This is a genomic window from Kitasatospora cheerisanensis KCTC 2395 (genome assembly GCF_000696185.1).
Lineage (GTDB): Bacteria > Actinomycetota > Actinomycetes > Streptomycetales > Streptomycetaceae > Kitasatospora > Kitasatospora cheerisanensis.
On sequence record NZ_KK853997.1, the window covers coordinates 5447075 to 5504745 of the forward strand.

45 protein-coding genes and 5 pseudogenes (1 of these 50 cut by a window edge) are annotated in these 57671 nt (G+C 74.2%); 35 read left to right on the forward strand and 15 right to left on the reverse strand.

All coding sequences use genetic code 11. From position 1 onward, the window contains the following. The first annotated feature begins 206 nt into the window (after window positions 1–206). From KCH_RS24810 to KCH_RS24855, 10 genes are all read left to right on the forward strand, one after another. Window positions 207–1544 (forward strand): sensor histidine kinase, encoded by a 1338-nt coding sequence (locus KCH_RS24810; RefSeq protein ID WP_244305418.1) that lies wholly within the window; start codon window positions 207–209, stop codon window positions 1542–1544. Beyond that, window positions 1496–2164: a response regulator transcription factor gene (locus tag KCH_RS24815; protein ID WP_035866613.1), complete on the forward strand. Its 669-nt coding sequence runs from the start codon at window positions 1496–1498 to the stop codon at window positions 2162–2164. The genes KCH_RS24810 and KCH_RS24815 overlap by 49 nt, the downstream gene beginning before the upstream one ends. 322 nt (window positions 2165–2486) lie before the next feature. Next, a complete protein-coding gene (locus KCH_RS40005; RefSeq protein WP_208865979.1) occupies window positions 2487–4199 on the forward strand; it encodes a DUF2637 domain-containing protein in 1713 nt (570 codons plus the stop codon). A gap of 156 nt (window positions 4200–4355) precedes the next feature. Further along, complete coding sequence (locus KCH_RS24825; RefSeq protein ID WP_035866616.1) at window positions 4356–5639, forward strand: DUF6986 family protein; 1284 nt, start codon at window positions 4356–4358, stop codon at window positions 5637–5639. A gap of 109 nt (window positions 5640–5748) precedes the next feature. Next, window positions 5749–6396 carry a YigZ family protein gene (locus KCH_RS24830; protein WP_035866618.1) on the forward strand — a complete coding sequence of 216 codons (648 nt, stop codon included), beginning with the start codon at window positions 5749–5751 and terminating at the stop codon, window positions 6394–6396. A 357-nt stretch (window positions 6397–6753) separates the two neighbouring features. Beyond that, window positions 6754–7038, forward strand: a complete 285-nt coding sequence (locus KCH_RS41630; protein WP_157032182.1) for a hypothetical protein — start codon at window positions 6754–6756, stop codon at window positions 7036–7038. A gap of 158 nt (window positions 7039–7196) precedes the next feature. Next, the gene (locus KCH_RS24840) at window positions 7197–8246 is read left to right on the forward strand and encodes a hypothetical protein (RefSeq protein WP_035866622.1); all 1050 of its coding nucleotides are present in this window, start codon (window positions 7197–7199) and stop codon (window positions 8244–8246) included. Between the two features lie 193 nt (window positions 8247–8439). Beyond that, window positions 8440–10128, forward strand: a complete 1689-nt coding sequence (locus tag KCH_RS24845) for a restriction endonuclease (RefSeq protein WP_035866624.1) — start codon at window positions 8440–8442, stop codon at window positions 10126–10128. Window positions 10129–10202: 74 nt separating this feature from the next. After that, complete coding sequence (locus KCH_RS24850; protein ID WP_035866626.1) at window positions 10203–10640, forward strand: DUF6278 family protein; 438 nt, start codon at window positions 10203–10205, stop codon at window positions 10638–10640. Window positions 10641–10857: 217 nt separating this feature from the next. Then, window positions 10858–11589, forward strand: a complete 732-nt coding sequence (locus KCH_RS24855; RefSeq protein WP_035873573.1) for a ZIP family metal transporter — start codon at window positions 10858–10860, stop codon at window positions 11587–11589. 2 nt (window positions 11590–11591) lie between these two features. Here the strand turns inward: KCH_RS24855 and KCH_RS24860 are convergent, their stop codons facing one another. Further along, complete coding sequence (locus KCH_RS24860) at window positions 11592–12515, reverse strand: LysR family transcriptional regulator (RefSeq protein ID WP_035866629.1); 924 nt, start codon at window positions 12513–12515, stop codon at window positions 11592–11594. 112 nt (window positions 12516–12627) lie between these two features. Between KCH_RS24860 and KCH_RS24865 the strand changes: the two genes are divergently transcribed. Then, window positions 12628–13554 (forward strand): EamA family transporter, encoded by a 927-nt coding sequence (locus KCH_RS24865; RefSeq protein WP_035873574.1) that lies wholly within the window; start codon window positions 12628–12630, stop codon window positions 13552–13554. On the opposite strand, the gene KCH_RS24870 is transcribed toward KCH_RS24865, so the two are convergent. Beyond that, window positions 13475–13945, reverse strand: coding sequence for a MarR family winged helix-turn-helix transcriptional regulator (locus KCH_RS24870; RefSeq protein WP_035866631.1), 471 nt, complete (start codon window positions 13943–13945; stop codon window positions 13475–13477). The two genes, KCH_RS24865 and KCH_RS24870, sit on opposite strands and share 80 nt — an antisense overlap. 124 nt (window positions 13946–14069) lie before the next feature. Between KCH_RS24870 and KCH_RS24875 the strand changes: the two genes are divergently transcribed. Then, window positions 14070–14402, forward strand: a complete 333-nt coding sequence (locus KCH_RS24875) for a DUF2218 domain-containing protein (RefSeq protein WP_035866633.1) — start codon at window positions 14070–14072, stop codon at window positions 14400–14402. A 12-nt stretch (window positions 14403–14414) separates the two neighbouring features. Here KCH_RS24875 and KCH_RS24880 read toward each other — a convergent pair whose 3' ends face one another. The 3 genes from KCH_RS24880 to gabT form a co-directional block, all read right to left on the reverse strand. After that, a complete protein-coding gene (locus KCH_RS24880; protein ID WP_244305419.1) occupies window positions 14415–15530 on the reverse strand; it encodes a glycoside hydrolase family 18 protein in 1116 nt (371 codons plus the stop codon). Window positions 15531–15651: 121 nt separating this feature from the next. After that, a complete protein-coding gene (locus tag KCH_RS24885) occupies window positions 15652–16272 on the reverse strand; it encodes a phosphatase PAP2 family protein (protein WP_035866637.1) in 621 nt (206 codons plus the stop codon). A gap of 549 nt (window positions 16273–16821) precedes the next feature. Further along, window positions 16822–18162 (reverse strand): 4-aminobutyrate--2-oxoglutarate transaminase, encoded by a 1341-nt coding sequence (gabT, locus tag KCH_RS24890; protein WP_035866638.1) that lies wholly within the window; start codon window positions 18160–18162, stop codon window positions 16822–16824. A 164-nt stretch (window positions 18163–18326) separates the two neighbouring features. Here gabT and KCH_RS24895 point away from each other — a divergent pair, with 164 nt between their 5' ends. From KCH_RS24895 to KCH_RS24925, 7 genes are all read left to right on the forward strand, one after another. After that, complete coding sequence (locus tag KCH_RS24895; protein WP_208865980.1) at window positions 18327–20396, forward strand: ATP-binding protein; 2070 nt, start codon at window positions 18327–18329, stop codon at window positions 20394–20396. 153 nt (window positions 20397–20549) lie between these two features. Further along, window positions 20550–22115, forward strand: a complete 1566-nt coding sequence (locus KCH_RS24900) for a PucR family transcriptional regulator (RefSeq protein WP_035866641.1) — start codon at window positions 20550–20552, stop codon at window positions 22113–22115. A 139-nt stretch (window positions 22116–22254) separates the two neighbouring features. After that, window positions 22255–23697, forward strand: a complete 1443-nt coding sequence (locus KCH_RS24905) for an aldehyde dehydrogenase family protein (RefSeq protein ID WP_035866643.1) — start codon at window positions 22255–22257, stop codon at window positions 23695–23697. Between the two features lie 364 nt (window positions 23698–24061). Continuing rightward, on the forward strand, window positions 24062–25291 hold the full coding sequence (gene dxr / locus KCH_RS24910; protein WP_035866644.1) for a 1-deoxy-D-xylulose-5-phosphate reductoisomerase: 1230 nt from the start codon (window positions 24062–24064) through the stop codon (window positions 25289–25291). Window positions 25292–25317: 26 nt separating this feature from the next. After that, window positions 25318–26625 (forward strand): M50 family metallopeptidase, encoded by a 1308-nt coding sequence (locus KCH_RS24915; RefSeq protein WP_157032184.1) that lies wholly within the window; start codon window positions 25318–25320, stop codon window positions 26623–26625. 119 nt (window positions 26626–26744) lie between these two features. Continuing rightward, complete coding sequence (gene ispG / locus KCH_RS24920) at window positions 26745–27905, forward strand: flavodoxin-dependent (E)-4-hydroxy-3-methylbut-2-enyl-diphosphate synthase (protein ID WP_035866645.1); 1161 nt, start codon at window positions 26745–26747, stop codon at window positions 27903–27905. An 82-nt stretch (window positions 27906–27987) separates the two neighbouring features. After that, window positions 27988–28863, forward strand: a complete 876-nt coding sequence (locus tag KCH_RS24925) for a GNAT family N-acetyltransferase (RefSeq protein ID WP_051653422.1) — start codon at window positions 27988–27990, stop codon at window positions 28861–28863. Between the two features lie 7 nt (window positions 28864–28870). On the opposite strand, the gene KCH_RS44855 is transcribed toward KCH_RS24925, so the two are convergent. The 3 genes and pseudogenes from KCH_RS44855 to KCH_RS44865 all read right to left on the reverse strand — a co-directional run. Beyond that, entirely contained in the window at window positions 28871–29422 is a 552-nt protein-coding gene (locus KCH_RS44855) for a GNAT family N-acetyltransferase (RefSeq protein WP_035866646.1), read from the reverse strand. A 285-nt stretch (window positions 29423–29707) separates the two neighbouring features. Further along, window positions 29708–30391 (reverse strand): annotated as a pseudogene (locus KCH_RS44860) (aminoglycoside phosphotransferase family protein); the annotation flags it as partial. Window positions 30392–30560: 169 nt separating this feature from the next. Further along, window positions 30561–30815, reverse strand: a pseudogene (locus tag KCH_RS44865) (DUF4439 domain-containing protein); the annotation flags it as partial. Here KCH_RS44865 and KCH_RS44870 point away from each other — a divergent pair. The 9 genes and pseudogenes from KCH_RS44870 to truB all read left to right on the forward strand — a co-directional run bounded on the left by KCH_RS44870 (window position 30697) and on the right by truB (window position 39970). Next, entirely contained in the window at window positions 30697–31257 is a 561-nt protein-coding gene (locus KCH_RS44870; protein ID WP_035866647.1) for a hypothetical protein, read from the forward strand. The pseudogene KCH_RS44865 and the gene KCH_RS44870 sit on opposite strands and share 119 nt — an antisense overlap. Before the next feature lie 395 nt (window positions 31258–31652). Next, window positions 31653–32195: a ribosome maturation factor RimP gene (rimP, locus tag KCH_RS24950; protein ID WP_035866650.1), complete on the forward strand. Its 543-nt coding sequence runs from the start codon at window positions 31653–31655 to the stop codon at window positions 32193–32195. A 2-nt stretch (window positions 32196–32197) separates the two neighbouring features. Continuing rightward, on the forward strand, window positions 32198–33190 hold the full coding sequence (nusA, locus tag KCH_RS24955) for a transcription termination factor NusA (protein WP_035866653.1): 993 nt from the start codon (window positions 32198–32200) through the stop codon (window positions 33188–33190). A gap of 88 nt (window positions 33191–33278) precedes the next feature. Then, the gene (locus tag KCH_RS24960) at window positions 33279–33581 is read left to right on the forward strand and encodes a YlxR family protein (RefSeq protein WP_084224260.1); all 303 of its coding nucleotides are present in this window, start codon (window positions 33279–33281) and stop codon (window positions 33579–33581) included. Between the two features lie 192 nt (window positions 33582–33773). Continuing rightward, a pseudogene (gene infB, locus KCH_RS47320) lies at window positions 33774–36859 on the forward strand (translation initiation factor IF-2). Window positions 36860–36980: 121 nt separating this feature from the next. After that, window positions 36981–37277, forward strand: coding sequence for a DUF503 domain-containing protein (locus tag KCH_RS24975; protein ID WP_035866659.1), 297 nt, complete (start codon window positions 36981–36983; stop codon window positions 37275–37277). A 141-nt stretch (window positions 37278–37418) separates the two neighbouring features. Beyond that, the gene (gene rbfA / locus KCH_RS24980; RefSeq protein WP_035866663.1) at window positions 37419–37856 is read left to right on the forward strand and encodes a 30S ribosome-binding factor RbfA; all 438 of its coding nucleotides are present in this window, start codon (window positions 37419–37421) and stop codon (window positions 37854–37856) included. After that, entirely contained in the window at window positions 37853–38968 is a 1116-nt protein-coding gene (locus tag KCH_RS24985; protein WP_244305420.1) for a DHH family phosphoesterase, read from the forward strand. Before rbfA ends, KCH_RS24985 begins: the two co-directional genes overlap by 4 nt. 96 nt (window positions 38969–39064) lie before the next feature. Next, window positions 39065–39970 carry a tRNA pseudouridine(55) synthase TruB gene (gene truB, locus KCH_RS24990; RefSeq protein ID WP_035866666.1) on the forward strand — a complete coding sequence of 302 codons (906 nt, stop codon included), beginning with the start codon at window positions 39065–39067 and terminating at the stop codon, window positions 39968–39970. A 59-nt stretch (window positions 39971–40029) separates the two neighbouring features. On the opposite strand, the gene KCH_RS24995 is transcribed toward truB, so the two are convergent. Continuing rightward, complete coding sequence (locus KCH_RS24995) at window positions 40030–40539, reverse strand: GNAT family N-acetyltransferase (protein WP_035866668.1); 510 nt, start codon at window positions 40537–40539, stop codon at window positions 40030–40032. Between the two features lie 211 nt (window positions 40540–40750). Between KCH_RS24995 and KCH_RS46675 the strand changes: the two genes are divergently transcribed. The 3 genes from KCH_RS46675 (at window position 40751) to KCH_RS25010 (ending at window position 45185) form a co-directional block, all read left to right on the forward strand. Further along, on the forward strand, window positions 40751–41425 hold the full coding sequence (locus tag KCH_RS46675) for a trypsin-like peptidase domain-containing protein (RefSeq protein ID WP_035866670.1): 675 nt from the start codon (window positions 40751–40753) through the stop codon (window positions 41423–41425). Window positions 41426–42581: 1156 nt separating this feature from the next. Then, the gene (locus tag KCH_RS37770) at window positions 42582–44177 is read left to right on the forward strand and encodes a hypothetical protein (RefSeq protein WP_157032186.1); all 1596 of its coding nucleotides are present in this window, start codon (window positions 42582–42584) and stop codon (window positions 44175–44177) included. 63 nt (window positions 44178–44240) lie between these two features. Further along, the gene (locus tag KCH_RS25010) at window positions 44241–45185 is read left to right on the forward strand and encodes a bifunctional riboflavin kinase/FAD synthetase (RefSeq protein WP_035866680.1); all 945 of its coding nucleotides are present in this window, start codon (window positions 44241–44243) and stop codon (window positions 45183–45185) included. 65 nt (window positions 45186–45250) lie between these two features. Here the strand turns inward: KCH_RS25010 and KCH_RS25015 are convergent. The 4 genes and pseudogenes from KCH_RS25015 to eccE form a co-directional block, all read right to left on the reverse strand. Continuing rightward, window positions 45251–46906 (reverse strand): annotated as a pseudogene (locus tag KCH_RS25015) (MinD/ParA family ATP-binding protein); the annotation flags it as partial. A gap of 29 nt (window positions 46907–46935) precedes the next feature. After that, window positions 46936–47289 carry a hypothetical protein gene (locus KCH_RS25020; RefSeq protein ID WP_035866683.1) on the reverse strand — a complete coding sequence of 118 codons (354 nt, stop codon included), beginning with the start codon at window positions 47287–47289 and terminating at the stop codon, window positions 46936–46938. A 210-nt stretch (window positions 47290–47499) separates the two neighbouring features. After that, window positions 47500–48258, reverse strand: coding sequence for a hypothetical protein (locus KCH_RS25025; RefSeq protein ID WP_035866684.1), 759 nt, complete (start codon window positions 48256–48258; stop codon window positions 47500–47502). Further along, window positions 48258–49436, reverse strand: coding sequence for a type VII secretion protein EccE (eccE, locus tag KCH_RS25030; RefSeq protein WP_244305421.1), 1179 nt, complete (start codon window positions 49434–49436; stop codon window positions 48258–48260). The genes KCH_RS25025 and eccE overlap by 1 nt, the downstream gene beginning before the upstream one ends. A 464-nt stretch (window positions 49437–49900) precedes the next feature. On the opposite strand from eccE, the gene eccB reads away from it, so the two are divergent. The 4 genes from eccB to mycP all read left to right on the forward strand — a co-directional run bounded on the left by eccB (window position 49901) and on the right by mycP (window position 53764). Beyond that, window positions 49901–51475 (forward strand): type VII secretion protein EccB, encoded by a 1575-nt coding sequence (eccB, locus tag KCH_RS25035; RefSeq protein ID WP_035866688.1) that lies wholly within the window; start codon window positions 49901–49903, stop codon window positions 51473–51475. 181 nt (window positions 51476–51656) lie between these two features. Next, on the forward strand, window positions 51657–51959 hold the full coding sequence (locus KCH_RS25040) for a WXG100 family type VII secretion target (protein WP_035866690.1): 303 nt from the start codon (window positions 51657–51659) through the stop codon (window positions 51957–51959). A 72-nt stretch (window positions 51960–52031) separates the two neighbouring features. Beyond that, window positions 52032–52322 (forward strand): WXG100 family type VII secretion target, encoded by a 291-nt coding sequence (locus KCH_RS25045; RefSeq protein ID WP_035866693.1) that lies wholly within the window; start codon window positions 52032–52034, stop codon window positions 52320–52322. Between the two features lie 164 nt (window positions 52323–52486). Beyond that, window positions 52487–53764 (forward strand): type VII secretion-associated serine protease mycosin, encoded by a 1278-nt coding sequence (gene mycP / locus KCH_RS25050; RefSeq protein WP_244305422.1) that lies wholly within the window; start codon window positions 52487–52489, stop codon window positions 53762–53764. Window positions 53765–53873: 109 nt separating this feature from the next. Here the strand turns inward: mycP and KCH_RS25055 are convergent, their stop codons facing one another. Next, window positions 53874–55283: an APC family permease gene (locus KCH_RS25055; RefSeq protein ID WP_035866695.1), complete on the reverse strand. Its 1410-nt coding sequence runs from the start codon at window positions 55281–55283 to the stop codon at window positions 53874–53876. A gap of 472 nt (window positions 55284–55755) precedes the next feature. Continuing rightward, window positions 55756–57671, reverse strand: a pseudogene (eccCa, locus tag KCH_RS25060) (type VII secretion protein EccCa); it runs 2043 nt beyond the window's last position.

Consider the following 57671-nt stretch of genomic DNA (forward strand, 5'->3'; position numbering starts at 1 on the left):
CAGGGGGTCTACCACCAGGAAATGGGGTGGTGTTAGGTCCACCTGAAAGACGGGTGGCACGGCCAATGCGCCGGCCCGGGGGTCGTGGGGAGACTGAGAGCGTTCTTGGGGACGGCGATCGACTTCTCGGGGAGTTGGGTTCTGTGGCGACGGCAGCATGGTTCGACAGGGGGGCCGTCAGGTCCATTGCGGAGGCGCGGGCCCGGGTGGGGTTGCGGGCCGGCTGGCAGGCGTTGGTGATGGCGGTCGCGGCCGGCCTGGCGGTGGTGGCACCGGTGTTCGCGGCGGTGTTCACGGGGGTGACGCTGGTTCGGTTCTTCGATGGCGGGCTGCCGTTGGTGGTCCCGGCCGCGCTGCTGGTGGCGGTGGCGTCGCTGTACTGGTGCGTCCGGCGCGGGGCGGAGTGGACGCGGCGGCGGGTGGAGCGGTCGTCGGGGGAGTCGTGGCGGGTGGTGTACTCGCCGCGGCTGCCGCTGGAGCGGGACGAGCGCGGCTTCTGGTGGACGGGGTTCTCGTACCACCAGAAGGAAGGGGTCGCGCGGCTGGTGCAGTTCGTCGGCTGGGCGCTGCGCGATCAGCAGGTGCGGCGTGAGGCGCTGTGGCTGCTGGTGAACCCGGTGGGGGTGCTGGTGCTGATCGGCGTGCCGATGACGGCGGTGGTGAGCGGGCTGGTGTTCGTCGCCTCGGTGCCGGTGGACCACCGGCAGTTCTTCGGGCTGAGCCACCAGGGGGTGAACCTACTGTGCTCGGCGATCATCGGCGGGTCCGGCGTCGCGGTGGGCCTGCTGGCGATGCCCTGGGCGGTGCGGGCGCACCACGAGTTGGCGTCCCGGGTGCTGGGCGGCGGGCCGCGGCAGAGCCGGGCCCAACTGACCGAGCGGGTGGCGCATCTGACGGAGACCCGGGCGGTCGCGGTGGACGCCCAGGCGGCGGAGTTGCGGCGGATCGAGCGGGATCTGCACGACGGGGCGCAGGCGCGGCTGGTGGCGATCGGGCTGACGCTGGGGACGATCGAGCACCTGATGGGCAGTGACCAGACGGCCGCGCGGGAGCTGCTGGCGGAGGCACGGGAGTCCTCGGCGAAGGCCCTGCAGGAGCTGCGGGACCTGGTCCGGGGCATTCACCCGCCGGTGCTCGCGGAGCGCGGCCTGCCGGACGCGGTGCGCGAGCTGGCGCTGACCTCGGTGGTGCCGACGGAGGTGACGGTCAGTCTGCCGGGGCGTCCGGAGGCGTCGTTGGAGACGGCGGTGTACTTCGGCGTCAGCGAGCTGCTGGCGAACGCGGCGAAGCACGCCCGGGCCCGGCAGGTGTGGGTGGACGTGCTGCACCGGGCGGGTCGGCTGCGGGTGGTGGTGACGGACGACGGGCACGGCGGTGCGCGGATGGAGGCCGGCGGTGGCTTGCAGGGGATCGAGAAGCGGTTGGGTACGTTCGACGGAGTGATCTCGCTCGACAGTCCTGTGGGCGGGCCGACCACCATCACGATGGAGCTGCCGTGCGTGTTGTCCTCGCCGAGGATCTCTACCTCCTTCGCCAAGGCCTGACACGGCTGTTGGAGGTCCACGGGTTCACCATCGCGGCGGCGGTGGAGACCGGGCCGGACCTGCTGGCGGCGCTGCTGTCGGAGCGGCCGGACGTCGCGGTGGTGGACGTCCGGCTGCCGCCGACGCTGACGGACGAGGGGCTGCAGGCGGCGTTGGCGGCCCGGCGGGAGATACCGGGCCTGCCGGTGCTGGTGCTGTCGCAGCACGTGCAGCAGTTGTACGCACGGGAGTTGCTGGCGGACGGCACCGGCGGCGTGGGCTACCTGCTGAAGGACCGGGTGTTCAACGCGGACCAGTTCGTGGACGCGGTGCGGCGGGTGGCGGCCGGGGGGACGGCGATGGATCCGGACGTGATCGGCCGGCTGTTGCAGCACAACGCGGGCTCGGCGCCGTTGCAGCGCCTGTCGCCGCGGGAGCGGGAGGTGCTCGGGCTGATGGCCGAGGGCTGCTCGAACTCGGCGATCGGGGCGCGGCTGACGATCAGTGACGGGGCGGTGGCCAAGCACATCGCGAACATCTTCGGGAAGTTGGAGCTGGCCCCGACGGAGGACGGCAACCGGCGGGTGCTCGCGGTCCTGGCGTACCTGAACGGCGCGGCGGAGCGGCCGCCGGCCGGATAGCGGCGCGCACGGCGGGGGGCCTCGGCGCGGCCTCGCACCGGATCGGTGAACTCGGCCCGCTCGCCCGGCGGGTGGGCCGGCCGGGGTGGGCCCGCGGTGGGGCGGGACGGTGTACGCGGTGGTGTGGACCAGTGGAGGAGTGGTGCCGGTCCGGCCTGGCGACGGGGGTGAACGCCCGTACGAGTAGTATCCGGTGGGCCGAGTCTGTCAACGGCGCATCAGTATCGCGTTGTCACGTGGTGATGCGCCCCGGGCGGGGACGTGTACTCGGCGGCTACAGGTCGTATACGGCAGCTGCCGAGTCCCAGGGGTTGATCATCGAATGGCACGTCCTTCCCTTACCCGTGCGCACCGCGCTCTGCTGGGCGTGGTGGCCGTCGGCGCGTGTGTGATCTCGGGCATCGGTTTCGCCGGGTCGTACAACTCGGTGCGGGACCTGGCGCTGGAGAAGGGCTTCGGCGCCTTCGCGTACGCCTTCCCGATAGGCGTCGACGCGGGCATCGTGGTGCTGCTCTCGCTGGACCTGGTGCTGACCTGGCTGCGGATCCCGTTCCCGTTGCTGCGGCAGACGGCCTGGCTGCTGACGCTGGCGACGATCGCGTTCAACGCGGCGGCGTCCTGGGGCGACGCGCTGGGCATGGCGATGCACGCGGTGATCCCGGTGCTGTTCGTGGTGGTCGTCGAGGCCTCCCGGCACGCGGTCGGGCGGATCGCGGCGATCACCGCGGACCGGCACATGGAGTCGGTGCGGCTGATGCGCTGGGTGCTGTCGCCGGTGCCGACGTTCCGGCTGTGGCGGCGGATGAAGCTGTGGGAGCTGCGGTCGTACGACGAGACGGTGCGGCTGGAGCAGAACCGGCTGGTGTACCGGGCGCAGCTGCGGTTCCGGTACGGGCGGGGCTGGCGTCGGTCGGCGCCGTTCCAGGCGCTGCTGCCGCTGAAGCTGGCGAAGTACGGCGTGCCGCTGGACCCGACGGTGCTGGACCGGATCGACGGCCCGCTGCAGGTGCCGGGCGCCGCGCCGGTCGAGCCCGCGGAGACGGTGCAGCCGGGCCGGACGGCCCCGGTGGCCGGGCAGATGACGCAGGGTCTGCCGGCGGCGCTCACCGCGCCGGCGGCCACGCAGGCACCCGTGCAGGGGCAGGCGCCGGTGGAGGCGCCGGTACAGGCGCAGGCCGTCGCGCCCGTCGCGCAGCCGAAGCAGGCGCAGCAGCCGGCGGTGCCGCCGGTGTCCGCGGCGGTCGCGGTGCCGACGCTGGCGAAGCTGGCCGCGGTGCGGCTGCGGGACCAGCAGGACCCGGAGGCGGCGCAGGCCGCGCCGGTGGTCGACCCGTCCGGGGACGTGAACGTGTGGACGGCGCGCCCGGTCCGCTCGCACGTGGCGGAGCCCGACCAGGTGCACACGGCGCGGGTGCCGGGCCAGGCGTCGCCGTGGTTCAAGGCGCCGCGCCCGCAGGACGCCGAGGCGCAGGGCCGTCCGCAGTCCGGCTACCAGCCGGCGGAGGACTACCCCGAGCAGGCCTACGCGGACCAGGGCTACGAGGAGCCGGACTACCCCGAGGACTACTTCGAGGCCGGAGCCGAGCAGCAGCGGGCGGCCGCGAACGGCCACGGCCCGGCCCGGCCGCAGGGCCCGCAGGCCCAGCCGCAGCCGCAGCCGGTGCCGGTGGAGCCGAACGGCCGTCAGGCGGGGCCCGGGCAGGAGGCCGAGCCGATCCGGCTGGGCGGTCGGCCGCTGCGGCTGGACGCGATGATGGAGGCGGAGACGCTGCCGTTCGACGAGGGCGTGGAGGAGGCCCCGGCGCGCCGTCCGTTCGCGGGCGGGGTGGAGCCGTTGAACGCGGATGAGTGCTTCGACGCGCTGGTCAGCTACATGGAGACGAACCAGCGTCAGCCGGACGAGCGTCGCTTCGCCGAGTACCTGTCGCAGCGCGGCGTGCCGGGCTCGCGGCCGGACGGCGGGGTGTCGGTGAAGGACGTCGAGAAGGTCTGGCAGCAACTCCAGGAGCGGTACATCCTGTCGGGCCGGGAGTGACCGTCCGGGCCCGGCGCTGACGCCGCCCCGGGCCGTGCTTCGTACGATGGCCGTCCGCCGACGCTTCCGGCGGGCGGCCGTTGACGCTTCCGGGGGCCCGCACTACCGTCGCCGCACCATTCGTCGAAGCGCGTGCGGTGAGCGGAGGAGCTCAGGATGTCGCAGCCCCCTCAGGCCGGACCCGCAGCACCGGTCGCCTTCTCCGCCGCCGCCCGCGCCGCCGTGGAGGCCCTGTTGACGCCGGTGGACGCCGAACTGACGCGCCGTTACCCGGGCGAGCCGTCCGCCCGGCAGCCCGTGCACACCGTGTACGTGCCGGCCGACGCGTTCGGGGCGCACACCGTCCGCGAGTGGGGCGCGCAGGCGCTCGCCGTGTTCGAGGAGCACGCCGGTACGCCCGGGCGGCTGGCCCGGGCGCTCGGGGTGGCCGAGGACGCGCTGCTCGCCGAGGTGCACGCCCGGGTGCGGGCCAAGCTGGCGCGCGAGCCGATCGAGGACCTGCGGATCGACTTCGAGGACGGCTACGGGCCGCGCCCCGACGCGGAGGAGGACGCTGCGGCGGTGCGGGCCGCGAAACTGGTCGCCGCGGCAGTCGCCGACGGCAGCGCGCCGCCGTACCTCGGCATCCGCACCAAGTGCCTGGAGGCCCCCGTCCGGGCCCGCGGCATCCGCACCCTCGAACTGTTCCTCGGCACCCTGCTGGCCGAGGGCGGACTGCCCGACGGGCTGCTGCTCACGCTGCCGAAGGTGAGTCACACCGCCCAGGTCGCCGCGCTGGTGCGGCTGCTGGCGGACTTCGAGCAGCGGGCCGGACTGCCCGCCGGGCGGCTCGGGTTCGAGATCCAGATCGAGACCACCCGGGCCGTCCTCGGCCCGGACGGCCGGGCCACCGTCGCGCTGATGATCGACGCCGCCGAGGGCCGCGCCACCGGCCTGCACTACGGCACCTACGACTACAGCGCCGCCTGCGGGGTCGGCGCCGCCCACCAGGGCCTGGACCACCCGGTCGCCGACCACGCCAAGGCCGTCATGCAGGCCGCCGCGGCCGGCACCGGCGTCCGGCTCTCCGACGGCTCCACCAACGTCCTGCCGACCGGCCCCGCCGAGCAGGTGCACGCCGCCTGGCGGCTGCACCACCGACTGGTCCGCCGCTCGCTGGCCCGCGCCTACTACCAGGGCTGGGACCTGCACCCCGCCCAACTGCCCACCCGCTACGCCGCCGTCTACGCCTTCTACCGGGAGGGCCTGGACGGCGCCTGCGACCGGCTCGCCGCCTACGTCGCCAGGGCCGGCGGCGCCGTCCTGGACGAGCCCGCCACCGCCCGCGCCCTCGGCGGCCACCTGCTGCGCGGCCTCGACTGCGGAGCCCTCGACCCCGCCGAGGTCACCGCCCGCACCGGCCTGGACCGCCCCCGGCTGAACGCCCTGGCCGGCCGCTGAGCGGGCGGGGCGGGAACCGCGCGGGGCGGCACTAGGCTGGGCGGGGAGGCCGGTGGCTGCTGTGCGTGGCGGTGCCGGGTGGAGAGCGACAGCGGAGAGCACCAGCGTCATGGCCGAGCCGAGCCCGAAGCCGTACCTGACCGTCCGGGGCGATGGCAGCCACGAGCTGGAGATCAAGAAGTCGCGGTTCATCTGCCACCTGGCGCGGGTCGCGGACGAGGACGCGGCACAGGCGTTCATCGCGGGGATCCGCAAGCAGTACTGGGACGCCCGGCACAACTGCACGGCGTTCGTGGTGGGGGAGGAGCAGCCGCGCGAGCGGTCCAGTGACGACGGGGAGCCGGCCGGGACGGCGGGCGTGCCGATGCTGGAGGTGCTGCGGCGGCGCGGGGTGACCGACACGGTCGCGGTGGTGACCCGGTACTTCGGCGGGATCAAGCTGGGCGCGGGCGGGCTGGTCCGGGCGTACGGGGCGGCGGTGTCGGAGGCGCTGGACGAGATCGGGCTGCTGGAGCGGCGGCCGGTCGCGCTGCTGTCGGTGTCGGTGGACCACACCCGGGCCGGGCGGCTGGAGAACGACGTCCGGGCGGCGGGCTACACGGTGGCCGGGCTGGACTACCTGGCGGACGGGGTGCGGATCGAAGTGGGCGTCCCCGAGCCGGAGGTGACGGAGTTCCACACCTGGCTGGCCGAGGCGACCGGCGGTTCGGCGAGCGCGCAGCCCGCCGGGCGGACCTTCGTCGAGGTCGACGTCTGAGCCGCGAGGCCGACGTCTCGGCCGCTTCGGCGAGTTGACGGCCGGACGGCACCCGGCATCCGGCCGGCCGGCTCCCGGCGCCCGGCCGAGCGGCAGTCGGTTTCCGGCCAAATCCCGGTGGGGGAACAGGATCGGACCGCGGACCGGGAGACTGCATCAACCGCGGGCGTGCGGGTAGCAGAGGCGGCGCGGGCGGAGTTCCGGTAGCCGTCCGATGACACCCGAACGAAGGAACCGGGGCCGGACTTGGAACTTCCGCTCCGGGTCACTTCGTCTCCTAGTCAGGAAGCAACGATCCGGGACGGCACCGGAAGGAGACTCGCAGACCGCAGCACCGCACCTCGGGAGGTTCCGCGTATGCCCACCGACCACGCCCAGCCGCCCTATCGGCTGACGGCCGCGACACCCCGCCCGCACCACGACACGACCGCCCTCGTCGACCACCTGCTCGCCGCCTGGCTGAAGGCGGAGGGCCACGACGAGCCCCCGCCCCGCGACCACGGGGCCCGCCGGAGCGACTACGGCTCGGCGACCGGGTACTGCTGGACCGCGACGGCGGACCGCTGCCCGGCCGAGGCCCCGATGCCCGCTACAGCCGCCGCAGACTCCGCACGCCCGCTCCGCACGGCACCGACCAACTGACCTTCACCCTCGCCGCCGAGGACGCCGACGGCCCGACCCGGCTGCGCCTCGAGGCCGAGCACCTGCCCTCCGGGCCCGCGCTGGCCGGCCACGGCCGCGTCCCCGTCCCGGAACTCGTCCGCCGGCTGCTGCCGCTGCTGGACGCCGCCGAGGGCCCGGTGCCGCTGGCCGTCGCCCCGCACCTGCTGGGGCCCGCCGACCTGGACGACCTGATCGACGAACTGTGCGACCCGGAACGGCAGTTGCCGACCGTGGTGGCCAGCGTCCCGCCCGCCGTGCCGATCGAGGAGTGGCAGGAGACGGTCCTCGGCCCGCTGCTGCGCCAACTCCCCGGCCTGGCCTCGATGTACGTGCTCGGCCACACCGCGCTGCCCCGGTTCAACCTGGCCCTGGAGTACCACAAGGTGTACGGCGGGGCGATCCGCACCTTCCTGCCGGACGTCGACCCGGCGTCCCGCGCCGACGCCGCCCGGCACCCCGTCCTGCCGCGCCAGCGGATCGACGAGAACCTGCGCCGGGCCGCCGCCCTGCTGGCCCGCGAGCCGCGCCGGGTGGCTGCCGAACTCGCGCTGCCCGCACCGCTGTCGGTGGTGCCGTCGCTGTGGCTGCCGCCCGAGGCGCGCAAGCCGCCCGAGCGGCCCGCGCACCCGGCGGTCCGGCTGGAACGCTGCCGGCTGCGGACCGAGCAGCCCCGCCCGCCGCGCCGCACCCGGTGCGGCACCGACCCCGCCAGCTTCGGCGAACTCGTCGACCGCTTCCACGAGTTCCCGCTGCTGGAGTTCACCGGCGACAGCAAGGAGACGCTCGCCCTGGACGGCCAGGCCGACGGCCCCGGCTGGGCCCGGCTGACCTGGGACGGCCTGACGGCGCTGCAGGAGTACGCGGACGCCGCCGTGCGCGGCGAGGCCGGCGGCGACTTCAAGCAGTGGTGCGAGCACACCCCGCCCGGCTGCCACCGCTTCCCGCCGCGCAAGGCCGTCCGCGGCGAGTCCCGCACCGTCGCCAGCCACGGCAAGTGGAAGCGCCAGCGGATGCTGCCCGTCCCCGCCGTGGTCGACTCGTCCTGCCGCGCGTTCATGGGCGCGCACCTGCGGATCGGCGGCGGCGGCACCGCCCCCCGGGTGCACTACCTGGACGACTGCTCCGGCAGCGGCCGGATCTACGTCGGCTACATCGGACTGCACCTGACCAACACCCGCACCAACTGACCCGCGCGGCGCGGTCCGCACCGACCGCCCCGGCCCGCACCGGAGCCGGGGCGGTCGGCTGATCCGGCGTCAACGCTCGGCCAAACCCGAGCGGTTGGCTGACCCGGAGCCCCGGACGGGGGACAATGCTGCTCGGGCCCCGCCGACGGCGGCCCTCCGACGTGCGCCGGACGAGCAGGGGGAACGACCGCCGATGCAGCACCCATCCGATGGCCGCGCCGACGGCACCGCCACGGTGCTCCAGCCCGGGTTCCTCGCCTCGCTCTTCCGCGAACTCGGCGCCGACGAGGACGAACCGCCCACCCAGGAGCCCACCGAGCAGCTCCCCGCGCCGAGGAAGCCCCGCCCGCCGGGCACGCCCACCCGGCGCCCCCGCAGCCCGCCCCGACCGTCGTCCCCCGCGGACCGCCCCCGACGCCGCGCCCGCAGCGGAACCCGCCCCGCGGACGACCCGGTGGCCGCGCACGGCCGGGCCGCCGCACTCACCCACCACCGCACCCTCGCCGTGCAGGCCGACCACGAACGCCTCGCCGACCTGCTGCGCCGCGCCGCCCAGCCGGTCTCCGCGATGGACTTCGAGAGCCAGCTGCGCAGCTACCGGCCCAAGCCGTACCCGGACGCCGCGCCGGACGCCGAACCCGAGCCCGCCTGGGCCGACTTCGCACCGCCCGAGCCCGCCGGCACCGACCCCGACCAGCCCCGCTCGCGCCGCCTGCTCGACTCCGGATACCAGCGCGAACTCGCCCAGGCCCGGCTGCGCCACCAGCGCGCGCTGCGCGAGTGGCGGACCCGGCAGGCCGACCTCGCCGACAGCGGCGCGGTCGCCGCCCGGCAGGCCCACGAGGAGGCCGAACAGGCCCGGGCCCGCGCCGTGCAGGAGTACAACGACAGCCTGGAGGAGTGCCGCCGCGCCTACCGGGAGGCCGAGCCCGCCGCCGTCGAGTCGCTGCTGGAACGCGCCCTGGCCGCCGCCGAGGGCTCCACCCGCGACCTGCCCGCCCCCTGCCGCGCGGTGTTCCGGGCGCTGACCCGCACCGCCGTCCTCGACCTCGACCTGCCGCCGCTGGACACCGTCCCCGCGCTGTCCGGCTACCGGCTCACCGAGGACGGCGCCGTCGAGCCGGTCCACCGCCCCGAGGCCGACGTCCGCGCCGACTACCTGCGCCTCGCCGCCCGCCTCGCGCTGCGCGCCCTGCAGGCCGCCGACGCCGTCGACACCGACGACGTGCTGGCCGGCGTGGTGCTGAACGGCTGGCTGCGCGAGCCCGGCCGGCCCCCGCGCTGCCTGCTCAGCGTGGACGCCGACCGCGACGCGCTGGCCCGCACCCGCCTCGTGCCCGACTCCGGGCACCTCGGCGACGACGGCGTGTACGCGGACGCCGAACACGACGAGTCGCTGCTGCGGCTGCGCGCCCTGGCCGCCGTGATCACCCCCGACCCGTACGGCGACGAGGCCGTGGTGCCGTGGGGCGGCGCCGCCGCCGCGGTGCCCGCGCTCGGCGAGCTCTCGCCCGGCGAATTCGCCCTGCTGGTACGGGCGGTGCTCACCGCCGGCGGCCTGGCGGACTGGAGCGTGCGGCTGCGCGGCCCGGCCGGCCTGGTCGCCACCGCCGAAGGACAGCCCGACAGCCGGCTCCCCGGCCGCTGGGTGGTGTGGGCCTCCCGCGGACCCGCGCCGGTCACCGCCGAGGAGATCGCCACGCTGTCCGAGGCCGTCCGCGAGGAGGGCGCCGACCGGGGCCTGCGGATGACCTGCGGCCGGTTCACCGACGAGGCCGTCGATCTGACCACCGAGGAACGCCACCAGCGGATCCACCTGATCGACGGCCAGGGCATCCGCGAACTCGCCCTGACCCACCTGTCGCTGCCGCTCACCGCCTGACGGCCCGTCGGGAACCCCGGCGGGTCCCGACCTGCCTTCGGCCGTCGCGCCGTCCGGAGTGACAGGCTTGGACCGTGGAGAACGGATTCCTCGGCCGCCGGTCCGACCGGCGCCCGGCCGAGAACGCAGAACGGCACACCGCCGAGCAGGCCCGCGAACGGGCGATGGCCGAGATGTACGCCGAGTGCGGCCTGCTGCGCGAACTCGCCGACGCCTCGGGGGTGAGGCTCGACGACACCGTCGACTCGCTGACCGCGCTCGACCAGCTGCTGCCGCGCTGGCGCGACGACCCGCAGGTCTCCCGGTGGCTCGGCACCGACGCCGGCCTGTACCTCGGCACGGTGATCCGCCGCCGGATCCCCGGCTCGGCCTGGCGGCTGGCCGCCGACGGCCGGCCGCTGATGGTGCTGGCCACCGGCTTCGAGCTCGACGTCACCGCCCTCGGCACCGACTGGGCCGTGCAGGGCGCCCCGCAGCTCGCCGCGATCTACCGCGCCGCCGGGGACGGCTGACGGCACGTCAGGATGACGCGGCGTCACCCCGACGGGCCGCCCGGGCGGCAGGAAGGGCGGCCGCGCCGCACAGTGGGGTGCAGGGCCCGGCACCGTCCGGCCCGGGCCGGACGACTGGGCAGCCGTGGGCAGCGGCCCGCACAGCCGTCCGGCCCCTGGCACGAACCGGGGGAGGCCGGAACTGACCGCCGTGCTGGTCGCCGCGGGCGCCTTCCTGATGACCCTGATCGGCGGCTTCGTCGCCCAGCGCACCGGCGACCGCCGCCACCTGGTGCTCGGCTTCGCCGCCGGACTGATGCTCGGCGTGGTCGCCTTCGACCTGCTCCCCGAGGCGATGGCCCAGGCCCCCGAGGAACTCCACGGCGTCCCCGAGGCGCTGCTGATGTTCGCCGCCGGCTTCCTGGTCATCCACATCGTCGAACGGGCCGTCGCCATCCACCGCGGCCACGAGGGCGAGTACGCCGCGCACAGCCACGCCCACGGGCACGGTCACGGGCCCGGGCACCGCCACCGCGAACAGGGCGTCGGACTGGCCGCCGCCTCCGCGCTGGTGCTGCACAGCATGATGGACGGCTTCGCGATCGGCGCCGCGTTCCAGGCCGGCACCACCGTCGGCACCGTCGTCGCCATCGCCGTCGTCGCCCACGACTTCGCCGACGGCTTCAACACCTACACCCTCACCCGGCTGTACGGGAACAACCGGCGGCGGGCGGTCACCCTGCTGTTCGCCGACGCCGTCGCGCCCGTCACTGGCGCCGGGATCACCCTGCTGTTCACCATCCCCGAGCACCTGCTCGGCCTGTACCTGGGATTCTTCGGCGGCTTCCTGATGTACCTGGCGACCTCCGACATCCTCCCCGAGGCGCACAGCCCCCACCCCTCGCGCACCACCCTCGCCTGCACCGTGCTGGGCGTCGGCTTCATGTGGCTGGTGATCGGGCTGACCTGAGGTCAGAGCGGCTGCCCCGCCCGGAGGTCCAGCGCGTCCCAGTGGCGGCGCAGCACGTCCAGCGCGGCGGTGACGGCGGGGCGGCGCGAGGTCTGCGCGCGCCACAGCACGTGCACCCGGCGGAACGGCTCGGGCGTGACCGGGCGGGCGACCACCCCCGGCGGGAGCGGGCCGCGGGCCAGCCGCGGCACCAGACCCAGGCCGAGGCCGGCCGTGATCAGCGCGATCTGGGTGTCGAACTCGCCGACCTGGTAGCGCACATCGGGCTCCTCGCCGATCTCGCGCATGGTGTGCAGCAGCCAGTCGTGGCAGATGTTGCCCGGCGGGACGCTGGTCCAGCGCTGCCCGCGCAGCTCCGTCACCGGGACGGCGTCGAGCACCGCCAGCGGGTGGTCGGCGGGCAGCAGCAGGTCGACCGGGTCGGTGCCGAGGTCGAGCCGGTCCAGGCCCTCCTGCACCGGCAGCGGCACCGAGGCCCAGTCCTGCACCACCGCCAGGTCCACCTCGCCGCGGGCCACCAGCTCGGCCGCCGGATACGGATCGCTCTCCAGTAGCCGGACCTCCAACTCCGGGAAGCCGACGTGGAGTTCGGCCAGAACGCCGGGCAGCAGGCCGCGCGCCGCGGTGGCGAAGGAGGCGACCAGCAGCCGACCGGCGGCCCGGCCGCGTTGCTCCTCCAGCGTCACCTCGGCCTGCTCGACCAGCGCCAGCACCCGCTGCGCGGTGTCCGCCAGCCGGTGCGCGGCGTCGGTGAGCCGCACGCCCCGGCCCTGACGCTCCAGCAGCACCGTGCGGGTCTCGCGTTCCAGCTTGGCGATCTGCTGGGAGACCGCGGAGGGGGTGAAGCCGAGCGCCGAGGCGGCGCCGCCGACCGAGCCGTGCACGGCGACCGCGTGCAGGGCGCGCAGGCGTCCCAGATCCATCATGCAGCGATGCTAAACGATGAACCGGAGAAACTGTCGCTGGTGCTGAACGATCGGAGTGCGCGAAGGTCGGAGCATGCCGTCTTCCCCCGCCCTGCCGCCCTCGTCCTCCACCATGGGAGCCCGCCACGTCGCCCTGGCCGTGCTGATCGCCGCCGTCTGGGGCCTGAACTTCGTGCTGATCGAGGTCGGCCTGAAGGACTTCCCGCCGCTGCTGTTCTGCGCGCTCCGGTTCACCGTGGTGGCCCTGCCCGCGGTGTTCTTCGTCGGCCCGCCCCGGGTGGCGTGGCGCTGGGTGCTCGGCGTCGGAGTGACGCTCGGCGTGGTGAAGTTCGGGCTGCTCTTCCTCGGCATGCACGCCGGCATGCCCGCCGGACTCACCTCGCTGGTGCTGCAGGGCCAGGCCGGGTTCACCGCGCTGTTCGCCGCCGCCATGCTGCGCGAACGCCCCGCCCCGGTGCGGATCGCCGGCCTCGCCCTGGCCTTCGCGGGCATCGCGCTGGCCGCCCTCGACCACGGCGTGCACGGCCCGGTCGGCGCGTTCGCCCTGCTGATCGGCTCGGCCATGGCCTGGGGCCTGGCCAACGTCCTGACCCGCAAGGCCGCCCCGCCGGACGCGCTGCGCTGGATGGTCTGGGTCTCCGCCGTGCCGCCGCTCCCGCTGCTCGCGCTCTCCCTGCTGGTCGAGGGCCCCGGTGCGGACTGGGCCGCGCTGTGCGGCATCAGCTGGGCCGGCGTCGGCGTGGTGCTGTACGTCGGACTCGTCTCCACGCTGCTCGCGTTCGTCGGCTGGAGCCACCTGCTGCGCCGCTACGACGCCTCGGTGGTCGCCCCGTACTCGCTGCTGGTGCCGGTGTTCGGGATGTCCTCGGCGGCGCTGCTGCTCGGCGAGCGGTTCAGCCTGCTCGCGGGCGCGGCGACGGTGCTGGTGATCGCCGGGATCGGGCTGGGCGCGGTGCCCGCTAGCGCGTGGGCCCGGCTTCGTACGCCTCCTCGGCGCGGCGCAGCGCCCGGAGCAGCGCGTCCTGCTCGGCAGCGCTGACCGGGCCGAAGTACTCCTGCGCGACCTCGTGCCGGACCTGCGAGATCCGCTCCAGCGCGCCGTGCCCCGCGGCCGTCAGCACCAGGCGCACCGCGCGGCGGTCGGCCGGGTCGGGGGTGCGGGCGACCAGGCCGGCCTCCTCCAGGGCGTCGACCACGGTGGTCGCCGAGCGGGGCGCGATCCGCAGCCGCTCGGCGAGCTCGCTCAGCCGCATCGTCTCGGCGCTCTCGCAGCCGGGCGCGTGGGCGAGCGTGCGCAGCGCCCGGCCCTGGGCGGGGGTGATGCCGTACGGCTCCAGCCGCTGCATGGTCCGCCGGCGGATCCGCTTCATCGCCCGGGTGAGGGCGTCGGCGAGTTCCGCGGCGGTGTCGGCGGGGCCGGGGGAGGTCATGCGCAAAGGTTAGCGGTCGGTCCGGTGGCGGCCGGGGGCCGCTCCCGGAAATATGTTGAGCTTGGCTCAGCAATCGAGTAACTTAGGTCAGCCTAAGTCACCCGTGTCCACGAGGAGTCCCGCCATGGCCCGCTCCACCGCCCGCGTCACCACCGACCGCCCCGGCCGCTACGCCAAGCAGCTCGCCGCCCACATGGGCCGCAAGATCCCCGCCGACTGGTCCGAGGAGACCGGCCGCGGCACCCTCACCTTCGGCGCCGGACAGGCCGAACTCACCGCCGAGGACGGCGCGCTGCTGCTCGCCGTCGAAGGCGCCGAGGAGAACCTGCCCCAGCTGGAGGACGTGGTCGGCCGCCACCTGGTCCGCTTCGGCACCCGCGACGAGCTGGTGGTCGCCTGGCAGCGCGAGAGCGGCGAGGCCGGCACCGTCCAGCGCCTGACCGGCGAGGAGGACTGACCGGCCCCGCGCTCAGCCCTGCCGCAGCGGCGGCATCGGCACCGGCACCGAGAACGCCGTCGCCCCCGCCCCGACCCCGCCCTGGCAGCCGTTCGGCGGCGCCGTGGTCACGCCCCGGGTCGAGGGCTTCTCGGCCGCCCAGAACATGAAGCCCAGCAGGCCCGCGCTGGTGCCCGCACCGTTCGGCGCGGCGCTCTGCACCCAGCTGCCGGTCGCGCTCTGCACCGAGTTGGCGAAGTTCGTGCACTCCGGGCGGACCTGTGAGCCCTCCGCGATGTACAGGCTGCCGGTGAACTTGGCCGGCGCCAGCGGCGGGATCGGCGGGCTGTACGTCGGCTTGCCGTCCAGGTGCTCCTGCCAGTTGGCGATCGCCGTGGACGCCGAGGGCTGCTTGTTCGGCACCATCGCGTTCGCGTAGTCCAGCACCGGGTTCGCCGTGGTCAGCCAGTGCGCGGTGGCGTACTGGTCGATGCCGCTCAGCCAGCGGTCGCCCGCCGCCACGTCGATGGTCAGCCGCGCGGCCGGGTCGGCGCCCGAGGCGTCGTACGGGTGGGCGGCCCGGTAGGCGTCCACGAAGGCCTGCAGGCCCGTCAGGTTCGGGGAGTTGCTGTTCTCGTAGTCGATCTCGATGCCCACCCCGAGCTTCGACGCGAGCGCCGCCGCCTTCTGGCCGAGCAGCCCGCCGTTCTGGGCCAGCGCGGAGTCCCAGTCGCCGGTGTAGGTGATGCCGCCGATGGAGAGCATCACCCGGATCCCGTGCGCGGTGAAGTAGTCCACCACCTGCTGGTTCATCCCGACCGGCACGCCCGCGGCGTCCCCCGCGTCGGTGGTGCCGTTCAGCAGCCGCAGCGGATTGACGAAGCTCAGCACCACCACGTTCACTGACGGCCGGCCGTCGCCGCGGTCGACCAGCCAGTGGTTGGCGGCGTCGAACTGCGCCATGTCCCGGGCCTTCGCCCAGGTGCAGGCGTCGTCGCTGCAGTGCCAGGCGCCGTAGACCTGCATCGGGGCGGCCACCGAAGCCTGGGGTGTTGCCGCCGTCGCCGCCGTCGCCGCCGTCGCACCGGCCGCGGGCAGGGCCGTCGCCGCGAGGGCGAGCAGCGAGGCCGCCACCGCCAGGCGCGTCATGGGCATGACTGGGGAACGCACATTCGCCTCCCGGCGATCGCGTGCAGATGGGTGGGGAACAGGGTGCGCGCGAGCCCGGAGGGCGTCAATGGTCCGGACCGAACTGCGAACTGACAGGACGTCAGCGAAGGTCGAGCCGGGGCAGCAGGCGGTGCAGGCCGAGCAGCAGCAGGCCGGACAGGCACCAGCTGGCGAGCACGTCCAGCAGCCAGTGGAAGTCGCTCCACACCAGCCCGGTGCCCACCCCCGCGCACAGCAGCACCGTCGCCCACCCGACCTGCCGGGCCCGCGACGACGGCAGCACCCGGGCCAGCAGCAGCGCCGCCGTCCCGTACGCGATCGCCGAGGTCGCGGTGTGGCCCGACGGGTACCAGCCCCACTGGTCCGCGGCCAGCGGCAGCCCGAACGGGCCCGGCCGGGCGAACCAGGCCTTGGCCGGCACCACCAGCAGCGGGATCGCCACCGCCGCCGCCACGGCCACCGGCACCGGAATCCACCAGCGCGGCCGGCCGTCCCGCCGGGCCAGCCAAGCCGCCAGGCCCGCGCACCCCAGCAGCACCGGAACCGCCGGCACCCCGCCGCCCAGATCGGACAGCGCCACCCCGAGATGGTTCAGCAGCGTCGAGTGCAGCGCCCCGCGGACCTGCCGCACCGCGTCCCGCACCGCCGTGTCGACCCCCAGCAGCGGGCCGTCCACCGCCACCTGCCAGGAGATCAGCACCAGCAGCACCAGGAGTGTCATGGGCAGAACAGCAAAAACAGGCCGCCCCGGAGCAGGGGGGAGAGCTCCGGGGCGGCCAAGGCGATCGCCGCGCCGTGCGGCCCGGGGGGTGTGGGCGGGACGGCCGGTCGATCGGTCCGGTGCGCCCGCCTCGACGGCGGACGGCGATGTGGGCAGTGGTTGAGGTTCGCTGTCCATCTGTGATGACAGTACGTCAAAGCCGGGGCGCGCCAACGGCCGACAGGCTTTCGTGCACAGCATCTTCACCACCGGCGGGGCAACCTCCACCCGGTGCCCGAACAGCCGCACGCACAGGGCTCTGACAGCCGAACCGGCACCGCCAGGACGGCCGGAACGCGTGGGACCGGAGGGGCGAACGCACGGGGTCGGAGGGGCGAACGGGAGGAGGGTGAGCGGGAGGAGGGGGAGGGGGAGCGGGGGAGGGTGAGCGGGGAAGGGGCCGGCCGGGGCCGGCGGGAGCGGGGGAACGGCGGGAGAACGAAACGCGGGGGCCGGACGGGATCCGCTTCCGTCCGGCCCCCGCGTCGCTCAGGGGGAATCGCCTGGGGGTCAGACGCCCGCGAAGGCCGACTCCAGGATGTCCAGGCCCTCGACCAGCAGGTGCTCCGGCATCACCAGCGGCGGCAGGAAGCGCAGCACGTTGCCGTAGGTGCCGGCGGTCAGCACCACCAGGCCCTCGGCGTGGCAGGCCTTCGCGATGGCCGCGGTGGCCTCCACGTTCGGCTCCTTGCTGCCCGGCTTCACCAGCTCGACGGCGATCATCGCGCCGCGGCCGCGGACCTCACCGATGATGTCGAACTTCTCCTGCATCGCCCGCAGGCGGCCCAGCATGATCTCGCCGATCCGCTGCGCCTTGCCGTTGAGGTCCTGCTCCTTCATGGTCTCGATGGCGCCCAGCGCGGCCGCACAGGCCACCGGGTTGCCACCGTAGGTGCCACCCAGACCACCGGTCTGCGCGGCGTCCATGATCTCGGCGCGGCCGGTCAGCGCCGACAGCGGCAGGCCGCCCGCGATGCCCTTGGCGGTGGTGATCAGGTCCGGGACGATGCCCTCGTCCTCGCACGCGAACCACTGGCCGGTGCGGCAGAAGCCGGTCTGGATCTCGTCCGCGACGAACACGATGCCGTTCGCCTTCGCGAACTCCACGATCGCCGGCAGGAAGCCCTTGGCCGGCTCGATGAAGCCGCCCTCGCCCTGGATCGGCTCGATGATGATCGCGGCGACGTTCTCGGCGCCGATCTGCTTGTTGATCGCCTCGATCACCTGCGCGGCGGCCTCGGACGCGGCGTTCTCCGCACCCGTCAGCCAGCGGTACGGGTAGGCCACCGGCACGCGGTAGACCTCGGGGGCGAACGGACCGAAGCCCTGCTTGTACGGCATGTTCTTCGCCGTCAGCGCCAGGGTCAGGTTGGTTCGGCCGTGGTAGCCGTGGTCGAACACCACGATCGCCTGGCGCTTGGTGTAGGCGCGGGCGATCTTCACCGCGTTCTCGACGGCCTCGGAACCCGAGTTGAACAGCGCGGTGCGCTTCTCGTGGTCGCCCGGGGTCAGCTCGTTCAGCGCCTCGGCCACCGCCACGTAACCCTCGTACGGGGTCACCATGAAGCAGGTGTGGGTGAACGCGGCCAGCTGCTCGGTGGTCTTCTCGACCACGGCGGCGGCGCTGTTGCCCACGTTGGTGACGGCGATGCCCGAACCGAAGTCGATCAGGCTGTTGCCGTCCACGTCCTCCAGCACGCCGCCACCGGCGCGCGACACGTACACCGGCAGCGTGGTACCCACACCGGCCGCCACCGCACCGAGCTTGCGAGACTGCAGCTCCTGCGACTTCGGGCCGGGGATCGCGGTGACCAGGCGGCGCTCCTGCGGGAGCGGCGTTGCAGCGCTCATCTGTCTTCTCCAAGTTCTCAAGGCGCGGTAGACGCAGGCTACGACCGGCCCCGTTCGGCGGGCATGCGCCACTCGGTACTGCTGCGCAGTACGAATTGTCCTGCGCGGCCAGTGGCCGAAGATCGGCTCCCGCCCCCGCTCCCTCCACTACATTGGCCCCGGGTGTGCCGGCGGGACGGCGGAGCGGGTCCGAGACCACCGGCAACGTAGGAGGGGCCCGAAGTGGAACTGAACGACGCGCGAACCCAGCACGCCCACCCCCACCTCCCCCCGCCCCGCGCCCCTTCCACCTCCCCACCTGGGCCACCGCCCCCCGCCCGCAGACCCCGCCCGGCATCTACCGGCAGCACCACACCCCGTACGACCCGAAGAAGGCGGGGGACGCGGAGACCCCGGCGGGGCCACTGCTGCTGCGGGCGGCGCTGAACCTGGTGGTGGCCTGGTTCGTCTTCATCTACGGCCGCGGCTTCGCGCTCTCCGGCCTCGGCATGCTGGGGCTCGGAGACCTGCCGACCACGCCCACCATCCTGCTCGCGTTGCTGGTGAACCTGCTGGTCATCGCCCTGGTCATCAGGATCTTCGGCCGCATGGGCCGCTGGCGCGAAGTCGGCCGCCGTTTCCTGCTGCCGCTGGTCTCCCGCACCGTCACCGAAGTGCCCCCCGAGCCCGAGGCCGCGCCCGTCGTGGACGTGTGGGCGGAGTTGCGGCCCGCCGGCGAGGCGGTGCGGCGGCTGGAGGCCGAGCCGGTGGGCGACGTGGACTACGTGCGGCTGCACCAGGCCTGGCGGAGTGTCGGCGCGGACCCGGCCGGCCGCCACGAGTTCGCCGCGCAGGTGGGCAGTCGCGGTGCGGCCGCCTGCGCGCACCCGTCCGAGCAGCGGGACCTGCCGGGCGGGCGGGCCGCGCGGCACGACCTGATGGTGCGTCAGGTACGGCTGGGCACCGCGCAGGACGTGCCGAAGAACCCGGTGACGCACCGCAACGCGGGCTTCGCGCTGGACCCCGCGCTGCTCGGCACCTCGCTGCTCGCGGTCGGCCCGGCCGGCACCGGCAAGACGGCGGCGTTGGCCCGCCCGGTCGCCGAGGCGCTGTGCCTGCAGGCGCTGGCCGGCGCGGCCTGCGCGGTGGTGGTCGGGGCGTCGGACGCGGACCTCGGCCCGGACGACTGGTACGACGTGGTGATCGCCCCCGGCGACCCGTCGGCCCCGTACGGCCTGGACCTGTACGGTGCGGCGCCGAGCCCGGACGAGGCGGCGGCCCGGCTGGCGGACGCGCTGCTGCCGGACGAGCTGGCCCCGCGCGCGGAGAGCGCGCGGACCGCGATGCAGCAGGTGGTCGGGCCGTTCCGGGCGGCGTACGGCCGCTATCCGGGGGTGCGGGAGCTGCGCGCACTGCTGGCCGGGGACGCGGACGGCTGGGCGGAGCTCGCGGAGAACCTGCAGAAGTCGGGCCGCCGGCCGGAGTTCGAGGCCGACGTGCAGCAGCGCGAGCGGATGCACGGCCGGGTGGACGACCCGGGCGCGCTGCTCGCGGACCGGCTGGCGCTGCTGGACCGTCCCGCGCTGGCGCCCGGTTTCTCCGGCGGCCCGGACGCCAAGCCGGCGTTCGCGATGCGCGCGCTGGAGCACCCGCTGCGGGTGCGGGTGAAGCTGCCGGAGCGCAGCCACCCGGAGGCCGCCCGGATGCTGTCGCGGCTGCTGCTGGGCCAGTTCACCCAGGCCGCCGCCGACCGGGGCGACCGGGAGCTGTTCGCCGGCCTGGTGCTGGACGACGCCACCGCCGCCGTGGACGCCCAGACGATCCGCGGCATCCAGCGGCTGCGCGGCGCCAACGCGGGCGTGGTGCTGCTGCTGCGCACCCTGTCGGACCTGCCGGAGGCGCTGCGCGCGCCGCTGTTCGGCGCGGTCGGCAACCGGATGGCCTTCCCCGGCATCGCGCCGTGGGACGGCCGGCTGTTCTCCGAGGCCTGGGGCACCCACCTGGTCCGGGAGACCGCCGTCACGCACACCCCGGACACCTCGGGGGGGACGATGCGGCGGGCCGGCCGGATGGTGCGCAAGGCGCTGTCGGGCACCACCGCGCAGACCGAGTCCGTCACCACCCGGGACGTCGAGCGGCACCGCTGGTCGCCGTCCGACCTGGCGCACGCGCTGCCGTCCGGGCACGCGGTGATCTCGCTGACCTCGGTGACGGGGGAGCAGGTGCCGCCGCTGCTGGTGGACCTGCGGCACTGACGGCCGGAGTCGCGGGGCGGTCAGCATTGGGTCACGGAAGGTACGGACCGGCGGATTTCGGCATCCCGGCTTGTCCGGAGCGTCCATAATGGGGGGAGAACCCTCACTCGCCCGGTCGCAACGGCGCGACCAGGTCGAACCACCGAAGGTGCCATGCCCCCCACACTCGCCTCCGTCGTCCGCACCAGCACGCTCCACCTGACGGTCCTGGCCGGCGCGGACCACCTGGAACGCCCGGTCCGCTGGGTGCACACCAGCGAGCTGGACGACCCCACCCCGTTCCTCGAGGGCGGCGAGCTGCTCCTCACCACCGGCATCAAGCTCGGCAAGAGCGCCGCCGGCCTGCAGGCCTACGTGCACCGGCTGGCCGACGCCGGCGTGGTCGGGCTCGGCCTGGGCGTCGGCCTCTCGCACACCGAGGTGCCGCAGGCCCTGGTGGACGCCGCCGCGCAGCGCGGGCTGCCGCTGCTGCGGGTGCCCGAGGCGACGCCGTTCATCGCGATCTCGAAGGCGGTGTCGGCGGCCCTCGCCGCCGAGCAGTACGAGGCCGTCACCACCAGCTTCGAGGCGCAGGAGGAGCTGACCCGGGCCGCGCTCGGCAAGGACGGCACCACCGCGGTGGTCCGCCGGCTGGCCGCCCGGCTGGGCGGCTGGGCCGCGCTGTACGACGGCTCGGGCGCGCTGTCCGCGGTCGCCCCGGACTGGGCCGCCCGCCGGGCCGGCCGGCTGGCCGCCGAGGTGGACCGGCTGCGCCGCCGCCCCGCGCCGTCCAGTGCCGCGCTGCAGGGCCGGGCCGGGACCATCGACACCGCCGACGAGGACTACGTGGTGGTGCAGTCGCTGGGCGCGGACCGCCGCCCGCGCGGCTTCCTCGCCGTCGGCACCGAGGACCGCATCACCCCGACCGAGCGGTACGTGCTGAACGCCGCCGTCGCCCTGCTCACCCTCACCCTGGAGCGCTCCCGGGAGCTGCGGCAGGCCGAGGAGAAGATGGGCGCGGCGCTGCTGCGGATGGTGCTGGCCGGCGAGGTCGGCACCGCCCGCCAGGTGGCCGCCGGCCTGTTCGGCGGCCTGCCGGAGGGCACCGTCCGGGTGCTGGTGGCCGCTGCCGGGCCCGGCCCGGAGGCCGCCGAGGCGCTCGGCGAGCTCGGCGACCGCGCCGAGCAGGCGGGCGGCAAGGTCGGCGAGAAGCTGCTGGTGGCCCGGGAGGACGGCGCGCACGGCCCGCGCCTGATGGTGCTCGCGCTGGACAACGGCTCGGTGCACCGGGCCTGCCTGGGTGCGGTCGAGGAGCACGAGGGCCTGGCACTGGGCGTCTCCGCCCCCGCCGCGCTGGAGGACGCCGGCACCGCGCACGCCCAGGCCGAGCGCGCCCTCGCGGTCGCCCAGCGCGGCGGCCGCCGGACGGTCGACCACGAGGAGGTCGGCGCCGGCTCGCTGCTGCCGCTGCTCGGCGAGGAGGCCGTGACCGCGTTCGCGGAGGGCCTGCTGCGCCCGCTGCGCGACCACGACCGGACCGCCCGCGGCGACCTGGTCGCCTCGCTGCGGGCCTGGCTGTCCCGGCACGGCCAGTGGGACGCGGCCGCCGCCGACCTCGGCGTGCACCGGCACACCCTGCGCTACCGGATGCGCCGGGTCGAGGAGCTGCTGGGCCGCTCGCTGGACGACACGGACGTCCGGATGGAGCTGTGGCTGGCGCTGCGGGCGGGCGAGGACTGAGCCCCGCCCCGGACGGGCCTGTCCTGTCCGTAGAAATCGACGGGCTGCTTTCCTCCCGTCCGTCCAATCGGAAAGCCGTCCCCCTCCCCCTACCGTGAACGGGAAAGCGAAGCATTCGAGGGAAGGGGCCGGTGCGACCGTGACCACCACGTACGAGTTCTGGTTGGCCGGGCAGCGGGCGAGCGGCGAGGCGGACTTCGAGGTCCGCCACCCGCACGACGGCAGCCTGGTGGCGAAGGTCAGTGTGCCGACCGACGCGCAGGTGGAGGAGGCCGTCGCGGCCGCCGCCGCCGCGGTTCCGGTGTTCGCCGCGACCCCGGCGCACGTGCGCGCCGCCGCGCTGGACCACGTCGCGAAGCGGCTGGCGGAGCGCACCGAGGAGATCGCCCAGCTGATCACCGCCGAGAACGGCAAGCCGATCAAGTGGGCGCGCGGCGAGATGGGCCGTGCCGTGTCGGTGTTCCGCTGGGCCGCCGAGGAGGCCCGCCGGACCAACGGCGAGACCATGCGCCTGGACACCGACCCGGGCGGCACCGGCCGCTACGCGCTGGTGCGCCGCTTCCCGCGCGGCGTCGTGCTGGGCATCGCGCCGTTCAACTTCCCGCTGAACCTGGTGGCCCACAAGCTGGCACCGGCGATCGCGGTCGGCGCGCCGATCATCCTGAAGCCCGCGCCGGCGACCCCGCTGTCCGCGATGGTGCTGGGCGAGATCCTGGCCGAGACGGACCTGCCGGCCGGCTCCTGGAGCATCCTGCCGGTCGAGAACGCCAAGATGCCCGCGCTGGTGCAGGACAAGCGCCTGCCGGTGATCTCGTTCACCGGTTCGGACAAGGTCGGCTACCAGATCATGGACTCGGTGCCGCGCAAGCACGTCACCCTGGAGCTCGGCGGCAACGCCGCGGCCGTGGTGCTGGCGGACTGGAGCTCCGAGGCGGACCTCGACTGGGCCGCGACCCGGATCGCGCTGTTCGCGAACTACCAGGGCGGCCAGTCCTGCATCTCGGTGCAGCGGGTGATCGCCGACGCGAGCGTCTACGACCGCCTGGTGGAGAAGGTCGTCGCCAAGGTGCAGGCCCAGGTGACCGGCGACCCGCGCGACGAGGCCACCGACGTCGGCCCGCTGGTGGACGAGAACGCCGCCAAGCGCGTCGAGTCCTGGGTCGAGGACGCCGTCGCCAAGGGCGCGAAGGTGCTCACCGGCGGCAAGCGGGACGGCGCCGCCTACGCGCCGACCGTGCTCGCCGACCTGCCGGAGAACGCCATCCTGGCGAAGTCCGAGGTGTTCGGCCCGGTGCTGTCGCTGCACAAGGCGTCCTCCACGGACGAGGCCTTCGCGATGGTCAACGACTCCGACTTCGGCCTGCAGGCGGGCGTCTTCACGCACGACGTGCAGACCGCCTTCCGCGCCCACCGCGAGCTGGAGGTCGGCGGCGTGGTGATCGGCGACGCGCCGTCCTACCGCGCCGACCAGATGCCGTACGGCGGCGTGAAGGACTCCGGCGTGGGCCGCGAGGGCGTCCGCTACGCGATGGACGACTTCACCTTCGAGAAGGTCATGGTGCTGACCGGCCTCGACCTCTGATCGAGCCCGCTCCCGACGCCCCGTCACCGCGCAAGCGGCGGCGGGGCGTTCGCGCACCTGGCCCCCGGGAGCGGGCCGCCGCCCGCGGTGGAGTCCTCGTTCGCGGCGAGCGGCACCCCGGAAGGCGTCGGCCAGGCCGTGCCGACGGGCCCGGGCGGCGCGCGCGAGCCGGGTCGGCACGCTCACCGGGAGCGGCGGCAACAGCTTCCGCGGCGCGATAGTGCACGAGTCCGATTCGCCGGAGTTCGCCGAGCTGCGCGGCGTCGCGGGCGTGTTCGAGCGGGAGACCTCGGCGGACGGCGACGCCGCGGGGAAGCTCTGGGCCTGGCGGTGACCACCGCACCGCACCCGCCACAATGGGGGCATGAACTCGCTCGCCCATCCGCAGCTGCGCTTCACTCCGACCGTCGCCGACCCGGACGGGCCGCGGGAGTTGGTCATCCTCGGCTCGACCGGTTCGATCGGCACCCAGGCCATCGACGTGGTGCTCCGCAACCCCGAGCGGTTCACGGTGGTCGCGCTGTCCGCGGCCGGCGGCCGGGTGGAGCTGCTCGCCGAGCAGGCCGTCGCGCTGGGCGTGCACACCGTCGCCGTGGCCGACCCGGCCGCCGAGGGGCCGCTGCGCGAGGCGCTGGCGGCCAAGGCGCAGGGCGCGCCGCTGCCGCGGGTGCTGGTCGGCCCGGACGCGGCGACCGAGCTGGCGGCGACGGAGTGCCACTCGGTGCTGAACGGCATCACCGGTTCGATCGGCCTGGCGCCGACGCTGGCCGCGCTGCGGGCCGGCCGGGTGCTGGTACTGGCGAACAAGGAGTCGCTGATCGTCGGCGGCCCGCTGGTGAAGGCGGTGGCGAAGCCCGGCCAGATCGTGCCGGTGGACTCCGAGCACGCCGCGCTGTTCCAGGCGCTGGCCGGCGGCACCCGCGCCGAGGTCCGCAAGCTCGTGGTGACCGCCAGCGGCGGCCCGTTCCGCAACCGCACCCGCGAGCAGCTGGCCGGTGTCACGCCGTCCGACGCGCTGGCGCACCCGACCTGGGCGATGGGCCCGGTGGTGACGATCAACTCGGCGACCCTGGTGAACAAGGGCCTGGAGGTGATCGAGGCGCACCTGCTGTACGACGTGCCGTTCGACCGGATCGAGGTCGTCGTCCATCCGCAGTCGGTCGTTCATTCGATGGTGGAGTTCCTGGACGGCTCGACCCTCGCCCAGGCCAGCCCGCCGGACATGCGGATGCCGATCGCGCTGGGCCTCGGCTGGCCGGACCGGGTGCCGGACGCCGCCCCCGGCTGCGACTGGACGAAGGCCGCGACCTGGGAGTTCTTCCCGCTCGACAACGAGGCCTTCCCGGCGGTCGAGCTGGCCCGCGAGGTCGGTACGCTCGGCGGGACCGCCCCGGCGGTCTTCAACGCCGCCAACGAGGAATGTGTGGACGCTTTCCTGAAGGGCGCGCTGCCCTTCACCGGAATCGTGGACACTGTGGCGAAGGTGGTCGCCGAACACGGCGCCCCGCAGTCGGGAACTTCGCTCACGGTGGAGGACGTACTCCACGCGGAGAGCTGGGCCCGGGCCCGGGCCCGCGAGCTGGCGGCCGGCTGAGGCAGTAGGACGACGGAGGCGACGCGGTGGACAAGCTGATGTGGGTGTTGGGCGTCCTGATCTTCGTGGTCGGGTTGCTGTTCTCGATCGCCTGGCACGAACTCGGCCACCTCTCCACCGCGAAGCTGTTCGGCATCCGGGTGCCCCAGTACATGGTCGGCTTCGGGAAGACCATCTGGTCCGTCAAGCGCGGCGAGACCGAGTACGGCCTGAAGGCGATCCCGTTCGGCGGCTACATCCGGATGATCGGCATGTTCCCGCCCGGGGCGGACGGCCGGATAACGAAGCGCTCCAGCTCGCCCTGGCGGACCATGATCGAGGACGCCCGGGCGGCGTCCTACGAGGAGATCGAGCCCGGCGACGAGAACCGGCTGTTCTACACCCGCAAGCCGTGGAAGCGGGTCATCGTCATGTTCGCCGGCCCGGGCATGAACCTGGTGCTGTCGATCGGCCTGTTCCTGACCCTGTTCATGGGCATCGGCATCCAGCAGTCGGTGCCCACCGTGCAGTCCGTCAGCGAGTGCGTGGTGCCGGTCGGCGCCAAGACCGACACCTGCGAGCCCGGCGCCGAGAAGACCCCCGCCAACCTGGCGGGCCTGCGGGCCGGCGACACCGTGCTGAGCTTCGGCGGCGTGCCGATCCACGACTACCCGCAGCTGTCCAACCTGATCCGGGACTCGGCCGGCAAGCACGTCGCCATCGAGGTCCGGCACAAGGACGGCAGCCTCGCCACGCTGAGTGCCGACATCAAGACCAACACCCTGCAGGCGCAGGAGAAGGACGGCACCCCGATCAAGGGGCAGACCGTCACCGCCGGCTTCCTCGGCATCACCCCCGCCACCGGCGTGCACCACCTGTCCTTCGGCGAGAGCGTCGACCAGATGGACTCGATGGCCCGGCACAGCATCGAGTCGCTGACCCAGCTGCCCGGAAAGATCCCCGGCCTGTGGCACGCCGTCGTCGACGGCACCCCGCGCGACACCGACTCGCCGATCGGCATGGTCGGCGCCGCCCGGCTCGGCGGCGACGTCTTCGCGATGGACCTGCCCGCCACCCAGCAGCTCGCCTTCACCGTCCAGCTGCTGGCCGGCATCAACCTGATGCTGTTCCTGTTCAACATGCTGCCGCTGCTCCCGCTGGACGGCGGCCACATCGCCGGCGCCCTGTGGGAGTCGCTGCGCCGCGCCGCCGCCCGGCTGCTGCGCCGCCCCGACCCCGGCCCGTTCGACGTGGCCCGGCTGATGCCGCTGGCCTACGTGGTGGCCGGGGTGTTCATCTGCTTCACCGCCCTGGTGATGGCAGCCGACATCGTCAACCCGGTGCGCCTCAACTAGTCGCGCCACCACGGCCGGGTGTGCTCCGCCGCCCGGCCGTGCCGTACCGTTGGACGCCGGGCGCGCCGGTTGCGGCGCGCGTCGGCTCACCGAATTTCTGCAGAGGAAACACTGCGCACATGACCGCGATCTCGCTCGGTATCCCCTCCCTGCCGCTCAAGCCGCTGGCCAAGCGCCGGTACTCGCGGCAGATCATGGTCGGCAACGTACCGGTGGGCGGCGACGCGCCGGTCTCGGTGCAGTCGATGACCACCACGCTGACCTCCGACGTCAACGCGACGCTCCAGCAGATCGCCGAGCTGACGGCCTCGGGCTGCCAGATCGTCCGGGTCGCGGTCCCCTCGCAGGACGACGCCGACGCGCTGCCGATCATCGCCAAGAAGTCGCAGATCCCGGTGATCGCCGACATCCACTTCCAGCCCAAGTACGTGTTCGCCGCGATCGACGCCGGCTGCGCCGCGGTGCGCGTCAACCCGGGCAACATCAAGGCCTTCGACGACAAGGTCGGCGAGATCGCCAAGGCCGCCAAGGACGCCGGCGTGCCGATCCGGATCGGCGTCAACGCCGGCTCGCTCGACAAGCGCCTGCTGGAGAAGTACGGCCGGGCCACCCCCGAGGCGCTGGTGGAGTCCGCGCTGTGGGAGTGCTCGCTGTTCGAGGAGCACGACTTCCGCGACATCAAGATCTCGGTCAAGCACAACGACCCGGTCGTGATGATCAACGCCTACCGGCAGCTCGCCGCCGCCTGCGACTACCCGCTGCACCTGGGCGTCACCGAGGCCGGCCCCGCCTTCCAGGGCACCATCAAGTCCGCGGTGGCGTTCGGCGCGCTGCTCGCCGAGGGCATCGGCGACACCATCCGGGTCTCGCTGTCCGCCCCGCCGGCCGAGGAGATCAAGGTCGGCAACCAGATCCTGGAGTCGCTGGGCCTGCGCGAACGCGGCCTGGAGATCGTCTCCTGCCCGTCCTGCGGCCGCGCCCAGGTGGACGTCTACAAGCTCGCCGAGGAGGTCACCGCCGGCCTGGAGGGCATGGAGGTGCCGCTGCGGGTGGCCGTCATGGGCTGTGTCGTGAACGGCCCCGGCGAGGCCCGCGAGGCCGACCTGGGCGTCGCCTCCGGCAACGGCAAGGGCCAGATCTTCGTCAAGGGCGAGGTCATCAAGACCGTCCCCGAGTCGAAGATCGTCGAGACCCTGATCGAGGAGGCCATGAAGCTGGCCGAGCAGATGCAGGAGGACGGCGTCGAGTCCGGCGCCCCCGTCGTCGTGGCCGCCGAGTGACGGTCTGAACTCCCCGGCGGGACCGTCCCCGGACGGTCCCGCCCCCGTGCGAGAGGTGCCTCCCGTGCTCGACCGAGGTGTGATGCTGCCCGGACCGTTCCAGGTCGCCCGGGCGCTGGCCGCAACCCGCGTGCTGGAGGGGCCCGACCTCGAAGAGGCGCTGGAGATCCTGCACCGCGACCCGGTCGCCAACGCCTTCGTCGCCACCCGGGTGGAGGCCGTCGGCCTCGACCCGTGGCGGCTCGGCGGCGAGATGTGGGGCTGGCACGACGCCGACGGGCGGCTCGACGCGCTGTGCTACGCCGGCGCCAACCTGGTCCCGGTCAACGCCGGCCCGGAGGCCGTCCGCGCGTTCGCCGAACGCGCCCGCCGGCAGGGCCGCCGCTGTTCCTCGATCGTCGGCCCGGCCGAAGCCACCGCCGCCCTGTGGGCGCTGCTGGAGCGCTCCTGGGGCCCGGCCCGCGACGTGCGCGGCCACCAGCCGCTGATGGCCACCTCCACGCCCGTCACCGAGGTCGAACCCGACCCGCTGGTGCGGCGGGTGCACCGCGGCGAGATCGAGGCGCTGATGCCCGCCTGCGTCGCCATGTTCACCGAGGAGGTCGGGATCTCCCCGCTGGCCGGCGACGGGGGCCTGCTCTACCAGGCCCGGGTCGCCGAACTGGTCTCCTCCGGACGGTCGTTCGCCCGCTTCGACGAGGACGGCAAGGTCGTCTTCAAGGCCGAGATCGGCGCCGTCACCGCCGGCGCCTGCCAGATCCAGGGCGTCTGGGTGGCCCCCGAGCACCGCGGCAAGCGGCTCTCCGAGAGCGGCATGGCCGCCGTCGTGAACACCGCGCTGGCCGAGGTCGCCCCCGTCGTCTCGCTGTACGTCAACGACTTCAACATCCGGGCCCGCGCCGCCTACCGCCGGGTCGGCTTCCACGAGGTCGGCGCGTTCATGAGCGTGCTGTTCTGACGCACCGTCAGCGGCTCGACGGGTCGCGCAGCGGCAGGTGGGCGCCCATCACCGCGTACGGGCGCACCGTGTTCGGGAAGCGCACCGCCGGGGCCAGGTCCCGGTAGCCGAGCGCGCGGTACAGCCGGCGGGCCGGGGTCTCCGCGTCGATCGCCGACAGGATCGAGCGGTCCAGGCCGGAGCGCTCGCACAGCGCCCGGATCAGCCGGGTGCCCACCCCCAGGCCCTGGAACTCCGGCAGCACGTGCAGCTCCGTCACCGCGAACACCCCGTCCAGCCAGTCCGCGTGGCCGCGCGCCGCCAGGTACGGCTCGATCACCGTCGACCACCAGTGGGTGCGCTGGTTGGGCATCCCGTAGCCGAACCCGACCAGCCGGCCCTCCGCCATCGCCCCCAGCGCGATCACCCCCGGCTGCAGCGCGTGCCGGCCGACGATCGGCAGCCGCACCGCCACCTCCTGCGGACCCAGGCCGAACGCGACCGCCTGGACCTCCAGCACGGCGGGCGCCCACGCCGCCAGGTCGATGGCCTCGATCGTCACCCCGGTGCGCTGCTCCATGAAGCGGGACGTTACTACCTGCCGTCGCGGGCGTCCGCGCGGCCCGTCCTCACAGCCAGGCCGCGAACTCCAGATGGAGCTCCGCGCCCGCCGCGTCGCCCCGCCGCAGCGCCGCCAGGGCGGTGTCCACGGCCCGCAGCAGGGTCCAGGCGCGGACCCGCTCGGCGGGCAGCTCCACGGCCTCCGACAGCTGCGCCAGCCGCCGCCGGGCCGCCCGCGCGGGCCCGGCGAGGCCGCCAGGGTGTCCGCCCGGTCCAGCACCAGCCGGGCCAGGTCGTACGCCCGGTCGCCGACCAGCGGCCGCGGCCCGACCGCGAGCCACGGCGCCCGGTCGGCGGCCAGCACCCGCCCGTGGTGGAAGTCCCCGTGCAGCAGCCAGCCGTCGTCGTCCGCGCCGGCCGCGACCGCCTCCAGCGCCTCGTCCACCAGCGGCGCGGCGTCCGCCGCGAGCGCGCGGTCCCGGGCGATCCGGCGGGTCAGCTGCCCGGCCCGGTCCTCCAGGGTGTCGAAGGAGTGCCCGGCCGGCGGCCGCACCCACAGGCGGCGCAGCAGGCTGGTGGCCTCCAGCGTCGCCTTCGCCTCGGCGAGCGAACGCAGCGGGATCTCGCCGTGCAGCCGCTCCAGCAGCAGCGCCCCGTCCGCCTCGTCCAGCAGCAGCACGGCCCCGCGGCCGGCCCACACCCGCAGCGCCGCCGCCTGCGCTGCCGTGCCGGGAGCGGGCCGCGGCAGCTTCACCGCCACCGGCGTGCGGTCCGCGGCCCGGTACGCGTACCCCACCAGGCTGTTCCGCCCGCCGGGCACCGCGATCCGCTCCAGCACCAGGCCCCAGGCCGCCACCCGCTCCGCGAACCGGCCCGGCAGCGCCGCCAGCCACTCCGCGTCCTGCGGACCACCTCCCGCCCGGACCGACTCGACCAGACGCTCGGGGACGGTGAACTGCGCGGGCTGTGCGGACATGCCGTCCATCATCGCCCAGGGCAGGGCGACTGCCGCGCCGGGCGCCGCCGTGGCGGGCGGACGGTCCGTCAGCTCGCGCTCGGGGACGGCGAGGGGTCGGCGGCGGCGAGGCCGGGGAGCGCGGGAGGTCGGCGCCCCAGTGGGCGGCCCGGAGGGCGGACTCGCGGAGGGCGGCGGCGGCCTGCGCGCGGAGGGCGGGGGCGGTGCACAGGTCGGCGTAGGCGGCGGTGAGCTGGGTCTCCAGGAAGGCCGCGAGCCGGCCGGCGGAGACGGCGTCGGTCACCTGGAAGGGGAGCCGGTAGCCGGGGGCGGCCGCGGTGGGGGAGACCCCGCCGGTGCTGAGCAGGCGCTGCCAGGCGTCCCGGCGGGCCTGGTGGGCGGCGTACGTGGCGCGCCCGTCCTCGCGCTGCGGGCCGACCGGCAGGAACGCGCCCACCACGCCGTACCCGTACACGGCGGCGTGCTCGGCGGCGAGCGCGGACTGCAGGGCGTCCGAGTCGGCGCTCGCCAGGGCGGCGGGCGAGGCCGAGCCGGACGGCGACGAGGACGGTGACGGGGACGGCGCGGGGTTGTCGGCGGCGACCGGGCCGGTGTCGCCGAGGGCGGCGGCGTGCGCGGCGCCGGAGGCGGACACCGCGGCGAGGGTCCTGGCGAGGGCGGGGGAGGCGGCCGCGAGGTCGGCCAGCCGCAGGCCGGCGGTGCGCCGCTCGGACGCGGCCAGGTCGGCGACCGTGCGGGCGGCGGAGGCGCTCGGGTGCGCGGTCGGCGAGGAGGCGGGCAGCGACTGGGCGAGCGCCTCCCGGTGCTGGACGACGTCCTCGCGCTGGTCGGCGAGCTGGTCCGGGGCCGCGGGGCCGGTGGCGAGCACGGCGTCGTAGTCGGCGAGGAGGGCGTCGGTGGCGGCGAGCTGGCGCAGGCGCAGCGGCCGGTCGGCGTCCTCGGCCGTCCTCCCGGTGGCGTGGGAGTGGTCGCCGGTGCAGCCGCACAGGAACTGGAGGCCGCCGAGCGCCCCGAGGGCCAGGAAGGTCCGCCGTGTGGGCGCGGGCATCGGCACTCCAGCGTGTTCGTGGGGCCGGAAGCCCCCGTCGGGAGAATCTTGACCGGAGCCGGGCTCTCCCGGCGGGAGCTTGGACCGTACCGGGTGGCTGTGACCTTCCTCGCAGCGGGGTGCTCCGCGTCCGGGTCGGAATCGGCGGTTCGGGGGTGGACCGGATAGGCTTCGCCATGAGTTAGCACCTCTGACAACAGCAGACGCGGCCGAGGAGTCACCCGGATGAGCACCACCCCCACTGACCGGCTGCGCACATTGCTGGAGCCGCTGGCAGCCGAGGCCGGGCTGGACCTCGAAGAGGTCAAGGTGACCCAGGCCGGCAGCCGCCGCCAGGTGCAGATCGACGTGGACGCCGACGGCGGCGTCGACCTGGACGCGATCGCCGAGTTCTCCCGCCTGGTCGGCCAGGCGCTGGACGACTCCGACCTGATGGGCGACGCCCCGTACCTGCTGGAGGTCGGTTCGCCGGGCGCCGAGCGCCCGCTGAACGAGCCGCGGCACTGGCGCCGGGCGACCGGCCGGCTGGCGGCGATCAAGCTGGTGGACGGCGCGGAGCTGACCGCGCGGGTGCTGGAGAGCGACGAGGACGGCGCGCTGGTCGAGGTGCAGCCGGTGAAGGGGCGCGGCCGTCCCAAGGAGCGCCGACTGGAGTTCGCGGAGATCGCGCGGGCCCGGGTGCAGGTCGAGTTCAACCGCAAGGACGAGGAACTGCTCGACGCCGCCGCCGACATCGCGGACACGGACGAAGAGGAAGAGGAGGCGTAATCGTGGACATCGACATGAGTGCCCTGCGCGGGCTGGTCACCGAGAAGGGCGTGCCGTTCGACCTGCTGGTCGAGTCGATCGAGTCGGCCCTCCTCATCGCGTACCACCGCACCGAGGGATCGCGCCGCCGGGCGCGGGTCGAGCTGAACCGCAAGACCGGCCACGTGACGGTGTGGGCGCTGGAGGACGCGGCCGAGCTGGACGAGGGCGTGGAGCCCAAGGAGTTCGACGACACCCCGAGCGGGTTCGGCCGGATCGCCGCCTCCACCGCCAAGCAGGTCATCCTGCAGCGGCTGCGGGACGCCGCGGACGACCAGACCTTCGGCGAGTACGCCGGCAAGGAGGGCGACATCGTCACCGGTGTCGTCCAGCAGGGCAACGACCCGAAGAACATCCTGGTCGACATCGGCAAGCTGGAGGCCATCCTGCCGCCGCAGGAGCAGGTCCCGGGCGAGGACTACCGGCACGGCACCCGGCTGAAGTGCTACGTGGTGGGCGTGCGGCGCGGTGTGCGCGGCCCGTCGGTCACCCTCTCGCGGACCCACCCGAACCTGGTGAAGCGGCTGTTCGCGCTGGAGGTTCCGGAGATCGCGGACGGCTCGGTGGAGATCGCGGCGATCGCCCGCGAGGCCGGCCACCGCACCAAGATCGCGGTCTGGTCGCGCAAGTCGGGCCTGAACGCCAAGGGCGCCTGCATCGGCCCGAACGGCATGCGGGTGCGCGGCGTGATGGCCGAGCTGCACGGCGAGAAGATCGACATCGTCGACTGGTCGGAGGACCCGGCCGAGATGGTCGCCTCCGCGCTGTCCCCCGCGCGGGTGACGAAGGTGGAGATCGTCGACCTGGCCCAGCGCTCCGCCCGGGTGATCGTGCCGGACTACCAGCTGTCGCTGGCGATCGGCAAGGAGGGGCAGAACGCCCGCCTGGCCGCCCGCCTCACCGGCTGGCGGATCGACATCCGCCCGGACACCGAGGCCCCGGCCGACGCCCAGTAGGGAACACGTCCGGCAGTACCAGCGTTGAAGAAAGCCTTCGGAGATCTACTCGGAGGCGGCGAGTCCCTTCGGAGGGGTAGACTTGAGCGTGTCTGGCCGGACGCATGTCCGCGCATGCCCTGAACGCACCTGCGTGGGCTGCCGCAAGCGCGCGGCCAAGCACGAGCTGCTGCGTGTCGTGGCGGGCGAGGGCGAGTGCGTCCCCGATCCTCGCGGCACACTGCCGGGCCGGGGCGCGTATCTGCACCCCGTCCCGACCTGCCTCGACCTCGCGGTCCGCCGCCGGGCGTTCCCGAGGGCCCTCCGGGTCCAGGGCACGCTCGAACCCGGCGCCCTGCGGGAGTACGTCGGGGCAGGAGCAAGTCCGGCCGACGGTCAGTCGGCCCGCTGACGGGCGTCACGCCCGGCAACACGCACCAGCGCACGGCAGTGGGTACGCCGCCGTGCGCCCCAAGGTCAGGTACCTCGCGAGATGGAAGTAGGTCGAGATTGCGATGAGCACTCGATGAGTACGCGATGAGTACGCCCATGAAGTAGCGACAGTCCGGCGGACGAATACCCCGGACGTATAGACAGGAGCGAAGTGGCTAAGGTCCGGGTATACGAGCTCGCCAAGGAGCTTGGCTTGGAGAGCAAGGCCGTCATGGCCAAGCTCACCGAGCTGGGCGAGTTCGTGCGGTCGGCGTCCTCGACGATCGAGGCGCCGGTCGTGCGCAAGTTGACTGACGCTTTGGGAGCGACCCCGCCGTCCGGCGGCGCGTCCTCCGCGAAGCCTGGCCCGCGGAAGCCCGCGGCGCCCAGCCGTCCGGCGGTGCCGGTGCGGCTGCACCCAAGCCGGGTGCCCCACCCCCGGCCCGCGTCCGACCGCGACGCCGGGCCCCGTCCGACCACCCCGCGCCCGCCGCGGGCTCGGCTGCGCCGAAGCCCGCCGGTGCGCCGACCCGGGTCCGCGCCCGGCCGCCCGTCCGGCTTCGCCGGCCGCTCCGGCCGCGCCCGCCCGGCGGCCGAGTTCTCCTCCCCGGCTCCGGCCGGTGAGGCTCCGGCGCGTCCGGCCGCTCCGCGGCCGGCCCCGGCCAACCCCGCGGCCCGTCCGGGTCCGCGTCCGGCCGGCCCGCGTCCGGGCAACAACCCCTTCACCTCGGGCGGCGCGTCGGGCATGGCCCGTCCGTCCGCCCGCGTCCCGGCGGTCCGGCCGGCGAGCGCGGTCAGCGTCCGGGTGCTCCCGGCGCCGGCGCGCCGCGTCCGGGCGGTCCGGCCGGTGAGCGCGGTCCCCGTCCCAGTGGCGCTCCGCGTCCGGGCGGTCCGGGTGCCGGCGCGCCGCGTCCGGGTGCCCCGGCCGGCGAGCGCGGTCCCCGTCCCGCCGGCGCCCCGCGTCCCGGTGGCCCGGGTGCCGGCGCGCCGCGTCCCGACGGCATGCCGCGTCCGGCCGCTCCGCGCCCCGGTGCGCCGAGCCCGTCCGGGATGCCCCGTCCGAACCCCGGCATGATGCCGCAGCGTCCGGGCCCGCGCCCGGGTCCGGGTGCCGGTGCTCGTCCGGGTGGTCCCGGCGCGCGTCCGGGTGCTCCGGGTGGCGCCCGTCCGGGCTTCCAGGGCCGTCCGGCCGGTCCGGGCTCGCGTCCGGCCGGTGGCGGCTTCGGCGGCCCCCGTCCCGGTGGCACCGGTGGCGGCGGCTTCGGTGGCGGCGGTGCCCGTCCCGGTGGCTTCGGCGGTCGTCCCGGCGGCCCGGGTGCCCGTGGTGGCACGCAGGGTGCGTTCGGTCGCGGCCCCGGTGGCCGTCCGGCGCGCGGCCGGAAGTCGAAGCGCGCGAAGCGCCAGGAGTACGAGGCCATGCAGGCCCCGTCCGTCGGCGGTGTGATGCTGCCGCGCGGCAACGGTTCGACCGTTCGCCTGTCGCGCGGTGCGTCGCTGACGGACTTCGCGGAGAAGATCAACGCCAACCCGGCCGCGCTCGTCTCCGTCATGTTCAACCTCGGTGAGATGGTCACCGCCACCCAGTCGGTCTCCGACGCCACGCTGCAGCTGCTGGCGGACGAGATGGGCTTCGTGCTGGAGATCGTCAGCCGGGACGACGAGGACCGCGAGCTGCTCGAGTCGTTCGACATCGACTTCGGTGTCGACGAGGGCGACGAGGACCAGCTGGCCCCGCGTCCGCCGGTCGTGACCGTCATGGGTCACGTCGACCACGGCAAGACCCGACTGCTGGACGCGATCCGCAAGACCAACGTGGTCGCGGGCGAGGCCGGCGGCATCACCCAGCACATCGGTGCGTACCAGGTGGTCACCGAGGTGAACGGCGAGCAGCGCCCGATCACCTTCCTCGACACCCCGGGTCACGAGGCGTTCTCCGCCATGCGTGCCCGTGGTGCCAAGTCCACCGACATCGCGATCCTGGTGGTCGCGGCCAACGACGGCGTCATGCCACAGACGGTCGAGGCGCTCAACCACGCCAAGGCCGCCGGTGTGCCGATCGTGGTCGCGGTCAACAAGATCGACGTCGAGGGTGCGGACCCGACCAAGGTCCGCGGCCAGCTGACCGAGTTCGGCCTGGTGGCCGAGGAGTACGGCGGCGACACCATGTTCGTCGACATCTCCGCCCGCCAGGGCCTCAACATCGAGGAACTGCTGGAGGCCGTGGTCCTGACCGCGGACGCCTCGCTCGACCTGCGCGCCAACCCGGAGCAGGACGCCCAGGGCATCGCGATCGAAGCCCACCTGGACAAGGGCCGCGGCGCCATGGCGACGCTGCTCGTCCAGCGCGGCACCCTGCGGGTCGGCGACTCGATCGTCGTCGGCGACTCCTACGGCCGCGTCCGCGCGATGCTGGACGAGAACGGCAACAGCCTCTCCGAGGCCGGCCCGTCCCGTCCGGTGCTGCTGCTCGGTCTGACCTCGGTGCCCCGCGCCGGCGACAGCTTCATCGTCGTCGACGAGGACCGCACGGCCCGTCAGATCGCCGAGAAGCGCGCCGCCCGCGACCGCAACGCCTCGATGGCCCAGCGCCGCGTCCGCGTGTCGCTGGAGGGCTTCGAGGCCGCGCTGGCCGCCGGCAACATCGAGAAGCTCAACCTGATCATCAAGGGTGACGTCTCCGGTTCGGTCGAGGCCCTGGAAGACGCCCTCGTCAAGCTGGACGTGGGCGAAGAGGTCGAGCTGCGGGTCCTGCACCGCGGTGTGGGTGCCATCACCGAGTCCGACGTGGACCTGGCGATGGGCTCGGACGCCATCATCATCGGCTTCAACGTGCGCGCCGAGGGGCGTGCCCGTACCGCGGCCGAGCGCGAGGGCGTCGACATCCGGTACTACTCGGTCATCTACCAGGCGATCGAGGAGATCGAGGCCGCGCTCAAGGGCCTGCTCAAGCCCGAGTACGAGGAGGTGCGCCTCGGCTCCGCGGAGATCCGCGAGGTGTTCCGCTCCTCCAAGTTCGGCAACATCGCCGGTGTCCTGGTGCGCGAAGGCATCATCCGCCGCAACACCAAGGCCCGCCTGCTGCGCGACGGCAAGGTCGTGGCGGAGAACCTCAACATCGAGGGTCTGCGCCGCTTCAAGGACGACGCGACCGAGGTCCGCGAGGGCTTCGAGGCCGGTGTCACGCTGGGCTCGTTCAACGACATCAAGATCGACGATGTCATCGAGACCTACGAGATGCGCGAGAAGCCGCGCGCGTAACGGCTGCTGACCGGGGTCGGCCGACGGGGTGCAAATCCCGTCGACCGGCCCCGGCCGCGCTGTTAGGGTCCTGGCTGTCGGGAATCCTTCGAGGCCCCCAGGCCGGCCAGGCCTGTCACACATGTTCGTAGGAACTCTCACCTTCGACCTGCTCCTCGGCGACGTGCACTCGCTGAAGGAGAAGCGGTCGATCGTGCGGCCCATCGTGGCCGAACTGCAGCGCAAGTACAGCGTGTGCGCCGCAGAGGTCGGGAACCAGGATCTGCACCGCAGGGCCGAGATCGGCTGTGCGGTGGTGTCCGGCGACGCCGGGTACGTCAACGAGATCCTGGACAGCTGTGAGCGGCTCGTCGCCGGCCGCCCCGAGGTGATGCTGCTCTCCACGCGGAGGCGGCACCACCACGACGACGACGAATGACCAGCGGGCGTCACCACCGTCACACCCGCACCGGACCGAGAGCGCCCACAAGGCTGGGCGCGGGCGGGTACGTTGGGGAGAGGGCCCCCACCGGGTCGAGGTCTTGACCCGGGTACCGCGCCCACTGCACGAGGAGGCAACGTGACCGACACCGCAAGGGCGCGCAAGCTCGCCGACCGCATTCAGGTGGTCGTGGCGGAGACCCTGCAGCGCCGGATCAAGGACCCGCGACTCGGGTACGTCACCATCACCGACGCCCGCGTGACGGGTGACCTGCGCGAGGCCACCGTCTTCTACACCGTCTACGGCGACGAGACCGAGCGGGAGTCCAGCGCGGCCGCGCTGGAGAGCGCCAAGGGCATCCTGCGCTCCGAGGTCGGCAAGCAGACCGGGGTGCGGTTCACGCCGACCCTGACCTTCGTCGCCGACGCCCTGCCGGACAACGCCCGGAACATCGACGACCTGCTGGACAAGGCCCGGATCTCCGACGCCGCCGTCCGCACCGCCGCCGCCGGGGCCGTCTACGCCGGCGACGCCGACCCGTACAAGTCGGCTCGCGACGACGACGAGGACGAGTGACCACGGCCGGGAAGCCGGCCGAGTCCGGCGCCGCGGGGGCGGTCTCCACTGTTGAGGTGGAGACCGCCCTCGCGGTGCTTCCGGGCCAGCGCAGCGAGTCGTCGCCCGACTCCGGAGGGCCGTTCGAGGCCCAGTGGGCGCGCACCCTGGAACTGGTCGCGGGCGCCGACGAGATCGACCTGATCTGCCACATCTGTCCCGACGGGGACGCGCTGGGCTCCGCGCTGGCCGCCGGCCTGGCGCTGCGCGGGCTGGGCAAGCGGGTCCGGGTGTCGTTCGGCGACGACCCGCAGATCATCCCCGAGTCGCTGTCCTTCCTGCCCGGGCAGGAACTGATCGTCCCCGCCGCCGAGGTGCCCGCCGCGCCCGCGCTGGTGCTGGCCTTCGACGCGGCCTCCGAGGAGCGGCTCGGCCTGCTGCGCGACAAGGCGTTCGCGGCCGGCGAGCTGGTGGTCCTCGACCACCACGCCTCCAACCCGGGCTTCGGCACCGTCCGGCTGATCGACCCGGCCGCGCCCGCCACCGCCGTGCTGGTCGACGAACTGCTGCGCCGACTGCGCGTCCCGCTGGACCGGTCGATCGCGGCCTGCCTGTACACCGGCATCGCCACCGACACCGGCTCGTTCAAGTACCGGGCCACCACGCCCGCCACCCACGAGATGGCCGGGCGGATGCTGGCCACCGGGATCCGGCACGACCTGATCTCCCGTCAACTGTGGGACACCACCTCCTTCGGCTTCCTGAAGGTGCTCGCCGGGGCGCTGGACCGCGCCGCGTTCGAACCCGAGGAGGCCGGCGGGCACGGGCTGGTGTGGACCTGGGTGCCGTACCAGGACCTGGCGCTGTTCGGCGTCACCGTCGAGGAGATCGAGGGCCTGATCGACGTGCTGCGCAAGCCCGCCGAGGCGGACGTCGCGCTGGTGCTCAAGCAGGACCCGGACGGCACGCTGCGCGGCTCCTGCCGCTCCCGCGGCGCGGTCGACGTGGCCGCGGTGTGCGCCCGGCTGGGCGGCGGCGGGCACGTCTTCGCGGCCGGGTTCTCCGCCCGCGACGGGGTGCCGGAGACCGTCGAGCGGTTCCGGGTGGCCCTGGCCGAGGAGTGCGCGCGCTAGGCTCGACCGGTTCGGCGGACGGCTCCTCGACCGGCCGGGACGACCGCTGCGCGGGAACGCGCGCGGATTTCGACACGATGATGAAGCGATGAAGCGATGAAGCGTAAAGGGACGGGCCCCGACGGGCTGGTCATCGTCGACAAGCCGGAGGGCATCACCTCGCACGGCGTGGTCGCCAAGCTCCGCTGGCTGGCCGGCACCCGCAAGGTCGGCCACGCCGGCACCCTCGACCCGATGGCCACCGGCGTGCTGGTGATCGGCGTGGAACGGGCCACCCGGCTGCTCGGGCACCTGATGCTCACCGCCAAGACCTACGACGCCACCGTCCGGCTCGGCCAGACCACCGTCACCGACGACCGGGAGGGCGAGGTCACCGCCGCCACCCCCGCGGACGGGGTGGCCCGGGAGGCGATCGACGCCGAGATCGCGAAGCTCACCGGCGAGATCATGCAGGTGCCGTCCAAGGTCAGCGCCATCAAGATCGACGGCAAGCGCTCGTACGCGCGGGTCCGCGAGGGCGAGGACTTCGAACTCGCCGCCCGGCCGACCACCGTGCACTCCTTCACCGTGCACGAGGTGCGCGCCGCCGTCGCCGAGGACGGCACGCCGGTGCTCGACCTCGACGTCACCGTCGAGTGCTCCTCCGGCACCTACATCCGCGCGCTGGCCCGCGACCTGGGCGCCGCGCTCGGCGTCGGCGGCCACCTGACCATGCTGCGCCGCACCAAGGTCGGCCCGTACGGGGTCGAATCGGCGCACACCCTGGAGCAGTTGGAGGAGAAGCTCGACGTGCTGCCGATCGCGGACGCCGCCGCGGCCGCGTTCCCGCGCTGGGACATCGACGCCGAGCAGGCCAAGCTGCTCTCCAACGGCATGCGCCTGCCCGCCCCCGGGCTCGGCGTGGACGGCCCGATCGCGGTCTTCGACCCGGACGGCCGCTTCCTGGCCCTGGTGGAGGAGCACGGCGGCAAGGCCAAGCCGGTCGCGGTGTTCGTCGGCTGACGGGCCGTCAAGGAGCGTGAACGGCCCCGGCGGAGTGTCCGCCGGGGCCGTTCGGCGTCTCAGCGCAGTGCCAGCCGCCAGTCGTTGCTGCGCAGGAAGCGGCCGGAGCCGCGCGGGTACTCGAAGGCGCACGGGCCGGCGTCGGTGAAGCCCAGGCGGGCGCAGAGCGCGTTCGAGGGGGCGTTGTCGACGGCCGGGAAGGCGTGCAGCGACCCCGGGGCGGCCGGGTCGGCGGCGACCACCCCGCGCAGCGCGGCGAGCATCAGCCGGCCGGCGGCGACCGCGAGGCCGCGGCCCTGGAACTCCGGCAGCACGTTCCAGCCGGTCTCGTAGACCTCCTCGCCCTGCCAGTTACGGCGGTGGTAGGCGATCGAGCCGGCCGGCTCGCCGCCGGCGAGGACCGCGAACATGACGCCGCCCAGCGACGGCAGTTCCAGGTAGCGGCGGTGCCGGTCGAGCAGCTGCCCGGCCGTCTCGGGGCCGCCGACGTGACGGCGCATCAGCGGCGTGTTGATCCGCTCCAGCAGCGCGAAGTGGGACTCGGACCAGGGAACGAGGCGGACGTCCATGCGGCGATGGTGGCAGCCGGCGAGCCGCCCGGCACGCGGTTTTCCGGCGGCGGGAGCGGGGCGGCCGGGGCGGTGCACGGCGTGTCGCCGGGGGCGCGCGAGGTGAACGGGTGTGGTGAGCGGGGCGCGCGGGGTGCTGTGGGGCTGGTGGGGGGGCAGGCTGACCGGCGGCTGGCAGAGCGGCCGGTAGAGCGGCGGGAGGACTGGCGGGATGGGCGAGGGCGCGAGCGCCGGCTTCGTGGCGGACCCGGCGCACGGGCTGCTGCGGATCCGGGACGTGCAGGGCCGGCTGTGCGGCCTCGGGTTCGTCGCCGACCGGCAGGGCACGGTGGTGACCGCGCACGAGGTGGTGGCCGGGCTGCCCCGGCTGGTGCTGCACACCCCGGGCGGGCAGTCCCGGGTGCTCGGACCGGAGAGCGTCGACCTGCTGCCCGACCGGGGGCTGGCCCTGCTGCGCACGGCGGCGGTCGGCGGCGTGCCCGGCCCCGCGCTGCCGATCGGGCGCGGCGAGGTCGACGGCCAGGTCGCGGTGCCCCACCAGCGCTGGGAGGACGGCGCACCCGCGCTCGCCCGCGGCGGCCCACTGGGCCGGGAGAACGGCCGCTGCGGCGACGGCGCGGAGGTCCGCACCGTGTCCGGCGTGCTGCTGCTCGACCTCGCGGTGACGCCGGTGGCCGGCTCGCCCGTCCTCGACCCGGCGACCGGCGCGGTGCTCGCCGTGATCGCGCCCCGGGTGCGCGCCGTCCCGGGCCCGGCGTGGCCGCCGTCCCGCTCGCCGTCGACCGGCCGTCCGGGGACGGGCCGCTCGGCGGGCTGCTGGCCCGCAACGCCGCCGGGGTGCCCGCGTTCGGCCGCGCCCTCAACCTGGCCGGCGGGCTGCGGCTGACCGCCGCCCAGCTGGACGCCGCCACCGCCGGCCCCGGCCGGATCACCGAACTCGCCGCCGACCGGGTCGACCGCCCGGACGGCCTCAGCGGCGAGGAACCCCAGGACACCCTGACCGTGCTGCTCGGCGACGCCGGCAGCGGACGCAGCACCGAACTGGCCGCGCTCGCCGTCCGCCGGGCCGGCGCCGCCGAGCCACTGCCCACGCTGTGGCTGCGCGGCGCCGACCTGGCCCCCGGGGACGGCTCCCTCGACGACGCGCTGCGCCGCCGGCTCGCCGCCGCGGCCCACCGCTCCGGCCTCCCCGAGGCGAGCCCGGCGGAGCTCGCCGAACGCTGCGCGGACGGCGGCCGCCCGCTGCTGGTGGTGCTCGACGGGCCCGAGGAGGCGCCGCTGGCCCTCTCCGCCGCCTGGCTGGCCGCCGGCCTCGAATGGCTGCGCGCCCACCGCGCCCGGGCGCTGGTGGCCTGCCGCCCGGACGGCTGGGAGCAGCTCGGCCCGTGGCGGACCGCCGCCCGGGCGCTCTGGCTGGGCCCGCTCACCGACGACGCGGCGGCCCGGGCCGCGCGGCGCTACGGCCTCCCGGAGGGCTTCCTCGGCCCCGCCGAGCGCGGCCACCCGCTGGCCCTGCGGCTGGCCGGGGACCTGCGCGCGGCGGGCGTGCACGGCCCGGTCGCCGACCGGGCCGAACTCTTCGACGGCTGGCTGGACCTGGCCTGCCTGACCGTCGCCCGCCGGGTCGCCCAGGCGTCCGGCGGCCAGCGCCGGCACCGGCGCGGCGGCCCCGTCCCGACCGGGGAGGACGCCCGGCAGGTGCGGCGGCTGGCCGCCGTCGCCGCCGGCCGGCTGCACGAGGCCGCCCGGCTGATGCTCGGCGCGGGCGACGGGCGCTGCCCGCCGAGGAGTTCGACCGGCTGTTCCCGGCCGCGGGCGGCTGGGCGCGGGCCGTCCGCGAGGAGCACCTGCTGGTCCCGGCGGGTGCCGGCCACCGGGCCGGCCACGAGGCGTGGGGGGAGTGGCTGCAGAGCCTGCACCTGGACCTCGGCGCGGCGCTGCGCCAGCTGCTCGCCGAGGACGGCCGGACGGCCGGCGCCGCCGGGGCCGGGGCCGCCGGGGTGGCGGCGCTGCCCCCGGCGGAGGAGCCGCCCGCCGAGGGCGTGACGATCCGTCAGGGTCCGGTCGGCCGGGCCCGGGTGGGCGTAGTGGTGGGCGCCCTGCGGCGGGTGGGGGCGGCCCGCGGCGCGGGCGCGCTGGACGGCTGGCTGCACCGGATCCGGCTCGCGCTGGAACGCGCCGAGCGCGGCGGCGACGCCGACTGGTGGGCGGGCCGGCTGCTGACCGCCGGCATCGCCGGCAGCCCCGAGCCCGGCGCGCACCGCCAGCTGCTGGAACTGCTCGCCGCCCGGGCCGGCCACGACGAACGGTTCGGCCCCGCGTTCTGGGCCGGCCTCCCGCTGCCCGCCGCCGACCGGATCGCCCTGCTCGGGCGGCTCGCCGACGGCTCCGCCGACCGCGCGGGCACGGTCCGGGGGAGCGCCGCGGAGCTGCTGGCCGCCGACCCGCACACCGTGCTGCCGTTGCTGTGCGGCTGGTACGAGCACGCCGGGCCGGCCGCCGCCGACCTCGCCGACGCCCTGCTGTTCGAGCACCGGGCGCTGGCCCTCGACGAGTTGACGGAGGCGCTGGTCGCCGCCGCCCACCCGCGCGCCGACGCGCTGCTCGGCCGGCTCGCCGAACGCGAACCGTCCGCGCTGTGCCGCGCCGTCGACCGGTGGAGCCACGACCCGCGCCCCGAACGGCACGTGGCCGCCGCCGTGCACGCCCTGCGCACCGCCCCGCACGCGGGCGGCTCGGGCGCCCAGCTGCTGCGGCTGGCCGCCCGCACCCTGCTCGCCCGGGACGACGAGCCCGGCCTGCACGGCGCGGCGCTGGCCCTGCTGGTGCGCGACCCGCAGGCCCGGGCCGAGCACCTGCCGGCCGCGCTGGCCGCGTACCGGGCGGGCGACCCGTTCCTGACCGACGAGGTGCTCGGCGAACTCGTCGAGGAGTACCCGGTCGAGGTGCTGGAGGCGGTGCGCGCCCGGCTGACGGTGCCCGGGGCGCGGGCCGGCGACGGGCTGCGGGCGCTCGGCCGGGCGGTCGACCCGGCGGTGGTGCGCTCCGGCATGCTGTTCGCCGCCGAACTGCTGCGCGAACGGCCCGAGCAGGCCGGGCAGATCGCCGACCACCTGGACCGGCTGCTGGAGGCCGGCCGCGACGGCCGCCCGCTGCTGCCCGCGGTGCTGGCCGCCGCCCCGCCCGAGCGGGCCAGGTTCGCGCCGGTGCTGGCCGCCCCCGGGAACGGCCGTGCGGGGCTGCTGGACGCCCTGCTGGCGGCCGAGCGGGAGCCGGAGGTGCTGGGCGCCGTGGTGGAGGCGCTGGCGGCCCGCCACGCCGGCCACCCGCCGTCCCGGGTACGCGAGTTGCTCTGCCGGGTGGCCGACCGCTGGCCCGGCGCGGACGCCGTCCTGGTGCGCTGCGCGGGCCGCTGGGCGGGTTTCGCCCGGCTGCTGGCCGACTGGCCCGCGGACGCCCCGCCGCCGCCCGCAGGGCCCCGTCTGACCGCGATGCGGGCGCTCACCGGGGCCGGCCGCGACCCGCAGTACGCCGCCGCGGAGGCGGAACGGCAGGTCGACCGCCCCGGCGGCCGTCTGACCGGTCACACCGGAGGCCTTCCGGTACCTGGGCAGGGTCGGTCGCATGGCACGCTATAGGGGTTCGGTTTCGGTCTTTCGAGTGCACCGGGTGTGCACACCGTAGGAACAAGGAGCGGTCAGGTGCAGCGCTGGCACGGCCTGGAGGAGATCCCCGGGGACTGGGGGCGCAGCGTCGTCACCATCGGATCGTTCGACGGGGTCCACCGCGGACACCAGTTGATCATCAATCGGGTGGTCGAGCTGGCCGGGGAGCTGGGGGCGAAGTCCGTCGTCGTCACCTTCGACCCGCACCCCAGCGAGGTGGTCCGCCCGGGCAGCCACCCGCCGCTGCTCGCCCCGCAGCCCCGGCGGGCCGAACTGGTCGAGCAGCTCGGCGTGGACGCCGTGCTGGTGCTGCCGTTCACCGCCGAGTTCTCCAAGGAGTCCCCGGAGTACTTCGTGCGGTCGGTGCTGGTCGACGCGCTGCGCGCGAAGGCCGTCGTCGAGGGCCCCAACTTCCGCTTCGGGCACCGCGCGGCGGGCAACGTCGAACTGCTCGCCGAGCTCGGCCGGGCCGACGACTTCGCGGTCGAGGTGGTCGACCTGCAGGTGCGCGGCGCCGCCGGCGACGGCGAGCCGTTCTCGTCCAGCCTGTGCCGCCGGCTGGTCGCGGCCGGCGACATGGCGGGCGTCGCCGAGGTGCTCGGCCGCCCGCACCGGGTGGAGGGCGAGGTCGTCCGCGGCGCCCAGCGCGGCCGCGAACTCGGCTACCCCACCGCCAACGTGGACACCGTCCCGCACTCGGCGATCCCCGCCGACGGCGTCTACGCGGGCTGGCTGACCGCGGACGGCGAGACCATGCCCGCCGCGATCTCGGTCGGCACCAACCCGACCTTCGACGGCACCGCCCGCACCGTCGAGGCGTACGCCATCGACCGGGTCGGCCTCGACCTGTACGGCAAGCACGTCGCCGTCGACTTCCTCGCCTGGCTGCGCGGCATGGAGAAGTTCGACTCCATCGACGCCCTGCTGGAGCGGATGGCCGAGGACGTCAAGCGCGCCCGGGAGCTCACCGAGCGCCCCTGACCGGCAGCCACGCAGAAAGCCCCCCGCGGAGGAGAACCCTTCGCGGGGGGCTTTCTGACGTGCGCTCAGCCGTGCTGCGGCGGATACCCGTAGCCGGGCGGCGGGGCCTCCTGCGGCGGCGGGTAGCCGTAGCCCGGCACCGGCGGGCCCTGCGGCGGGTAGCCGCCGGGCTGCTGCGGCGGGTACTGCTGCGGGGGCTGCTGCTGCCACGGTTGGCCGGGTGCCGGGTAGCCGCCCTGCTGCTGCGGCGGGTACTGCTGCGGGTACTGCTGCTGCGGCGGCGGGCCCTGCTGCCAGCCGCCCTGCTGCTGCCCCTGCCAGCCGGCCTGCTGCTGGGCCCGGGCGATGTCCTCGCCGACCAGGGCGGCCAGCTCGAAGTACGCCTCCCGGACCTTGGGCCGCATCATCGCCAGGTTGACCTCGGCGCCGGCCGCCAGGCTCTCGTCGAACGGCACCACGATGACGCCGCGGCAGCGGGTCTGGAAGTGCGCCACGATGTCCTCGACCTTGATCATCTTGCTGGTCTCGCGCACCCCGGAGACCACCGTGATCGAGCGCTGCACCAGGTCCGCGTAGCCGTGCGCGGACAGCCAGTCCAGCGTGGTGGACGCGCTGGACGCGCCGTCCACGCTCGGCGTCGCCACCACGATCAGCTGGTCCGCCAGGTCCAGCACGCCGCGCATCGCCGAGTACAGCAGACCGGTGCCCGAGTCGGTCAGGATGATCGGGTAGTGCTGCCCGAGCACCTGGATGACCTGGCGGTAGTCCGAGTCGTCGAAGGTGGTGGAGACCGCCGGGTCCACGTCGTTGGCGACGATCTCCAGGCCCGAGTTCGGGTCCTGCGAGGTGAACTGACGGATGTCCATGTAGCTGCGCACGTGCGGGATCGCCGTCACCAGGTCGCGGATGGTCGCGCCGGTCTGCCGCTTGATGCGGCGGCCCAGGGTGCCCGCGTCCGGGTTCGCGTCGATCGCGATGACCTTGTCCTGCCGCTCGCTGGCCAGCGTCGCGCCCAGCGAGGTGGTGGTCGTGGTCTTGCCGACGCCGCCCTTGAGGCTGATCACCGCGATCCGGTAGCAGGTCATCACCGGGTGCCGGATCAGCTCCAGCTTCTGCTGCCGGCCGGCCTGCGCCGACTTGCCGCCGAACTGGAACCGGGACTGCTTCTGCACCTTCGGCTGGCCGCGCAGCAGCCGGTCCGAGGAGAGCTCGACCGCCGCCGTGTACCCCAGCGCCGCGCCGTGCGCCGCCGCCTGCGGCCCCGGCTGCTGGAACTGCGCCGGCGCCTGCGGGGCGTTCTGCAGACCCGAGTGCTGCTGGTACGCCGGGCCCGGCCCGGCCTGCTGCGGCCAGCCGCCCGCCCGCGGATCCACCGGCGGCTGCCCGGCCCACTGCTGCTGGCCCTGCTGCGGGTACGGCTGCTGCTGCACCGGGGGCTGCTGGACCGGCGGCTGCTGACCCTGCTGCGGGTACGGCGGCTGGGGCTGCGGCGGCTGGTTCGGCCACGGCTGCTGCATCGGCGGCTGCTGCTGGACCGGGGGCTGCTGGACGGGCGGCTGCTGACCCTGCTGCGGGTACGGCGGCTGGGGCTGCACCGGCGGCTGCGGCTGCTGCGCGTCCGGCACCGGACCCGGCGCGGACGCGAGCTCCACCGGCGGCGCGGTCGGCACGCCCTGCCCGTGCGTGGCCGGCCCGGCCTGCTGCTCGGGCCCGGCGGCGGGGCGGCGGCGGGCCGCCTCCGGCACGGCCGTCACCGGCTCGACCGGGGGACCGGGCGGACCCGGGCCACCGGACCGGGCGGCGGAACCTGGGCCTGCACGGGCTGCGGAGGCTGCGGCTGCTCCGGCACGGGCGGCTGCTGCTGGACCGGGGGCTGCTGGACCTCCGGCTGCACCGGCTGCGGCGGCTGCTGGGCCGGGGGCTGCTGGACGGGCGGCTGCTGAACGGGCTGCTGTTGCTGTTGCTGTTGCTGCGGCGCGGCCGGACCGGGAGCGGCACTCTGGGTGTACCAGGACGGAGGGGTGTAGTCCGGGGCGTCGGACCAGTCATCGTCGTCCTCGGCCGCGTTGTCGCCGACGTAGACGCCGTCCCGATCGCTGCTCACTGGGGCTCCCTCGTTCTCGCCGAATTGCTTCGGCGGTTGCCGTCGGGCAACAAGACTAGGCCGTGCAGGGCGGTCCGATGAAGGCGGAGCCCGACCTGACGGCGGATCGGAGCGGACGCGGCCGACCGGCCCGCCCCACGGGGAACACCGTCCCCACGGGCGCGCCGGCCGGCCGGCCCGCACGGATGCGGCCCGCCCGGCCGCACCTCGTCAGTCCATGCGGCGAGGGCCGCCCAGCACCTGGGTCTCGGCCTCGCCCGGATTGGTCATCACGTACTGGCGCCGCATCCGGGTCGCCCACAGGGTGATGTGGTCCGGCAGCGTCGGCAGCGCGCTGACGTCGCCCGGAGCCAGCGACAGCAGCCGGCCCACCAGCTCCGACTCCTGCGGCGACACCCGCTGAAGGCCGATCAGGTCGGCGGCGTTCAGCACCCGGGTCGCGTTCGGGCCGAGGTACGGCAGCACGGTCAGCGTGGTCTGCCACGGAGACGCCGACAGCCGGCTGCGCGAGGGCCGCGCACCCAGGTCGCGAACCACCAGGACGGGTGACGCCACCGACGCGCCCTGCGCGCCCAGGCGGCCCACCTGATGCACCGTCACGCACGGCTGCCCGCCGCCCGCTGCCTGCGCCATCGGCGCCCACGCCTGCGGACGGCCGGTCTCCACCGCGATCCGGGCGCCGGTCGCGGCGGCGCGCAGCGCGATCAGCTGCGCCGTCCACATGCCGCCGACCAGGACCACGTCGTACTGGGTGGGCCGGAACAGGCCGATCACGGCGGGCTGCTGCTGCTGGTCCAGGCCGATCACCACGCCGTCGTCGCCGACCGGGAAGGACAGCGCCGACAGGTCCTCGACGGTCAGCACGTGCTTCTCCCGGCGCGGGCCGCGCAGGCCGAAGCCGGGGCGGACCCGGACCCGGCGCTGCTCGGTCGGCTGCGGGGCCTGGCCGGAGTACGTCTGGTAGGCCATCAGGAAGTCCCCCCCAGGGGCAGCGTGGCGAGCAGGCCGGGGGCGTGCTCCAGGTCGAGCCGGGTCATCGCGGTGCCGGCGTGCTGGGCGCGGGACTCCACCAGGCGGCCCACCTGGGCGACCTCGCTCTCGTTGCGCCCGGTCAGCCGCAGGTGCCCGCTGAGCGCCACCGAGCCGCCCATCGCGCGGGTCGCGGTGACGGAGAAGGTGGAGGCGAACGCCGGAGTGCTGGTGAGCTGGTTGACCAGGTCCGGTGCGGCGACCCGGCCGCCGCCGGCGCCCGGCCGGGACAGCTCGGGCCACTTGGAGATCCAGTAGGTGGTGTGCCAGCGGTCGTCGATCCGGCAGAACTTCGCGGACTCCTGGGCCCGGCGCACGCCGACCCCGCCGCCGCCGGAACCCTGACGGCCCGCCACCGCGACCGGGTTGGCGCACACCGAGATGGCCAGCGCCGCGATCAGCTCCCGCTCGTCCAGGACGGTGGCGGTGAAGCCGGCGCTGTTCAGCCGGCCGGCGAGCTGGTCGGTGACCCGCTGGAGGGCCTTGCGGGCGCCCTCCTCGCCGCCGCCGCGGGCCAGCACGGCGGTGGAGGCGCGCTCCGGGTCGAGCTTGACGGCGATCCAGGTCAGCCGCAGCGCCGGGGTGTTCACTCCTCCGGGTGCCTGCTGGTAGGCGCGCGCGGCGAGCGAGTGCTCCGGCAGGTGCGGCGCGGGCGCCGGCTGGGTGTGCTGGATCAACTGCACCGACTCCAGCGGGATGTCGTCGACCTGCAGGACCGAGCAGATCAGGTCCAGCGGCACCGCGGAGTTGGCCCGGCCGGGGCGCAGCGGCTGGTCCTTGGACTGCACCAGCAGCACCGAGGTGAAGAAGGTGCCGTCGCCGACCATGCCGGTCTCGCGGCGCAGCGGGCGGCCGTCGCCGAGGTCGGTCTCAATGGCGTGGGTGCAGGTCCGCAGGGCCGGCTCCAGCTCCATCACCGGCGCCAGCGCCGGGTCGGTGCCGGGCGGCGGAACGTTGTACTTGGCTTCCCGGCGACGGGAGTTGTAGGCGGAGCGGACGCTCATCGCCTCACCCATGGTGCGGCCGCCGAGGCGCAGCAGGGCGATCACGACGAGCACCACCGCGGGCACCGCGAAGATCGCGGCCATCAGCTTGCTGATCGACCAGCCGACGGCCACCAGAGCGACGGCGACCTCGAGTTGGACGATTTGCTTGAGTTCGAGCCGGCGGGCGAGCAGCCCGGGCCTGGGCAGCAGCCGCAGGCCGACCGGGCCGGTGGCCGCCGGGCCGGGCCGGGGCGGTGCGGGCCCGCCGGCCGCCCTGGGCGTCCGGCCTCCGACCGTGCGAGGTGGAGCGTCGTCGTGCTGGAGCGGACTGGCTTGGCATCCCCCGAATTGCCCTCTCTGCTTCAGATGTGCCGTCAGATCCCCGTGCGGCCGCGGCCGGAAGGGGCCGTGGGCCGCGGGCCGGGTCGGCGGCCCGGATGGCGGACCGTCGGAGCCTACCCGTTACCGTACTCACCGTCTGCTGCCGCATCGTAGAGGGTTGACCGTTCCGGACGCCCGTCGGGTGGCAGACTCACGCACAGCACAAGCGCGTTGACACCCGCAGGTCGGGTCACACAGGGGAGACGGGGACGAGCATGGCATCACGCCGGGACGAGCTGAACGCCTACACCTTCGCCCGCAAGCGGATGGTCGGGGCATTCCTGCAGCCGGGGGGTGGCGGCAACGACGAGGACGCGCCGCGTCCGATCCGTGCGGTGCTGCCGAGCTTCGTGATCGGGGCCGTGATCGTCGCAGGCTTCGGCATGTGGGGCGTCATCAAGCCCAGCGCGCCGCCGAACTGGGACAGCGGCAAGTTCATCCTGCAGGGCAAGTCCTCGACCACGCGCTACGTGATCCTCCCGGACCCCACGAACGGCAACAAGCCGACCCTGCACCAGGTGCTGAACATGTCCTCGGCCCGGCTGGTGCTGTCCGAGGGCGCGACCGTGCAGACGGTCGCCGACGACGTGCTGGACAAGTACCCGCGCCGCGGCGCCGCGATCGGAATCCCGTACGCCCCGGACAAGTTGCCCAAGGGCGACGACGCGGGCGCCACCAAGCTGTGGTCGGTGTGCGACAAGAAGGGCCAGGACAACCTGCCCTCCACGATCGCCCAGTCGGTGTTCGTCGCGGCCGGCGCGGACGTCAAGACCCTGCAGGCGCCGGACCGGATGCTCGGCGACGGGCAGTCGCTGTTCGTGCAGCAGCCGGACCTGCCGGGCCGCCCCGGGTCGAAGTACCTGGTGGACAACCACGGCGTGAAGCACGCGGTCGGCGTGCTGGAGACCAGCGACACCGACCGCACGGCGCTGGTGACAGCGCTGTTCGGCTCGGACGCGGTGCCGCAGCGGGTCACCAACGAGTGGCTGGACACCCTGGAGAACGGTGACCCGGTGGAGTTCCCCCGGATCGAGGGCATCGCCTCCAAGCGGTCCGCCAACTCCGGCCTGGAGCTGTCGCAGCCCGAGGAGAAGCGGGTCGGCCGGGTCCTGAAGTTCCAGGACAACACCTTCTACGCGGTCGGCGCGTCGAAGCTGTACCTGATCTCCGAGTTCCAGGCGAACCTGATGCTGAACGACCCGAACGTCCAGGAGGCGGCGTACGGCGGCCCGCCGGTCATGGGCGACCTCGGCGCGGGCGACATCAGCAAGCTCCAGTCGAAGATCAGCAAGGAGCTGATCGAGCGGTCGAAGAACCTGCCGACCCAGAAGTCCCCGGCGGTCAACGCGACCGGCAAGACCCCCCGCACGGTGATCTGCTCGACCTTCAACGGCTACGACAACAACCAGATCAAGCGCACCGTGTGGGCCAGCACCAGCTACCCGGCGGACATCGCCACCGACTCGGTCAGCGCGCACGTGACGCCCGGTCACGGCCTGCTGTACCGCGCGCTGGACGGCAACGGCGGCGACGACGGCTCCGGCAGCGACTTCCTGATCACCGACTCCGGCCTGCGCTACTCGCTGCCCGCCAACAGCGACGGCGGCAACGGCGGCGCCAGCGCCAGCCCGAACCCGCAGGGCGGCGACAAGAAGGGCACGAACGAGTCGCAGGCGCGCCTGGGTTACAAGTCCGTCAACCCGCAGAAGGTGCCGATCGTCTGGTCGAAGCTGGTGCCGGCCGGACCGGTGCTCAACACGAACACTGCACTTCAGGCCCAGAACGCCTGACGGATCGTCAATGCCGGTGCGGGAGTTCAGTGTCATGGTCTGGTAACTACCCGCTACCCGGTGTTGGGTCTGTCGCACTTGGCCGTTACAGTGCTGGAGAGCACCACACCAAGTGGTGCCCGTACGGGCGTTCGCCACAGGGGCGTCCGGACGAAGTCTGTCTCATGGGGGACGGTGGATCATGGCAGGTCAGTTCACGACGACCGCGGAGGAAATGACCGCGTTCGCTAACCGCATCGGCGAGGTCAACCAGCAGGTGCAGAGCGAGATCGGTCGCCTCAACAACCTGGTCTCCGAGATCGCTTCCGGCTGGAAGGGCGCGGCCGCGACCGCGTACCAGCAGATGCAGGAGCGCTTCAACGAGGACGCCAACGCGCTCAACAAGGTGCTCGACGAGATCCGCCAGGCGATCGAGGCGACCACCAAGCTCTACTCGATGACCGAAGAAGAGCAGCGTGCCGCGGTCGGTGGCATCGCCGGCTGACGCCGGAACCGGTAACCGCCACACGCGCCCTCACGGGGGCGCACTGTGCATCCATCGACAAGGAGACAAATCATGTCCGGACAGATTCTCGTCAACTTCCAGACGGTCCTGAACGCGAGCTCCGAGGTTCGCCAGACCGCCTCGCGCATCCAGTCGCAGCTGGACGACCTCAAGTCGGGCGTGCAGCGCATCGCCTCCTCCTGGGAGGGCGCAGCCCAGCAGGGCTACCAGGCCCGCCAGGCCCAGTGGGACGCCAAGGCCGCCGACCTGCAGCAGGTGCTCGGCCAGATCGCCAGCGCGCTGGACAACGCCGCGCAGAGCTACCAGAACACCGAGAAGCAGAACGAGGGCCTCTGGGCCTGAGGCTCCCGTACCGGGACTCTGCGCGGTAGCGCTCTTTTCAAGGGCGGGCGTCCCACGGGGCGCCCGCCCTTTCGCGCGTGGCACGGGGCACGCGCCGAACACGGGTGGAAGCAATGAGGGGTGGACTTCAGGTGTCGTCAGGATCGTTGCGCCGGACCGGTGCGGTGCTGCTGGTTCTCGGGGTGGTCGGCACTGCCGCCGCGGCTCCCGCTTACGCCGAGCCCTCGCCCGCCGCCTCCGGAGGCGCCTACCGGGCGCCGGTGGCCATCGCCGCGGCCGGCGACTGCACCTTCCCGTCCAAGGACGTCCCGGCCAAGCCCTGGGCCCTCCAGCGGGTCTTCCTGGACGAGCTGTGGGGCACCGGCGAGAAGGTGCCGCACAGCGGACAGGGCGTCAAGGTCGCCGTGATCGACACTGGCGTGGACGACAGCAACCCGCAGCTGAAGGGCAAGGTGATCGCCGGCCCCGACCTGCTCGGCGACGCGCAGCAGAAGGCCGGCCAGCAGCGGCCGGAGGGCGGCAGCACCACCGACAAGGTCGGCCACGGCACCAAGGTCGCCGGCATCATCGCGGCCGCGCCGCGGGACACCTCGGGCTTCGTCGGCCTGGCCAAGGACGCGACGATCATCTCGATCCGGCAGAACGACTCCGAGGGCCACGGCAGCGTCAGCACGCTGATCGACGCCATCAACAAGGCCGTCGACATGGGCGCCGGCGTCATCAACATCTCGCAGGACGTCCGGGTCGAGATCGACCCGAGCAAGCCCGCCGACTCGGTGCCGTTCGCCGAGGAGCCGGACCTGAGGCGGGCGCTGAACCGCGCCGAGGCGGCCAAGGTCGTGGTGGTCGCGTCCTCCGGCAACGACGGCGCCGAGGGCCCCACCTACCCGGCGTTCTACGACACCGTGCTGGCCGTGGGCGCGTCCGACCGGAACAACGAGCGGGCCACCTTCTCGCAGTACGGCGACTTCGTCGACGTGGTCGCCCCGGGCGTCGACATGCTCTCCACCGTCCCCGCCGGCGGCCAGTGCACCGACAACGGCACCAGCTTCTCCGCGCCCTACGTGTCAGGCCTGGCGGCCGTGCTGAAGGGCATGCACGGCGACTGGACCCCGCAGCAGATCCGCACCGTGATCGAGCAGACCGCCCAGCGCACCGAGCACGGCCGCAACAAGTGGATCGGCTGGGGCGTCGTCGACCCGGTCAAGGCCGTCACCTACGCGACCGTGCCCGGCCCGAGCGAGGCCCCGCACCCGGACGCCCCGACCAAGCTGGACACCGCCCCGCTGGTCGCGCAGCCGCTCGGCCTGGCCGAGACGCAGGCCGACCGGGACCGGAAGACCGGCACCTTCGTGCTCGGCGTGGGCGCCCTGCTGGTGGCCGGCCTGGCCGGTGGCGCGATCGTCACCCGCGACCTGGGCCGCCGCCGCAACGAGAGCTGACAGCCCGTCGGTACCCCCTCCGGACGCTCGCGCGGCCGGCCCCGGAAAGGGGTCGGCCCCGCCGGTGGGGGAACCGGCGGGGCCGACGAGGAGAGCGGCTGCGGGGGGGTCAGACCCGCTCGTCCTCGGGGAGGGTGATCACCCAGCGCGTCTCCTGACGGGGACGCAGGTAGAACGCCCAGTACAGGCTGGCGGCGACGGTGATGCCCAGGGTCCACAGCAGCGCGGTGAGGTCCAGCTGGGTCAGCGTGTAGGCGAGCACCACGATCACCAGGATCGGCAGCGCGGGCCACAGCGGCTGGCGCCAGGCCGGGGCGTGCTTGTGCTCGCCGCGGCGGGAGAACAGCGCGCCGACCGCGACCAGCAGGTACAGCGCGGCGACCGCGACACCGGTGATGTTCATCAGCAGGTTCTGCGGAACGAAGCAGAGCACCGCGCCGGGGATGCCGACCGCCAGGGTGGAGATCCACGGGGCGCTGAACTTGTTGAGGGTGCCGAAGGCCCGGTTCACCGGCTCCGGCCATGCCTTGTCGCGGCCCGAGGCGAACAGCACCCGGGAGTTCTGGATGACCATCACGATGCCGGCGTTGATGATCGCCAGCGCGATGCAGAGGCTGATGAAGGTGCCGACGCCGGTGTTGCTCCAGCCGATCACCAGCTGCGAGATGTTGCCCTCGGTCAGCGCGGACAGGTCCGGCGCGCCCAGGGTGATGGCGGCCACCGGGATCACGATGATGGCGACCGACAGGCCCAGGGTCCACAGCACGGTGCGGGCCACGTTCTTGCGGGGGTTCTCCAGCTCCTCGGAGAGGTAGATCGCGGTGGAGAAGCCCTGGGTGACGAACAGTGCGGTGCCCATCGCGGCCAGGATCGCCGCGAAGCCCACCCCGGAGGTGCCGCCGGCCGCGTCCGCGACCGCGCCGTGCACGAAGTTGCTCGCGCCGCGCTCGGTGTGGGAGAAGCCGAGGAAGGACACCACGGCGCAGGCGATGACCTCCAGCACCAGGAAGATGCCGGTGATCCAGGCGTTGGCCCGGAGGTCCAGCAGGCCGGCGACGGTGGCCGCGATCATCACCACGGCGCCGGCGATCTTCGGGTCGACGTGGACGATCGGTTCCAGGTAGTCGGCGGTGCCCATGGCGATCAGTGAGGGCACGATCATCACGACGATCAGCGACTGGATGAACACCAGCCAGCCCGCGAACTTGCCCGCCAGGGTGCCGACCATGGCGTACTCGCCGCCCGCGGAGGGGACCAGGGTGCCGAGCTCGGAGTAGCAGAACGCTACGGCGATGCAGATCACCGAGCCGATGGCGATGGCCATCAGGGTGAAGGTGCCGAGGTCCGCGAACAGGTCGGGGACGAGCACGAAGAGCGAGGACGCCGGGGTCACGCAGGACAGCGTGAGCAGCGTGCCGCCCACGACGCCGAGCGATCGGGCGAGCTTCTTCGGGGCATCCGCGCCGGTGGCGGCACCCGCGGAGGGGGCGGCTGCCTGCGGGGGAAGCGTGTCGGTCATGGGGGCATCCGATCGGCTGTGCGGCGGTGGGGAGGGGAGCGGTATCGCCTCCGAAACAACGTTCTCGCGGGTGTCTGGTTGTGCATCGCTCCCGATGCGCCAGGTTGCCTGGGTCAAAAGGCCCCGTCAACGCGCGATCGGCTGCGGAATCCGTTGTCGAAACCCGCCTTTTCCTGCGGAACGCAGCTTCCCGGCGGGTGGGGCACATGTTTCAAGGGTGTCAACTCCGGTGAACGGCGCTTGAATCGAAGGTGAAGTGATCTGCGCAACTCCGATTCAAAGGCCCTGCCCGGCGACGGCTCGGACCGCCGAAAGGCCAGGCCGTTCGGCTCCGGGGGTACGGGAATCGAAGGTCCAAGCGGAAAAACGGAAGATAACGTTATGGCACCGTTCGGTCCCCGGGATGCCGAAGGGCCGGATCCCTTTCGGAACCCGGCCCCAACGGTCACGGTGCGTGAACCACGCCCCGCGGCTACTGCTGGATCGGCAGCCAGCCCGTCTGCACCGTCTGACCCGCCTGGATGCGGCGGGAGACGAACACGGCACGACCCGGCGGCAGCGGCTGCGGCTTGACCGTGCCCAGCAGCGCGCCCTCGCCCTTGTCACCGGACATCACCAGGCCCTGGCCGCCCAGCTCGCGCATGCGCTGCATCACCGGCTCGAACAGCGAGCGGCCGGCGCCACCCGCGTTGCGGGCGATGATCAGACGCAGACCGATGTCGCGCGCGAACGGCAGGAACTCCGCCAGCGGCGCCATCGGGTTGCCCGACTGGGTGGCGACCAGCTCGTAGTCGTCCACGATCACGAACATGTCCTTGCCGCTGTACCAGCTGCGGTTGCGCAGCTGCTCCGGCGTGACGTCCGGACCGGGCAGACGACGCGAGCAGGCCCCGCGCAGCATCTCCACGATCGCCGACATGGCGGGCGCGGCGGCCGCGTACTCCACCAGGTACTCCGGCGGAACGACGCCCAGCAGCGAGCGGCGGAAGTCGCCGACCACGATGCCGGCCTGCTCCGGGGTGTACCGCTCGGTGATCTGCTTGATCAGCATGCGCAGCATCGCCGACTTGCCGGACTCGCTCTCGCCGAAGACGACGAACAGCGGGTCGGACTCGAAGTTGACGAACACCGGCGCCAGCTCGACCTCGTCGACACCGAACGCGACACCCAGCTCCGGGTGCTCGAAGCCCTTGGGCAGCGAGTTCCCGTCCAGCACCGGCGGCAGCATGCGCACCTGCGGTGCGCGCGGGCCGGTCCAGGCCGCGTTGATCTGGGCGACCATGTCGGCGACGCCGTCCACCAGGTCCTCGGTGGCGCTGGAGCCGTCGATCCGCGGCAGGCCCGACAGGAAGTGCAGCTGCTCGTGGGTCAGACCGCGACCCGGGATCGCCGGCACGTTCGCGGCGACCTTGCGGGCGATCTCCGACTCCATGGAGTCACCGAGCTTCAGCTCGACGCGGTTCTGCAGCTGGTCCTTCAGCGCCGGGCGGACCTCGGCGTAACGGGCCGCGGTGATCACCACGTGGATGCCGTAACCGAGACCGCGCAGCGCGATGTCGGCGATGACCGGCTCCAGGACCTCGAACTCCTGCTTGAAGGTCAGCCAGCCGTCGATGAACAGGAACACGTCGCCGAACTGCTCGTCCGGCAGCTGCCCGTTCGCCCGGCGGGTGCGGTAGGTGGCGATGGTGTCGATGCCCTGGGAGCGGAACAGCTCCTCACGGCGGTTGAGCACCCCGTGCACCTCGCTGACCATGCGGCGGACCTTCTCGACGTCCAGTCGGCCCGCCACGCCGCCGACGTGCGGCAGGTCGGCCAGCGAGCCGAAGCCGCCACCGCCGAAGTCGAGCAGGTAGAACTGCGCCTCCACCGGCGTGTGGGTGACCGAGAAGCCCGCCACGATGGTGCGCACCATGGTGGACTTGCCGGACCGCGGACCGCCGACGATCATGCCGTGGCCGGCCGCGCCCGAGTAGTCCAGGTACATCACGTCGCGGCGCTGGTCGCGCGGCTTGTCGACGATGCCGACCGGGACGATCAGGTTGCCCTGGCGGATCGACGCCGGGGTCAGACCGCGCTCCGGGCTGACCAGCAGCGGCTCCAGCAGGCTGTCCACGGAGGGCGGCGCCTCCAGCGGGGCAGCCACACCTGGTGGGCCGGCGGGCCCTGGCCGATCATGCGCTGGACGAACACGTCGAGCATGGTGTCCAGCAGCGCGTCGTCCTTCTCCTCCTCCTCCGTGGGATCGGGAAGGACCTCCTCCACCTCGGGCTCGACGACCTCGACCTCGGCGGCGGTGAACAGCACCGGCTGGGCGGTGATGACCCGCCCGCCGACCGCGCGCTGCTGGCCCGGCGGACGGTACTTGCCGGACACGTACGCGGCCCG

Excerpts from the sequence above, each read along its gene's own strand:
- KCH_RS40005 (WP_208865979.1), top strand. The coding sequence starts at position 2,487 with ATGGCACGTCCTTCCCTTACCCGTGCGCACCGCGCTCTGCTGGGCGTG.
- KCH_RS24825 (WP_035866616.1), top strand. The coding sequence starts at position 4,356 with ATGTCGCAGCCCCCTCAGGCCGGACCCGCAGCACCGGTCGCCTTCTCC.
- KCH_RS24830 (WP_035866618.1), top strand. The coding sequence starts at position 5,749 with ATGGCCGAGCCGAGCCCGAAGCCGTACCTGACCGTCCGGGGCGATGGC.
- KCH_RS41630 (WP_157032182.1), top strand. The coding sequence starts at position 6,754 with ATGCCCACCGACCACGCCCAGCCGCCCTATCGGCTGACGGCCGCGACA.
- KCH_RS24845 (WP_035866624.1), top strand. The coding sequence starts at position 8,440 with ATGCAGCACCCATCCGATGGCCGCGCCGACGGCACCGCCACGGTGCTC.
- KCH_RS24855 (WP_035873573.1), top strand. The coding sequence starts at position 10,858 with ATGACCCTGATCGGCGGCTTCGTCGCCCAGCGCACCGGCGACCGCCGC.
- KCH_RS24860 (WP_035866629.1), bottom strand. The coding sequence starts at position 12,515 with ATGATGGATCTGGGACGCCTGCGCGCCCTGCACGCGGTCGCCGTGCAC.
- KCH_RS24865 (WP_035873574.1), top strand. The coding sequence starts at position 12,628 with ATGGGAGCCCGCCACGTCGCCCTGGCCGTGCTGATCGCCGCCGTCTGG.
- KCH_RS24870 (WP_035866631.1), bottom strand. The coding sequence starts at position 13,945 with ATGACCTCCCCCGGCCCCGCCGACACCGCCGCGGAACTCGCCGACGCC.
- KCH_RS24875 (WP_035866633.1), top strand. The coding sequence starts at position 14,070 with ATGGCCCGCTCCACCGCCCGCGTCACCACCGACCGCCCCGGCCGCTAC.
- KCH_RS24880 (WP_244305419.1), bottom strand. The coding sequence starts at position 15,530 with ATGACGCGCCTGGCGGTGGCGGCCTCGCTGCTCGCCCTCGCGGCGACG.
- KCH_RS24885 (WP_035866637.1), bottom strand. The coding sequence starts at position 16,272 with ATGACACTCCTGGTGCTGCTGGTGCTGATCTCCTGGCAGGTGGCGGTG.
- gabT (WP_035866638.1), bottom strand. The coding sequence starts at position 18,162 with ATGAGCGCTGCAACGCCGCTCCCGCAGGAGCGCCGCCTGGTCACCGCG.
- KCH_RS24900 (WP_035866641.1), top strand. The coding sequence starts at position 20,550 with ATGCCCCCCACACTCGCCTCCGTCGTCCGCACCAGCACGCTCCACCTG.
- dxr (WP_035866644.1), top strand. The coding sequence starts at position 24,062 with ATGAACTCGCTCGCCCATCCGCAGCTGCGCTTCACTCCGACCGTCGCC.
- ispG (WP_035866645.1), top strand. The coding sequence starts at position 26,745 with ATGACCGCGATCTCGCTCGGTATCCCCTCCCTGCCGCTCAAGCCGCTG.
- KCH_RS24925 (WP_051653422.1), top strand. The coding sequence starts at position 27,988 with ATGCTGCCCGGACCGTTCCAGGTCGCCCGGGCGCTGGCCGCAACCCGC.
- KCH_RS44855 (WP_035866646.1), bottom strand. The coding sequence starts at position 29,422 with ATGGAGCAGCGCACCGGGGTGACGATCGAGGCCATCGACCTGGCGGCG.
- rimP (WP_035866650.1), top strand. The coding sequence starts at position 31,653 with ATGAGCACCACCCCCACTGACCGGCTGCGCACATTGCTGGAGCCGCTG.
- KCH_RS24975 (WP_035866659.1), top strand. The coding sequence starts at position 36,981 with ATGTTCGTAGGAACTCTCACCTTCGACCTGCTCCTCGGCGACGTGCAC.
- truB (WP_035866666.1), top strand. The coding sequence starts at position 39,065 with ATGAAGCGTAAAGGGACGGGCCCCGACGGGCTGGTCATCGTCGACAAG.
- KCH_RS24995 (WP_035866668.1), bottom strand. The coding sequence starts at position 40,539 with ATGGACGTCCGCCTCGTTCCCTGGTCCGAGTCCCACTTCGCGCTGCTG.
- KCH_RS46675 (WP_035866670.1), top strand. The coding sequence starts at position 40,751 with ATGGGCGAGGGCGCGAGCGCCGGCTTCGTGGCGGACCCGGCGCACGGG.
- KCH_RS25025 (WP_035866684.1), bottom strand. The coding sequence starts at position 48,258 with ATGGCCTACCAGACGTACTCCGGCCAGGCCCCGCAGCCGACCGAGCAG.
- eccB (WP_035866688.1), top strand. The coding sequence starts at position 49,901 with ATGGCATCACGCCGGGACGAGCTGAACGCCTACACCTTCGCCCGCAAG.
- KCH_RS25040 (WP_035866690.1), top strand. The coding sequence starts at position 51,657 with ATGGCAGGTCAGTTCACGACGACCGCGGAGGAAATGACCGCGTTCGCT.
- KCH_RS25045 (WP_035866693.1), top strand. The coding sequence starts at position 52,032 with ATGTCCGGACAGATTCTCGTCAACTTCCAGACGGTCCTGAACGCGAGC.
- KCH_RS25055 (WP_035866695.1), bottom strand. The coding sequence starts at position 55,283 with ATGACCGACACGCTTCCCCCGCAGGCAGCCGCCCCCTCCGCGGGTGCC.